Below are 57,671 nucleotides of genomic sequence, written 5' to 3' on the forward strand. Positions count from 1 at the left end.
CATTTTGAATACCGGTAAATACTCCAGATGATAATTCTTCAGAAATTTCAAAAGTAACTGTGGTGGCATTGTCTCCACAACTCGCGCTGCTTACTTTATAGGTGTAATTGTATGTTCCTGCTGTCAATGAAGTGATGTCGATTTCACTAGCTACTGTATTATTGGAAGCATCGGTCCAAATTCCTCCGGTATCTTCGTTAGCTAATAAATCAAACAAATCTATTGTTCCTGTACTAGCGCAATATGATACATCATTGATAGCAGTACCGGAAGAGAAACCTTCAAGCACTTCAAAGTTAACCGTTGTTGAAGAACTTCCACATGAATTATTTACTTGATATGTATACGTCTGTGTTCCTAAAGCAAGTGTGTTGACATCAATAGGATTTGTAATGGTATTGTTAGAACTATCTAGCCATGTTCCGTTAACGGATTCTGAACCATCCAATAGGCTAAATAAATCAAAAGCACTGGTTGTAGAGCAAACGTCTTGACTCCCTGTGAAAACTCCCGAGGAATCAGTTGATGAAATTGTAAAAGTAACTTCTGTAGCAACGCTATCACATGCCGTGCTCGTAACCGTATAAGAATAGCTATATGTCCCTACTGAAAGCGTACTTAAGTCTATGCTTTCTGAAACAGAGACTCCAGATTGGTTTGTCCAAATACCTCCACTATCTTGGCTACCATCTAACAGGGTAAACAAGTCCAAATTAGTTGATGGATTACAAAAATCTACTATTCCCGTAAACGTTCCAGAAGATGGGCCTTGTATCACATTGATTGTAACAGCTGTGGAAGTAACTCCACAAAAATTTGAAACCTCATAAGTAAAACTATGAGCACCCAAAGTCAGCGAGGATGCATCTATAGGATTAGTTATTGTAGCATTGGAATTATCCAGCCAAGTTCCGGTAATATCTTCAGATCCATCTAGTAATGAATATAAATCAAAGCTAGAATTATTAGCACAAACATCCTGAACTCCTGTAAATACAGCGGCTTGAGGTAGATTGAAAACAGTTACATCTACAGTAGCACTGCTAGCATCGCACCCTCCAGATCCCAAAACAGTATAGGTATACGTTCCTGAAGAATCTTGTGAAGGATCAAAAAAACCTGTTCCGCTTGCCAAGGCAGGACTCCAAGTACCTCCCGTATCTGGCGAACCTCCTAGATAATTAATTAGGTCCTCTCCTGCATCTAAAATACAAAAAGAAGCTACTCCATTCTCACCAGAATTTATAGTTGGACTCACTACAATGGTCACAATCGCTGAATCTTCGGGACAACTTGTTGAGTTTTGAACGGTATAAGTAAAACTATATGTATTATTTCCAGACATTGACGTTGCATCAACAATATTTCCCGAAACGGGTAAATCTCCTGTCCAAACCCCATTTGAATCTGGATTTCCGTTCAATTCTGAAAAAAGATCTATAGTTCCAATATTGGCTAAATCACTCTCACAAAGTTCTAAAGTTGTATCATCTCCGGCTATATTTTCATCGTAAACAGTAACTGTAACAGCCAATCTATTATCACTTTCACAGGGAGCGTTCACTTCTGTACCATAATAGGTTGCGCCGTCTATTAAGGGTGTTGCATTATTTAAAGGAGTACTTGCGGTCAACGAGCTATACCAATTATTGGTACCAGATGCCAAAATATCTGCAACCGTTGGTGGGTTTGAAGAACTTCCACAAAAATATTGTTCACTATCTCCTACCGGAGCTTCCGTAACTAAAAACAAACTCACTAAAACACTGAAGCGAGTTGTTTCACAACCAGTTCCAGAAGGAGTTTGGCTTACGTAATACAATTGACCATCCGTTAACGTGGTACTTTCTGAAAGTACATTTCCCCCGATTTCTGCATCGTACCATAATAAATTTTCTCCTACAGCAAACAAATCTGCTATGGTTGGTAATACTTGTGAAGATGAGGTGATACAAAATCCTTGATAACTTACTCCTTGCGGCTCTCCATAAATAATTACTTCTACACTTTCACGTGCGCCACATGTACCTGTATTGTTATCAGCAAAATAGGTCATTCCATCAATCAAAGCTGTATCTGAATTTAATGGAATAGTGGAAGATGCGGTTGCGTACCATTGCACTCCATCCCCGGTATCAACTGCGGTTAAGCTTGCTATGGTTGGATCTTGAGAATCACAGAAATACTGAGTAGTGTTTGGTATTGAGGGGCACTGCGAAAAAATATTTTGTGATAGAAGAAGATTAAACAAGAAACATATTAAAAATCCTCTAAGAGTAATTTTTTCCATTAGTTAACGTGAAATTATTTTTTGTATCTGTTCCATTACTACATTTGGTTATCACTTGAGTTGAACTTCCTTTCCATTATTTAGCTGGTACAGATGTGTGTTTTGGTTTATATATTCGTTTGGTTGTTTTGTTTCTGAGTAATCAAAAATTAATTGTAATCCTTCCGAAGTGACGTCTAAAGTTTCTTCAAAACCTTGATTTTGTGAAAGTCTTAGAACTGCATCAAAAGTAACGTCAAAACCTATGATTGCTTTTTCACTAGGTTCTAAATTATATTTAGACTTGAATTTTTTGAAGAACTTTTCTTTATGAACTTTACTACCTTTAACTGATTCCATTTTCGGATAGATCATTTTTAAAACTTCAAATCGCTTATTTGATACGTTATCGTCATTTAAAAAATCTACTGTAAGAAAGGATGCTAATTCTGTATTAAATTTTGAATAATTATGAAGTAATGCATTGGTCACATTAAGAATCGTATTTGATCTCTCCGTGTTCAAAACAATAAAATTTTTGGTTCCTTCTTTTAAATGTTCTACTATAGTTTTTTCTTCTATCACTCCATTTTCCGGTGTGGAAATCTGAGAGATTTCTGGATATTCATCTGTAATGAAAGAAGGCTTTACAGTTGCGTCTATACCATTTACAACAATAACATTACCATTTTGGCTTGTAAGATAATCTAAAAGCATTCGTTGTGTAAAATCATTTGGCGGTAAGGCAAAATAAGCTTTTGATTTTTCTGTGGTATCCCACAAAACGGGTGATCCATAAACCACTGGAATATGCTGCTCTACTTTGTTCTGAAGTTTATGCACTCCAAAAACATCTGCCGTAGAAATAAATAAATCGGACGTAGATAAATTAGCTATTTCACCCGATGTTAATGCCATTGCATTGGCTGTATGTTCTTCTACCGTAATCCCTAAAGATTTCAGGGAATCTATTGCCAACATAGCTCCTTTATAAAATTCAGCAAACTCCGGATTCTCTTCTTCAAAATTGGCGCTATAGATAAACCCTATTTTCTTATGTTGACCTTCTGATAAATTCTTTATAAATAAATTATCTGACACTAAGACTTCTTCTTGTTCAATCGTAGCTTTACGATTCACAGAGACTTGTTGTTCAGCTTCATTTTCCACCTCAGCTTCATTTTCTTCTGATTTACCAGCACTATTGGTGGTTGTTTTATAAATAGTTGTTGTAGCTATTTCACTATTTCCTTTATGGAGGATAATATTTGATTCAGCATGAAAAGAATTTCCCAATGATGGATTCAATCTGTCTAACTCTTCTACCGATAAATTAAATCTTTTTGCTACACTATATTTTGTATCTCCATTCGCTATTTTATATAAAATTTCTCCGTTACTATGCTGTGAAACTTCTCCGTTAGCATTGCTGGAAGCTTCAAAACTCTGAAATTTTGATAAAACATCTATCTTTTGTTCAGCACTGTTAGCAACTCCATTTGTAATTGTGAGAACCTGACCCGTTTTTAACCCTGAAACTATTTGTGGATTTTGAGCCTCTAAATCTTCAATAGAAATATGATATTGTCTCGAAAGTTTATACTTGGTTTCTCCAGCAACAACAGTATGTTTCATTACCTCTTGAGCAGAAATTGAATTACTTACCAAGCAAAGCAACAGCACAAAAAATAATTTACTTGGTTTAAAAAACATAGTTACCAGATTTTTCACAATATATTGTATAGTCATAAAATACCATCTAAAATTATAAAATTTTCAATACAATCAATCTTTTTTTTAACTTTTATCACTTTAGAAAACATTTTTTACTAAATGCATAAATTTTCTATTGAATAATAAAAATACTTATTACAAATTTAGGTTTTCTTCCACAATACCCTCATTTTTTTAAAAAAAAATGTATTTTGAGTACTTCCCGTAGTTTGTAGATCTAACATTCCCTACTTCATTCTCATAGATATTTACCTACAAATAAATAGCGTAAAAAACTTATAAACAATTTATACTGAAACTATTATTATGACATCTAAAATTCAGATAATTTATTATAAAGTTTTAGCACCTTTTCGAAACAAAAGAAATGAATACATTTGCACAAATTAAATACTACTAACTATAATTATAATGAAACAAATACAACTACATACTACACACGAGGCTCTTGGAGCAAAAATGGTTCCTTTCGCAGGATTTCAAATGCCGGTACAATACGAAGGTGTAACTATTGAACACGAAACAGTGAGAAAAGCTGTGGGTGTTTTTGACGTTTCACACATGGGAGAATTTTTGGTTTCCGGGCCAAATGCTTTGGATTTAATTCAGAAAATATCTTCTAACGATGCTTCAAAACTAACTATTGGTAAAGCACAATATAGCTGTATGCCAAATGACAAAGGTGGAATTGTAGATGACTTATTGATTTATAAAATAAAAGAGGAACAATACCTTCTTGTAGTAAATGCTTCAAACATTGAAAAAGATTGGAACTGGATTGCGTCTCATAATACAATGGAAGCTGAAATGAAAAATATTTCAGACAATTATTCGTTATTAGCTATTCAAGGTCCAAAAGCGGTAGAGGCTATGCAAAGTTTAACTTCTGTAGATCTTTCAGCTATTAAATATTACAATTTTGAAGTAGCCGATTTTGCAGGAATTGAACATGTAATTATTTCAGCAACAGGATATACAGGAAGTGGTGGTTTTGAAATTTATTGTAAAAACACAGAAGTAGAACAGGTTTGGAGTAAAGTAATGGAAGCCGGCGCCGATTTTGGCATAAAACCAATAGGTTTGGCTGCGAGAGATACTTTACGTTTAGAAATGGGATTCTGCTTATACGGAAATGATATCAACGACGAAACTTCTCCATTAGAAGCTGGTTTAGGCTGGATTACCAAATTCACCAAAGATTTTGTAAATTCAGATGCTTTAAAAACTCAAAAAGAGGAAGGTGTTACAAGAAAATTGGTCGGTTTTGAAATGAATGAACGCGCCATTCCACGCCACTATTATGATATTGTAGATGCGGAAGGAAACAAAATTGGTATAGTAACCAGTGGAACCATGTCGCCATCTTTAGGAAAAGGAATTGGATTAGGATATGTACCTACTGAATTGAGCAAACCAGGTTCAGAAATATGTATTCAGGTTCGTAAAAAAGCTGTACCGGCTACCGTAGTAAAACTTCCTTTTTACAAATAAAAAAGTTAATTGCTATGAAAAAATTGAACGAAACAGAAATCAACACCATTTTGCAAGACCTTCAAGGTTGGCACTTTATAGACAATGGTCTGGAAACTTCTTTTGAGTTTCCTAACTTCAAAGATGCATTCTCGGCCATTACCAGAATTGCTTTTGAAGCAGAGCGCTTGCAACATCACCCAGATTGGAGCAATAGCTACAATACTTTAACCATACGTTTAACCACACATGATGCAGACGGAGTTACCGAAAAAGACGTGGAATTCGCCAAACTCATTGATGAGTTGGTAGCTTAGCTGTATGCCAAAAAGGAGCATATAATTTGAATAGAATATTGATATTAGGAGCAAGTGGCTTTATAGGAAATACCATTTATAAAGAACTTTGCTCCTATTATGATGTTTACGGCACATATAGAAGTAAAAAATCTTTCCGAAAAAATCAGCATTTCATTCGTTTTGATATGGATATCGATGGCGTAGATGAAGTGTTGAAAGAAGTAAAACCACATATCATTATTTCTGCCTTGAGAGGCGACTTTGATGAACAAATTGCAGTGCATGATGTTTTGATAGATTATGTAAAAAATTCAAATCGAAAAATCATCTTTCTTTCTTCTGCCAATGTTTTTGATGCGTTTACCAATTTTCCTTCCTATGAAATGGATAAAACACTTTCTGAAAGCAAATGGGGCCGTTTAAAAATCAGAATTGAAAACAAACTACTCAGAATTCCGGAAAAGAATTACTGCATTGCCAGAGTTCCAATGGTTTTTGGAACTGGTTCTCCACGAGTACAGGAAATATTAGCACATCATAAGCTAGAAGTTCCTTATGAGGTTTTCCCAGATTTGGTTATGAACACCACTTATGCTGATAAACTTGCACAGCAAATTCACTACATGGTAAACCGAAACAAAAAGGGAATTTTTCATTTAGGCAGTACCGATTTGATTCACCACAATGAGTTTATTGAAGAGATTTGTAAAGGACTACAACTAAAAAATATCGTTTTTAAGAATGTGTATACTTCTAATTATGATCGGTTTTTAGCGGTAATTCCTAAAGACAATAAACTCCCAAAACATTTACAATTAACAACAGACGACGTTCTAAAAGACAGCATTAAATTCTCATAAAATAGTTATGATTTCTGCAAGATATTCCTATTTTTACAGAAACCATGTCGCATAAAAATGAGAATCTCTAACATACTTTTACTTTTTTTCTTAATTTTTTACAATTCATCTTTTTCACAAAATACTTTCTGCGATAATTTTACCAATGTGAATAAGGTAATTCAGGAGTTTCACTACGCTCCAAAAACTGTGGATGATTCACTTTCCAATTACGTTTTTGTCTCCTATTTACATAAACTAGACGAAGATGATTTGATTCTCACAAAACCTGATCTCGATTCTTTACAAAAACATCGATACCAACTAGACGATTATTTAACAAACCAAGATTGTAGTTTTTTTGAAGAATTTTATTCAGTTTATAAAAAGAGGTTGAATGACACTAAAAATATCCTTTCAGAAATCAATGTAACCCAATTAGACTATAGTGGTAAGGACTCGTTGCACTATTATCAGATTGGTGAAAAAAGAAAAGAGTTTAGCTACGCAGATGATACCAAAGAGTTAAAAAGATTTTGGTCCAAAAAAATAAGAAAAGAAACTATTGACAGGTATTTAGATATTGCCGATAGTACAAGCATTTTCAGCAAAGAAGCTCCAAACTATGCACAACAAATTATATCTAATGAACTGTGCACCATTGCCGATAAATTAAATGACGATGTATCGCTAAGGAAAAAGATGCAAGATTGGTTTTTGAATACGTTCTGCTCCTATTTTGACCCTCATACCAACTATTTTAATAACAGTGAGAAAAGTTTTTTTGACGAATCTATTCATGATGATTTTAAATCTATTGGAGTTTTCTTCTCAAAGAACGATGAAGGAATTGTTTCTATAAGCGAAGTACAACCAGGAAGTTCTGCCTGGAAACACGATATGGTTTCAGAAGGTGATGAAGTATTGGAAATCAATTCAAACAAAAAAAAACTAGATATGAATTGTATAGGCGTGGAAACATTGTACTCTTTTATTTATGATCCTGAAAACACTGCAATTCAATTCAAAATAAGAAAAAAAGAAACCAAAGAAATTACCGATGTTACTCTGAAAAAAGAAAACATACATGTTTCAGAGAATACAGTTGACAGTTACATTTTAGACGGATCGCAAAAGATTGGATACATACGCCTTCCAAGCTTCTATACGAGTGAAGATTTTGGAATGGGTTGTGCAAATGATATTGCCAAAGAAGTATTACGATTAAATAAAGAAGGAATAAGCGCCCTAGTACTAGATCTTCGAGACAATGGCGGTGGATCTTTACAAGAAGCAACTGACTTGGTTGGTTTATTTATAGATCGCGGTCCAGTAGCTATCATCAATAATTTTCAAGACCAAAGTGATATTTATAAAGATTACAACCGCGGTACTATTTTTAGCAAACCTATGGTAGTTATGGTCAATGGTCATTCAGCTTCTGCTTCTGAGTATGTAAGTGCTGCTTTGCAAGATCATCAACGTGCATTTATAGTAGGTTCTCCAACTTTTGGAAAAGGAAGTGGACAAATTATTCGTCCTGTAAATCCTGAAGATCCAAAAGCTGGTTTTGTAAAAGTTACCATTGAAAAATTATACCGAATTACTGGAAAATCATGGCAGAAAAGTGGTGTTATACCAGATTTTGAACTTCCAAGTGCTTTGAGTGGTTACGGAAAAAGAGAATCCGATTATAAAAATGTACTAGCAAAAGATACCATTGTAAAAAAAGTATATTTCAAATTTCCTTCAGCGAAAAACATTTCATCTTTCCAAGTAAAAAGCAGTGAGCGCTTGGCAGCTTTACCGGAAACTGCAACAATCAATCATATAAAAGATGAATTGAAACGCTATGCAGATGATCGCAACCCTATTCCATTGACTCTAAAAGCTATTGAGAGTAGAGAGCAAATTTTCAAAGAAATTATTGATCAACTAAATGGTCTGCACGCAAAAAATACTTTTTTCACTATTGAGAACACAGAAGCTGCCAAAGAAATTCTTTCAAAAAATAGTGACGCCACCACGATAGATGATTCTAAAAAGAAATCACTTTCTGAAGACTTTGAACTCATAGAAACCTACCACATTTTAAACGATATCATAAAACACTAACCAAAATGAAAACAAAACTACTTATTGCTTTTTCTTTATTCTTCTTTGGATTTGCCCAAGTTGAAGCACAAGAAAAAAACAAAGCATTAGAATATTTAGAATTTCTATCAAAAGAAAATGAAAAACTAAACACTCAAGTTTGGCAATATACCAAAGCAGTAGCGCACGATAAAAGACCTAGAAAAATTGAAAAAACTCGTAAAAATCTAGTAACTCAAATTCAACTTTCCAAAAGAAAAATTTCTCAAATGCCAAGTGTAGATGGAGATGACACCTATAAGAATGAATTTGTAAACTATCTTACCATTTATGAAAATTCTATCAATAACGATTATGCAAAAATTGTAGACTTAAAAGAAATCGCTGAGCAATCCTACGACGCCATGGAAGCCTATATTCTTCTACAAGAAAAGGTTGATGAAAAAATGGAACATGCTTCTACTGAAATAGACAGCGCTCAAGCAACTTTTGCTAAGAAATACAACATAAATCTTGTTGCAGGACAAGAGAGTGATCTTTCCAAAAAAATGAAAATTTCAAACGCAGTTTTTCAACATAAAAACGCAGCGTATCTACCCTTTTTTAAAGCTAATTTTCAGGAAAATCTATTAATTGGTTCTTTAGGTAGCCACAATGTGGGAGATATTCAGCAAAAAGCCTCAGCATTGCAAGCTTTTGCTCAAGAAGGTCTTGACTCGCTGCAAACAATTCAGGCGTACAATAATGATTCATCTATCATTGATGTTACCAAAAAAGTACTTTTATTTTATAAAGAAGAAGCAGAAATAAGTGTCCCAGAAATGATTGACTTCATGCTTTTGAATGATAAAATAACTAAAATGCAACAAGCACTCGAAAGTAAAAAAGCAAAAGACAGAACCAAAGAAGAAATTGATGAGTACAACAATCTGGTTAAACAAGTAAATACCGAAGTTGCCAAGTTTAACAAGACAAACGAACGTCTCAATCAAGAAAGAACAGTGTTACTTACCGAATGGGAAACCGTAAGTAACAACTTTTTAAGCAAGCATATACCAAAAAATTAAAACAAACTTTATATTTGTACCACTAGAATTTTAAGACAAAAAATAAAATCATATGGGAAGAGCTTTCGAATTTAGAAAAGCTAGAAAAATGAAGCGCTGGTCTGCAATGGCCAAGACCTTTACTAGAATTGGTAAAGATATTGTAATGGCAGTTAAAGAAGGTGGTCCCGACCCAGATGCTAACTCTCGCTTACGTGCAGTAATCCAGAACGCGAAGGCTGCCAATATGCCAAAAGATAATATTGAGCGCGCTATTAAAAGAGCTTCTGATAAAGATCAAGGAGATTACAAAGAGGTTTTGTTTGAAGGATATGCTCCTCACGGGATTGCTATTTTAATTGAAACAGCAACCGATAATAATAACAGAACTGTAGCCAACATTAGAAGTTACTTTAACAAATGTAATGGAAACTTAGGTACGAGTGGATCTGTTGAATTTATGTTTGACCACACTTGTAATTTTCGAGTAAACGCAGAAGGATTAGATCCTGAAGAATTAGAGCTAGAGATGATAGATTACGGTGCAGAAGAAGTTTTTCATGATGAAGATGGAATCCATATTTATGCTCCGTTTGAAAGTTTTGGAGGTATTCAGAAAGAATTAGAAGAACGCGGAATAGAAATCTTATCTTCTGGATTTGATAGAATTCCACAAGTTACCAAATCACTTTCTGCTGAAGAAGCTGCAGATGTTGAAAAACTATTGGAGAAAATTGAAGAAGATGACGATGTTCAAAATGTTTTCCATACTATGGAAGAAACTTCTAACGAAGAAGCATAATCATCTACCAAGATAAAATTTTAAAAAGGAGCTCTTTACAGCTCCTTTTTTCATTTTTGTAAGTTTTATTGACAAAAATTTGTTCAAAAAAATAAAGTTAATAACACTTCTTGTTTAAATTTCATTTTCTATTTTCACAGAAAATTACCGTTTACCTAGATGAAAACTAACAATCTATACATATTATATGTACTGATTATTTTTCCGTATATCCTATTTTCTCAAGACTTAAAAGAAAAAGTGAGAGAAAATGGATTGCTATTCTATAAGAATATGGATAGTGCCTATACGCAAGTAGACACGCTTATACAACAAGCACAATCTCAAAATGAACCGCTTTTAGAGTTGCTTCTACTGGATAGAAAATGTCACTATTTCTACAACAAAACGGATATTGATAATTTATTGACCTCTTCAAAAATACTAAGAAACAAAGCAATTAAATATAAAAAACCTTCTTACGAATCTTCTGCACTTCTTTATTTAGCTGAAAGTTATTCGCTTAACGAACTACCCGATAAAGCACTTCATAATTTAAATGAAGCCGAAAATATTATTGCAAAAGATACCACTCTAAGAGCATTTTTTATAAAATCAAATATTCTTATAAGTCAGTCTAACATCTATTATGACAAGAAAGAATACAAAAAAGCATTAGCGAAACATCAACAATTGATAAAAACAGGAAACTTCCTAAAAGATCAATCTCAGTACAATCATTTTCAATACATTAACTATTCTAATCTTGCTAATGTATATCTAAATGAAAACATTGATTCCGCTGCCTATTATGTAAAGAAATCCATAGAACTCTCTACAAAAGCAGTAAGCGAAAAAAATATAAAAGGTGCCAATTTGTTTATACTAGGAAAGGTAGCAGAAAAAAGAAATGATACCTCAAATGCCATCAAAAATTACTTGGAATCATATCATATTCTAAAAAATACCGGAGACGCCCTTAACAGAAGTCAATTACTGGAAAGTTTACAATCCATTTATGCCTCTCTTGGAAAAACTGATTCAGCAAAAATATTTCAACAAGAATTAGATGACTACAATGTAAATACACTTCAAAACAAGTATAAAGCACTAAAAAAAATTGTCAAAGAAGACACCTCAAAAAAAAATAAATCTTCTCAAACATTATATATAATTCTCGGCATAAGCATTGTTGTGCTACTTTCAAGTATAACGTTTATACTGATTAAGAAAAGAAAAAAATTACCAGTAGAACCAGAAGAAACAGAGCAAGAAAAATTAGCCAACAATTATGATTCATTGATTGAAATGATTAAAAAAGACGATCCTGCTTTTTTGTCTCATTTTGAAAATATTTATCCTGATTTTAGAAATAAATTACTGGAACTAAATCCTGAGCTTACAATTTCTGAAATAAAATTTTGTGCCTTGCTAAAATTGAACATTCCCACCAAGCAAATTGCTCAATATACTTTTATAGAAACCAGAACTGTACAAAATAAAAAGCATAGAATCAGGAAAAAATTAAATATTCCCAAAAATACCGATACTTATAATTGGTTCAATGAAATTTAACCTTATTCGAATTTCGTCAATATTCACTTCTTTATTTTAAAATTCAATAACATTATTACTTAAACTTAAGAATACCTTAAAGAGTAGCTAATGAGTAGCTACATTTTTCAGGAGAAGTAAGGTTTTGTGTAGTTGATTTTTAGGTTTATATAAATTCCAAACTTAAGTTTACATCAAGTTATTACAAACACTAGTTCTTAAGTTTTAATCATCCAACATCCGAACAAGGAAGTTTTCATCTTAGGTAGTTTTTTCATTTTTGTTCGGAATCTTAAGACTAAGTATCATGTATGCTTTAGGTTTAATGAGGTGCAACAAAGCACCTAAAAAAAGTAGTTTCGAACAACTTAAACGTTCACAAAATAACCAACTAACCAACCAATATTCGTGGAGTGTTAAAAAAAAGTCTGTTTTCGTAAGCAGACTTTTTTATTTTTATTCGAACTTGTAACATTCACTTACACACATCGTCTTTTAAAAAAACTACATTTTATGAAAAAAACTTACCTTACTTTGCTACTACTATTATCGGCGGTAATTTCATTTGCCCAATCTGTAACCGGAAAAATAGTAAATCAGAAAGATGAACCCATACCCTATGCAACCATTCAAATAGGAGATCATTATGGCGTAGTATCTAATACCGAAGGATACTTTACCATTAAAACAAAAAACCAACCTGAGGACGCCCAAGTTCAAATTTCTTTTATGGGATATAAAACATTAGAAATCCCCCTTGCAGATTTTGTAGACGATACTTATATACTGGAAGAAGATGTAAATGAACTAGATGAAGTATTGGTAACCAACAAACAATTAACACCAGAAGAAATTATTACCAACATGTTAGAGAAAGCTCCAGAGAATTATGAGCAAAAAAATTTTCAGCAGACATTTTTCGTACGAAACAATTCTAAGGAAAAAATAATTGATTTTGATTTTGAAATTGACAAAGCTACCGATGAATCTAAAAAAGATCTTAGAAAACTAAATGAAGAAATCGAAGCATTTTCAGAAAAAATGAAAGGTCAAAAATTCCAATATTTCACAGAGTATTACGGTTCTTATGCCAGACTTAATGATTCTTCCAAGGTGAATGTAGATAAATTTGTTTACCTGAAAGATGAAGACGAAGATATTTCTCAAGATAAAATCATTAAAAAAGTAGTAAACATTTTCAAAGAACATTTAGATAAAGATGCTTCTTATAAATTTAAACTTGGTATGTTTAAAGTAGAAGATTCCTTGACCAGAGATGAAATATTTGATGAAGAAACCGACTCTACCAAAGGAAAGTCAAAATACGTTAAGAATAGTATCTTTTATAAAAACCTCCACTACAACAATTTTTACAATGATGACGATTTAGACTTTTTCAACAAAATGAAACGTTACCAATATCAATTGGATGGCTACACAAATATAGATGGAGAATCTGTTTACATTATTTCCTTTTCGCCAGATCGTGGAAGTGCTTCATTTTACGGAAAAATGTACATCAATGTTTTTGATTACGGACTTATGCGATTGGATTACACTATGATGGAAGGCGAAAAGCTACATAATATCAACTTAAAATTATTAGGCTTTAAAGTACAGCAAGACCGTATTAAGGTAACGTCTATTTATAAGAAGAAAGAAAACGGAAAGTACAGCATTAAATTCGGAAAGAGACAAAGTGGAACCTATGCATACGTGAGTCTACCTGCTTTTAAATTCATCAAAAATCGCGTTGACAGAGACGATGATAGACAAAAATTAAAACTCGATATGATGATTGAACAAGATAATTTATCTACAACAGAGTTTTATGTGATTAATGAAGGAGAAATAGATCAAACAAATTATGATACACTTGTGGACCAAGAGGATTATGAATATTTAGAATTAGAAACGTACGATCCTACTGTTTGGGCCGATTATAATGTATTGGCTCCTATTGACGACATTAAAAACTACGGAAAAGACAATACAGCTACTTCTTTCTAATTTTTAGTAGCAACAATCCGTAAACGCTTATAGTCGGCATACCAATTGCCGTCTTTGAACAATACAGGTTTCAGTAATTTCTGAACTTCTTCTTTAATTGCTGAAACTTTTTCTTTTTCAATACCTGTAAAAAAGTTTCCGGCAAACATACTCAGCCAATCTGTAATTCCGGTTTGCTCGTCTGCCAAAAGTGTTGGTCTTTTATACAATTGTGCTAATTCCACCTCAAAACCTATAGCTTCTAGAACCTGTGTATATTCACTCACAGACGGAAAATACCATTGTTCTAATTTGGATTGCGACACGTAACCATACTCAGTCAAAACCATGCGCAATGTTTTCACAATTACATCTACGTTTCCTTTTCCTCCAAACTCTATCACCAACCTTCCGTTTGGTTTCAAAGCATCATACATACATTTTGCAGCTTCTTTATATTCTAAAACCCAGTGCAACGTGGCGTTAGAAAAAATAGCATCAAATTGAGAAGGAAAAGAAAAATCAGCAGCATTGGCTACAAGAAATTCTGTATCAGAAAACTCTTGTTTGGCTTTAGCAATCATATCTTGAGAAGCATCAATTCCTAAAACATTTGCTCCAAGATCTTGAATTTTCTTGGTTAATGCACCAGTACCACAACCTATATCTAAAATATATTCATCTGGTTTTGGATTGAGTATATCTATTAATCCCGCTCCATATTCAAACACAAAATTATGCTTGGTATCATACAAATCTGTATTCCACTTTGTGTTCATGTGTTTGAGTTTGGTTTTACAAATAGGTTAATAATTCTGAAGCTGATTGAAGCGTAAGATATTTTTGATTTTCTAATTCTTGAGGAGAAACTTTTTCATGTTCCCATGTGGTATGAAAGGGAATATGAACTGCATTACTTCTTAAATTGATAATAGGCAAGACATCCGATTTTAACGAGTTTCCGATCATTAAAAACTCTTTTGGCTGAATTTCCAAATGGTTTAACACCTCTGAATAGTCTTCCTCTTTCTTTTCGGTCATCACTTCTATATGATGAAAAAAGTGCGACAAATTTGATTTTTTTAGCTTTCGTTTTTGATCTAACAAATCACCTTTGGTAAGCACAATCAACTTATACTTTTTTGAAAGCGATTCTAAAACCTCAGGAATTCCTTCCAAAACTTCCACAGGTTTGTTGATCATATCCTTCCCTATTTTCAGAATTTCTGAAATCATTTCAGGCTTCACCATTCCGTTAGAAATTTCGAGAGCAGACTCTACCATAGAAAGCATAAAACCTTTCACTCCATACCCATAGATGTCCAAGTTATCTAATTCCTTCCGGAATAATTCCTGATCAATTTTATTGGGAGTTTCGTAGGCAGAAAGCAATTTAGCAAAAGCATCTTCTGCATCTCTAAAATATGTTTCGTTCACCCAAAGTGTATCGTCTGCATCAAAACCAATGACTTTTATTTCATCAAACATTATCTAGCATTTTTTTGGCTTTTACCAAATCTTCCGGAGTATCTATTTCTATTCCGGTTACTCTAGTTTCCACCATTTTTATTTTCTTTCCATATTCTAAATAACGAATAGCTTCTATTTTCTCAGTAGCTTCTAAAGGTTTCATTTGCATTTTTGGAAACGCAATCAATGCATCTTTTCTGAAAGCATACACCCCTTTGTGCTTGTAATATTTTGCTCCGGCATTTTTATCACGAGGATACGGAATTGGCGAACGAGAAAAGTACAGCGCAAAATCTCTGTTATCTACAATCACCTTAACGTTATTTGGGTTTTCAATATCTTCCCAATCAGTAAGTGGCGTCATTAACGAAGCAAGATCAATCTCTTTATCATAATCATGTTTAAAAACCTCTAACACTTTGGTTAAGCTTTCAGCTTCTGTAAAAGGTTCATCTCCTTGCACATTCACCACAATATCAACATCTAAATCTGCTACCGCTTCGGCAATTCTATCGCTTCCACATTCATGTTCTTTGATGCTCATCATTACTTTACCACCGTTCGAAGTAATTTCTTGAAAAATAATATCACTATCCGTCACTACAAAAACGTCATCGAACAAATTTGTAGCCACAGCAGCTTCATACGTTCTTAAAATAACCGTTTTTCCTCCAAGCTCTTGCATTAATTTTGCTGGAAAACGAGATGCCTGATAACGGGCGGGAATCATTGCTATAACTTTCATAAACTTAAAAAATAGTTTGCTATGCGAAATTAGGCTTTAATTTACGAAAATTATGTTTGACAACAGTATTTATTACAATGTTCAGTTAATCAAGATCGGCAAAAAAGTCGTCTTTAAACCCAATTAAATACAGGCGTTCTTTAGCACGCGTAACCGCAGTGTACAACCAGCGCAGATAATCTATATTTACACCATCGGGCAAATAAGGTTGTTCAATAAAAACTGTATTCCACTGTCCTCCTTGCGATTTATGACACGTAATTGCGTAGGAGAATTTTACCTGTAACGCATTGAAAAACGGATTGCTTTTTACTTTTAAAAACTTTTTATAGTTAGACGATTCTCCTTCATAATCTTTCATTACTTCCTGATACAAACGATTACTTTCATCGTAAGAAAGCGAAGGACTTTCGGCCATAATCGTATCTAAAAGCAATACGGTTTCAAAAGGTTTCATGTTTGGATAATCTACCATTTGAACTTTCACTTCTGCAAATCGGAAGCCGTACAATTCTTTTATGGCAAAAATTTCGAGTACTTCAAGAATATCTCCATTTGCTATAAACCCTGCTTCCGTGGTGGCTTTGATCCAGAAATAGTTATTCTTCACCACCATTACATAATCTCCCGGAGTCAATTCATTTTCATTGAAAAGAATCTTAGTTCTTATTTGTTGATTGTACAAATTGGCTCTTTTGTTAGATCGAACGATTAGTGCAGTTTCCTCCTTCCCTACTCTACCATACGCTTCGTCAATTGCTTCCTGAATTTCATAACCGTCTACCAGACGAATGATATCTGAAAACCCTTTGATATGAAACTGAAAATCTTCAGCATAAGCTGCCGACAATTGTTCACGAATATTAGTAGCATTGAAAAGGATCCCCGAATCTTCAGCCTGTCGCATTACTTCATCCATCTCCAACGTGGTGACATCTTTGTTGTAATGATTACTTATGGTATTCTCATCTAAAGCCGGGCTCACCGTTAAATTTACTGGTGGCAACTGAGCTGTATCACCAATTAATAATAATTTACATTGATGACCGGAATACACATATTGCATAAGATCGTCTAACAACGAACCATTTTCAAACAATTTAGAATCCGTGTTTATATCAGGAATCATAGAAGCTTCATCAACGATAAAAACTGTATTTCTATGCTTGTTAGGTTGTAACGTAAAAGCTACACCTCCATTTTGTTGCTTTTTAGGAAAGTAAATTTTTTTGTGAATGGTGAAAGCCGTCGTATTAGAATAGCTGGTAATCACTTTGGCTGCTCTACCTGTTGGTGCTAACAACACTGCTTTTAACTTTGCTTGCCATAAGTTTTTAACAGTGTTTGCAATGATGGTCGTTTTCCCTGTTCCTGCATATCCTTTCAATAAAAAAACGCGCTCCTTGTCTTTTGACAGCAGAAATTCAGATAATTTTTGCAACACAACCTCCTGAACTAAAGTAGGTTGAAACGGAAATTTATCTTTTAATAATTTGTAAAAAGCAGCAGCATCCATAAGGCATTCAAAAGTTTATTTCAAAATTATAAAAACATGAGCAACTCACTGATTAATTGGCATTATTGTTGTTAACAAATATTAAAAATGATTTTATTGTTAAATCCTTTTTTGATTGAAAAAAAATTGTAGATTTGCGTTAATCAGTTTAAAATAAATTCATAACAAATACAATGAAAATAGCTGCACAAATAGTTCTTTGGGGATTGAGTATCTTCTTCGGATACCAAATATACAAATCCGTTTCTGGACCATTGGAATTCAAAAAAGTTAAAGAAAAACGTTTTGCAAAAGTAATTTCTAGATTGAAAGACATAAGTAAATCTGAAGAAGCTTACCGTGTTGTAAATGGAAAATACACTAGTAATTATGATTCATTAGTTCATTTTATTGAGAATGGACAATTTACAATTACTTCTCAAAGAGATACTTCATGGATGGAGTATGATCCTATTTATAAAATTGATATGCCAAAAGAAGGTAAAATCATTGATACATTAGGATTTGTTTCTATTAAGGATTCATTGTTCAAAAATAGTGATCGCTATAAAAAAATGATGTACGTTCCTTATACTGATGATTCAAAAAAATTCGAACTTGAAGCAAAAACTATTGAAAAGAATGGTTATCAAGCTCCAGTTTTCCAAGCAAAAGTACATAAAGAAGTATTGTTACAAGATCAACCAAAAGATTTAGTAGCTCAAGAATTAACCACTGAAAACATCACCGAAGACATCAAAGGACCAGAAATTATTGTTGGTTCTTTAGAGGAAGTAAGTACAAGTGGTAACTGGCCAACTATTTATGACGCAAAAACTAACAACAATAAAGAGTAACACTTTAGATAAAAGTTATAAAGCATTGTCCATTCAGGTTAGCCTGAATGGACTTTCTTTTTGTATTCATAACGCATTGAATCAAACTATTGAGGTTTTAGAACATACTTCATTTGAAGCGTTACACCTAAACCCGGAAACGCTTCTTGATGCAGTAAAGAATACTATTTTAGGTACAGAAGTGCTTCTACAAGAATTTGATTCTTTAAAAGTTGTTTACATTAATAATCTTTCAGCTTTTGTTCCAGAAGTAATTTTTAATGAAGAACATCTTGCAGATTACTTAAAATTCAATGTAAAAATACTTGGAAACGATTACATTACTTATGATGCATTGGAAAATGCCGAAATGAATAATGTTTATATTCCATTTGTAAATATTAATAACTTCTTTTTGGATTGGTTTGGATCATTTGAATTTGAACATTTTTCATCTATCCTAGTAAACCAAATACTCAAATTAGGAAGCATTCATTCTTCACCTCAAGTATTTGTACATTTTTCTGACCAAAATGAGTTTCAAGTGGTTGTAGCAAAAAACAGAAAGTTACTGCTCTATAACTCCTTTTCATTTCATACTCCGGAAGATTTTATCTACTATTTATTGTTCACGTATGAGCAGCTAGAATTAAATACTGAAGAGGTTCCTTTGCAATTTATTTCTACAATAGATAAAGGAAATCCTCTTTATGATATTGCATACACTTTCATTAGAAATGTAAATACGTATACACTTACTCCCAAAGATAAACTACTCAAAATAGATACTAACAGATTTTTAGATCATTTTGTTTTAATCAATTCATTTACATGAGAATTATATCTGGTAAATATAAAGGAAAACGATTAATGGCGCCAAGCAAATTACCTGTAAGACCCACTACAGATTTTGCAAAAGAAGCCCTATTCAATATTTTAAATAACTCCTTCTATTTTGATGAAGTTTCATTGCTTGATCTTTTTTCCGGAACCGGAAATATTAGTTATGAATTTGCCAGTAGAGGTTGTAAAGAAATTACTGCTGTTGACGCCAATATTGGTTGCGTACAATACATCAATAAAACCGCCAAAGAATTAGACTTTGACATAAGAACCTTTAAAAGTGATGTATTTAAATTCTTAGAAAAAACGATGATCACAGCAGATATTATTTTTGCCGACCCTCCTTATGATTTTTCAGACGAACAATTCGCCGAAATCCCTAAACTTGTTTTCGAACGTAATTTAGTATCGGAAGAAGGTTATTTAATTGTAGAACACTCCAAACACACCAAATTATCTGAACTTCCATTTTTTGCATTCGATAAAAGATACGGTGGAAGCGTATTTAGTTTTTTTGAAATTCCTTCGGATGAAGAAGATATAGAAGAATAATTATGAAGCACTTATTCCCCCTTTTGAGCTTATTTATGTTCGCCATCAGCTATGGCCAATCTGCAAACTATAATTACACCATTTCTACTGAAGATCCAAACACGCATTATTATCATATAAGTCTTGAAATAAATAACATAGATCAAGATACACTAACACTCAAAATGCCAGTTTGGACACCTGGTTATTATCTAATTCTAGATCACGCTAAAAACATAAAGTCTTTTGAAGCAAATACTACTACTCAAGAATTATCGTTATTTAAAACCAATAAAAATACGTTCAAGGTTATTACAAATGGCAGTAAAACCGTTCAAATAACTTATGATGTTTATGCGTTTGAACGTTCCGTTGCACATCCCTTTTTAGATGACGGTAGAGCTTTTATGTGCCCAACAGGACTCTTCTTATATCCAGAAAACAAAGAACAGTCAGTAACTTTAAAAGTCATTCCTTTCAAAAGTTGGAAAAGTATCACTACAGGATTATCCAAAATCAAAGAAACCGAAAACACTTATTTTGCTAAAGATTTTGATGTTTTATATGACAGCCCATTGCTTGCCGGTGATGTAGCTACATCATCATTCGATCTAAACGGAATATCCTATGAAATGGCCATGGAAAACCCTCCGTACCTAGATATTTCTGAGAAATCTAATTATGTAAAAGATCTTAAAAAAATCATTGAAACAGGATCTGGGATTATTGGTGATATTCCATATACAAAATATGCTTTTCTCTTCATGGGAAAAGGCTATGGTGGTTTAGAGCATTTAAACTCTATGGCTGTTTACAACAATACCGAAAAATATACTGTAGGTAATAACGATGGCTATATCAACTGGCTTTCTTTTATTGCCCATGAATATTTTCATTTATACAATGTAAAATCAATACGACCAATAGAATTAGGTCCGTTTGACTATGATCATGAAGTACATACACCCATGCTTTGGTTTTCCGAAGGTGGAACCGTTTATTACGAATATATGATTCTAAATAAAGCCGGAATTATCAATACTCAGAAAACTTTAGACATGATTTCAGGGACTATCAAAGCTTTTGAAAATATTCCTGGGAGACAATTTGAATCTGCTGCTGATTCAAGTTTTGATACATGGAATAGTTTTTTCAGTAATTCCAATCATACCAATAACACCACCATTTCATATTACAATATTGGATGTGCCTTGACTATGATTTTAGATTTAGAAATTCGTCATGCATCCGAAAATAAAAATTCGCTAGATAATGTGATACGCTATCTATATAACCACTATCATAAAGAATTAAACAGAGGATTTACTGATGATGAATTTCAACTAGCTTGCGAAAAATTTGCTACATCTAGTTTAGATAACTTTTTCAAGTTAACCACTTCTACAGAAAAAATTGATTATCAAAAATACTTGGATTACGCGGGAATCCTAATTGATACAACTCCGCAACCAATATCAAAATGTTTTACAGGTATTCAAACTAATGGAACTACAATTTCTTTTATTGAATTCGGTTCTCCTGCAGAACGTGCTGGCTTGAGCGTGAAGGATGAAATCTTAGAAATAAACGGAAAGCCCTATTCAAAGGATAATTCTATAAATACAGTTGAGGCTGCATTGAATCCTAATGAAACCATTACTATCAAAATAAAGAGAAGAACTGGAGAAAAGACTTTGAAACTTACTTTAGGTAGTAAAAGTTATCCTTCTTATAAAATGACTTTAGACCCAAATGCTACAAAAGCTCAAAAGAAATTCAGAGAAAATTGGTTACGTAATTAATGGCTAACCATTTTAACATACGTGAAGCCCAAGAAAAAGATCTTCCACAGATACTATGGATTTTGAATGATGCTATTAAAAATACAACGGCAATCTATCATTACGAAGAACAATCTCAAAGTCAATTTCAACAATGGTTTCAAGATAAACTGTTGAACAATTTTCCGGTTTTTATTATTGAAGAAAATGACATCATCATGGCTTACGGAACCTATGGAACGTTTCGCCCATTTGCAGGTTTTCAATTTACTGTAGAGCATTCAGTCTACGTACATCCAGAGCATCAGGGAAAAGGACTTGGAAAAATCATGTTGCAAGCTTTAATTGAAAGAGCTACTAAAGATGGTTTTCATTGTATGATTGCAGGGATTGATGCTGAAAACACTTCCAGCATTGCATTTCATAAAAAATTCGGATTTAAAGAAGCAGGGAGATTTCCGCAAGCCGGAAGAAAATTTGACCGCTGGTTAGATTTGGTCTTTATGCAATTACTCTTAAAATAAAAAGCAGGCCGTAAGCCGGATTCTGTCAAAGCCTTATCATTTATCTAGATTTACAGTTACCTGCAAATTCAAACCGCCTACCCTCCAACATCGGACGAGCAGCCCTCAAACATTGGTTTACATGGCGTTGCACCGCATAGAGTTTACCTGATTTCACTACAGCATTACCTGTACATCCTTTCTGTTGCACTTGTCCTCGCCTCACGACGGACGGCCGTTAGCCGCTATGCTTGCTCTATGGTGTCCGGACTTTCCTCTTGTTACCAAGCGATAAGATAGCCTGCTTTCTGCTGCAAAAGTAGTTTTTTAAACTGAAGCTTTTTAAATACTTCTAAAAGAAATTTCCTATGTTGATAACTACCCTATAAAATCAGATTTTACGCCTACCATTTTAACCACTCATTTTCTATATTTGCCACTATGGAACACTTTGTTGTATCAGCAAGAAAATACCGTCCGCAAACTTTTAAAGATGTAGTTGGCCAAAAAGCCATTACAAATACTTTATTAAACGCTATAGACAATAATCATTTAGCGCAAGCTTTATTGTTTTGTGGTCCTCGTGGCGTTGGTAAAACTACGTGCGCACGTATTCTTGCGAAAATGATCAATAGTGATGGTACAGAGCGGGAAGATGAAGATTTTGCATTTAATATCTTTGAGCTTGATGCCGCTTCTAATAATTCAGTAGATGATATTAGAAATTTAATTGATCAGGTTAGAATTCCACCACAGGTAGGAAAATACAAAGTGTATATCATTGACGAGGTTCACATGTTGTCTTCTGCAGCTTTCAATGCTTTTTTGAAGACACTGGAAGAACCGCCAAAACACGCTATTTTTATTTTAGCGACTACCGAAAAACACAAGATTATACCTACGATTCTTTCGCGATGTCAAATTTTCGATTTTAAGAGAATTACTGTTACAGACGCAAAAGAATATTTGAAATACATTGCCGAAGAACAGGGAATTGAAGCCGAAGACGATGCATTACATGTTATTGCTCAAAAGGCTGATGGTGCCATGCGCGATGCACTTTCTATCTTTGACCGAGTGGTTTCTTTTTCCGGAAAATATTTAACGCGACAAGCGGTTACAGAAAACCTGAATGTTTTAGATTTTGAAACCTATTTTACCGCAACTGAATTCATCCTGGAAAATAAAATTCCTGATTTGATGTTGCAGTTCAATGAGATTTTAAGTAGAGGTTTTGATGCGCATCACTTTGTAAGTGGTTTAGCAAGTCATTTTAGAGATTTAATGGTTTGTAAAAATGAAGCTACCATTCCGTTACTAGAAGTTGGTGAAGAAGCCCAACAAAAATATGCGGAACAAAGTAGAAAAACTTCCATGCCATTTTTATTGGAAGCACTCAAACTTGCCAACGAATGCGATCTCAATTACAAAACCAGTAAAAATCAGCGTTTGCTCATTGAGCTTTGTTTAATGCAATTGGCCTCCATCACTTATGATGGAGAAAAAAAAAATGGTAAACCCTTCATAATTCCGGCTACTTTTTTCATCAATACAGAAAAAGTTCCTGTAAAAGAAGTTGCTCCAACCAATGCCATTCCGCCAACAATTACTGAAACAACCACTCCACAAGCGGTAAAAGAACCTATTCCTACTCCGGTTTCAAAACCAGCAGCTCCAAAAATAGATCTGAAAAATATGCCGAAAGGTGTATCTGGGTTTTCCTTGAAGAGCATCAAAGCTAAAAAGGAACTAGAGAAAAATAGAGTTGAAGATATTGTAGACGAAGAAAACCTTCCTCGTGAAAAATTTACCGAAGAAGAAATGCAAGAATATTGGAACAAGTATGTTGCAAAGCTTGAAAAAGATGGTAAAAAAATCATGGCTTCTAACTTAACGGTTGATACGCCACGAATGAAAAACCCAACTACCATTTGGATAGAATCTCCAAACGATGGTATTAAGCACGATATCATTAATCAGCAAAATGCATTGTTAGCATACTTAAAGAAAAAGCTGAAAAACTATGATATTTCTTTACACATTACGGTAAACGAAGAAACTGCCAAAAAATTTATTTTCACGCCACAAGAGAAGTATGAAAAGCTGCGCGAAACCAATCCGGTAATCGATTTGTTACGCAAAGAATTTGATCTCGATTTGTAATGCAAACTTATATTTGTCTTTTACGAAGCATCAATGTCTCTGGAACCAATATTATCAAAATGGCAGAATTACGTTCATTTTGGGAAAACTTGGGTTTTTCAGAGGTGAAAACGTATATTCAAAGTGGGAATATTATTTTCAAAAGTACATCGAAACCTGATGTTTCAGTTTTAGAAAAAGCAATTGAAATTCAATTTCAAACTAAAAATGTTTCGGTAATTATAAAAACTCCAGCACAACTGGAAACCATTATCCGTCAGAATCCTTTTCTTTCCCTAAAAGATTTCGACCCGAAAAAAATGTACATTTCGTACTTTCAAGAAATTCCAGATACTAGCAAACAAAAAGATTTTGAGCAACTTCAATTTGGTGAAGATCAATTCAAAATCATAGACGATGTACTGTATATTTACTTTGGTATTTCGGCTGGAAAAACTAAACTTACCAATAAAATTATAGAAGGAAAACTTGGAATTTCGGCAACTACCAGAAATTGGAATACTACGAATAAACTATTTTCTCTAGTTTCTTAAAATTTTCACGCAACCTTTTTTTCATCAGTACATCTACATAGTAGAAAAAATTGCAATCTATATACTTTGCCATGATGAAGAGAAGCATTTCCTGATAAGCTTAGGAGATGCTTTTTTTTGTTCTGAAACAAATTAACTATCCCAAAAGAACTTTTCTCAATTTTACTATTTTTGTAAAAAACAGGAATTATGCTTGGTTTAAAATTGCCTACCGACCCAAGATGGGTAAATATTGTAGAAAAAAACATTCACGAAATATTGACAGACCACGCTTTTTGCGAACAAAAAGCAACTTCAACAGCCATTTCTTTCATAGTACTTTTCCCTGAATATACTGATTTGGTTCAAGAAATGACAGCTTTGGTAAAGGAAGAAATCAGTCATTTTAAAATGGTACATGACAAAATTATTGCTCGTGGCTGGACGCTGGGAAGAGATAGAAAAGACGAATATGTAAATAAACTGATGACCTTTTTCCCGAAAGGCGGAAGCAGAACAACGTTTATGATTCACAAGCTTTTATATGCGGCATTAATTGAAGCTAGAAGTTGTGAACGTTTCCGATTACTTTCCGAGCAAATTGCAGATCAAGAATTGGCTGAATTCTACCGAAACTTGATGGCGAGCGAAGCTAACCACTACACTATGTTTTTAGGGTTTGCACGTAAATACGGAGACCGAGAAGAGGTTGACAAAAAATGGCAAGATTTGTTAACTTTTGAAGCCGAAATCATGAAAGAATTGGGAACCAAAGAAACTATGCACGGATAAATCGTTCACTTTATAAAATAAAAAAGCGCCTAATAGGGCGCTTTTTTATTTATTTATTTTCCGATGCCGTCTGCTCTTCTTGGCTGTAATATAAACTTTTTACAATACCATCTGAAAGTCCAATTTTTGGAACATAGATTTTTTTAGCTCTACTCCATTTCATGGCATTCATATAAATTCTTGCTGCCGGAATAATAACATCTGCACGGTCTTGATTCAAACCAAGAACAGAAATTCGTTCCTCATAAGAAAACGACATTAAGAACTGATAATAACTACTGATGTAAGAATAGGTTAATGCGGCACCTTCCTTCTTACCAGAAATTTTGAAAATCTTATTGATGTTTCCACCAGATCCAATCAATGCTACGTCTTCAAAACCTTTTGTATGTTCTTTGATCCAGTTTTCAACTTCAATCCAAGTATCATGACTCACGGTTTCATTTAACAAACGAACTGTACCTATTTTGAAAGATTTTGAAGCTACTGTTTCGCCCTGAGCATAAACAGTAAACTCTGTACTACCTCCACCAACATCAACATACAAGTAATTTTTATCGCCTTCTATCAAAGTTTTCAAATCGGTAGCTGCAATGATTGCCGCTTCATCAGAACCGTCTATAATTTCTATATTAACTCCGGTTTTCTTTTTAATCGTCTTTGCAAGATCTGCTCCATTTTTTGCTTCTCGCATGGCCGATGTAGCACAAGCACGGTAATCTTCTACCTTATGTACTTTCATTAGTATTTTGAAAGCTTGCATGGATTCTAACAAACGATCGGAGTTCTCATCAGATACTTTTCCGTTTAAAAAAACATCGGTACCTAAACGGATGGGAACCCGTACCAAACTACTTTTTGAAAAAGTTGGTGGTTTATTATCGGTTTCCAAAACATTTGAAATTAATAGCCTTACGGCATTAGAACCTATATCTATAGCGGCAAACTTTCTTACTCTCATACTTTCAAATTATATTAAACTACTCGGTTTTTCTTAAGATAATACTCGTACGTTGCAAATTGCGAACGTACCTTTGGCAAATCATTCACTCTATATGCATTATCTTGTTTTTCTGAAATAATTCGGGCTTTTACATTATCACTCCAGCAAATTTCAAAGGTATCTAATAATTCATGCTTGATACTTTCATCATAAATAGGGCACGAAACTTCCACTCTATTTTCTATATTTCTGGTCATCCAATCGGCGGAAGAAATATAGAATTTTGGATCATTATTATTCCCAAAAATATACAAACGTGGATGCTCTAAAAATTTATCAACCACACTAATGACTTCGATATTTTCACTCATTCCAGGAACTCCGGGAATTAAGCAACAAACACCACGAACAATCATTTGAATCTTTACTCCTGCTCTACTAGCCTCGTAGAGTTTATCTACCATTTTATAACTGGTAATACTGTTCATCTTCAGTTTTATCCAAGCAGGTTTCCCCTCTTTTGCATTCTTAATCTCAGTCTTGATTAATTTTGAAAAAGAGCTTTTGGTATAATGTGGTGAAACAATCAAATGTTTATAGCGATGAATTCTGTAGTTGGTTTCAAAAAACTCAAAGACTTTATTCACCTCTTTTAGAATAGGCTGATGCGCAGTGAAAAGTGTATAATCAGTATATATTTTTGCAGTAGACTCATTAAAATTTCCGGTACTAATGAATCCGTATCGTTTAATTTTTCCTGCTTCTTCACGTTCAATTACACAAATTTTACTGTGAACTTTTAACCCTGGAACACCAAAACGAAGGTTAATTCCTTCCGACTGTAAAACCTCTGCATATTCTATATTGGCTTCCTCATCAAAACGTGCCTGCAATTCTATTTGAACGGTTACTTTTTTTCCATTCTTCACCGCATTTATCAATGAACTAGCTACCTGAGAAAGTTTTGCCAAACGATAAATGGTAATTTTAATGGTTTTAACCTGTGGATCCAAAGCAGCCTCTCGCAAAAATCTTATCACATAAGAAAACGTATGATATGGTGTATATTGAAGAAAATCTTTTTCAGCAATTTTGGAAAGAATACTTCCTTCCATATCCACATCCTTGATAGGTAACGGCGGATAGGAATTGTACAACAAGTCTGTTCTACCCAAACTTGGGAATCCCATATAATCTCTACGGAAATGGTAGCGACCTCCTGGTATTACACTATCAGTATTATCAATTCCCATTTTCTGCATAAGATATTTTAATGTATCTTTTTCAAGATCTTCATCATACACAAAACGAACTGGCTCACTACTACTTCTTCCTTTAACACTACTATGAATTTTCTCTATAAAACTCATACTTAGATCATTATCAATATCTAATTCTGCATCTCTGGTTATTTTTATCATATATGCCGAAATATCTTCGTACTCAAAAATGCTAAAAATACTATTCAAAGAATACCTGATTAAATCATCTAACATGATAATGTAACTGCGCTCCCCTACTTTTGGCAATACAATAAACCTGTCGATAGTTCGTGGAATTTCTATCAAGGCATATTTATTATCTTTCTTAACGGAAACCGGTTTTAAAAGTCGTTTTACACCACTATTTTTTTCGGTATTTTTCAGCGTCATTTTCACAGCTAAGTATGCTGCACTATCCTTCAATACCGGAAATTCATTAAGATCGTTCAAGATAATAGTCACCAAAGCAGGTGCAACTTTATCTACATAATAATTTTTGATAAAATTCTTATGCACAGCCTCTTCTACTTCGGTTTCGTTGATGATAAATATATTTTCATCACGCAATTGATGGTGAATATCATCTAGAATATCCAAACTCTCAGATTGTTGCTTGATTACAATCTCCGTAATATCCTCCAGCAAATCCTTCGCAGCTCTACCACCTAAGAAATTTTCGCCGGTCTCAGATGAAAGGGCAATCCTTTTTACAGTTGCATAACGTACTTTGAAGAATTCATCTAAGTTATTTGAGAAAATACCAATAAAACGTAACCTATCTAACAAAGGCACTTTGGGATCTGCAGCTTCCTGTAAAACCCTGGCATTGAACTGCAACCAGCTAATTTCTCTATTTATGTATTGATTTTTTACCTTATCCATTTACTTTAATTCCTTAGGAAATATACTATTTTTTGTGATTCCTTGCGAGATTTCGCTCCATTTCTCTTCGGAAAATTGCAACCAAACTACTCCAGTCGTAGGTACATTTGCAATATGCTGATTGCCCAACGTATTTGCCAAAGCCGTGAATGCATGATTATGTCCAAAAAGCAAAACGGTATTTAAATTATCTGACAAGTTTTTAATAAAACGAAGTACACGTTGTCCACCAAAATCATAAAGTTCCTCTTCTTTTGTTACTTTTTCTAAAGGATACTCTAATGCTTCACAAATTAATTTACAGGTGCTGAAAGCTCTATTTGCTGGACTTGAAAAGATGGCATCAATAGAAAGTTGATATGATTTCAACTCTTTTCCAATAAGCGCTCCATCCATTTTTCCTCTGGATTTAAGCGGACGCATTTCATCGGGAACATCATACTTCCAAGATGATTTACCATGTCTTATTAAAATGAGATTTTTCATACTACGGAGCTAGTCGTTCTAATTTCCAATCAAAATCTTCTTGTAACGTATAGCGAAGCCTATCATGCAAACGATTTGGACGCCCTTGCCAAAACTCCATACTTTCTGGTCGTACCAAATAACCTCCCCAATGTGATGGCCTTGGAACGTGTTTTCCTTCAAACTGAGTTTCTAGTGATTGTAATTCGTCTTCTAATACAGCTCGGTTAGCAATGACACTACTTTGATGCGATACCAAAGCTCCTAACTGACTTCCGTGCGGGCGCGATTCAAAATAACCATCAGACATATTTTCTGATACTTTTTCAGCCTTTCCCTTTATAATGATTTGGCGTTCCATTCCCGGCCAAAAGAAAGACAAACATACATTTGGATTTTCTGCTATGGCTTTTCCCTTTTCACTTTCGTAATTCGTGTAGAATATAAAACCTTCGTGTGTATATTTTTTTAATAAAACCACGCGCGTTTTAGGAAAACCATCAGCGCCAATAGTTGCTACACTCATGGCATTGGCTTCATCAACAGAATCTGAAGCTTCTACTTCATAAAACCAAGTTTGAAACAATTGTAACGGATTATCTGAAACTTCCTGTTCGGTAAGTTCACTTTTATCGTATGTCTTTCTATAGTCGCTAAGATCTTTTTGCATGACTCGTATTTTGTAAGCAAGGTACGAGTTCTTGGTTTGTTTTAAAAGTAGTAATAGTAGTCTTTACCGTATTTTTAAGAAGAATTTACAAAAGATCGGCATCCAATTAATATCAAAATTCAAACACTTTTCCATCTTGAGCCAATGCAACGGAAGGAAAAACCTCAGCTGCTTCTTCTTTAAAAGCTTCTTGCCCATCATAGCGAGTAGAATAATGGCCTAAGATTAAGTTTTTAGCTTCAGCTTCGCTCGCAATCATACCTGCTTGTTTTGCAGTGGAATGCTTGGTATGTTCACAAAGATGTTTATGCTTGTCCAAGAAAGTTGCTTCGTGATATAAAGCGGTAACACCTTTGATTAACGGAATAATATCCGGCTTGTATTTGGTATCACTACAAAACGCATAACTCTTTGCTGATGGTGGATCAAATGTCAATTTTTCATTAGATATTACAGTACCGTCTTCCAAAGTAACATCCTTCCCGTTTTTGATATTTTGATAATAACATTTATCAATCTCGTAATTTAAAACAGCATTGATGTCTAGCTTACGTTCTTTTGGTTTTTCGGTAAACAAAAATCCGTTGGTATATACACGATGCGATAAAGGAATGGTTTGCACCGTTACTCGTTCATCATCCAGAATTACTTCAGAATCCTTGGAAGTCAACTCATGAAAATACAATGGATATGTGGTATAGGAATTTCCTAATTTTAAATACAATAAAATAGCCTCTTTGATACCTTTTGGCCCGTAGATATGTAATTCGGTTTCCCGGCCTAGCATTTGAAAAGTAGATACCAACCCGGGCAAACCAAAGAAATGATCGCCATGTAAATGTGATATAAATACATGTTTAATGCGATTGAATTTGATTTTATTTTTTCTAAGTTGTACCTGCGTTCCCTCTCCACAATCTATCAAAAAGATACGATTATTGATTTCCAATACCTGAGCGGTAGGATTGTTCAATGTTCGGGGAGTAGCGCTATAACAACCTAGGATGGTAACCTTCATTATGCATCAAAGTCTAAATCGCGCTCTATTTCTTCCATTTCTATGATATCATGCGCTTCTTGCAAAGTTGGTACTACTTCCAACTCATCTGGAAGGTCGTCGTAAGAAATATCAGAAGCTACAATAACAAACGATTTATTGCGCTCGCGATGTGCATTTGACAAGGGTAAAAACTCTAACAAATCATCTACCGAAAGTTTATTGATAGAAAACAGGTTGATGATGATATGGTCACTCTTAATGCGCTCATAGGCTTCTTTATAATTCTTAATGAATTCGCCTACAGACATTTTTTCGTTGGTTACAATACTGGTGTTATCGTTTTTACTTAAAATCATAGCTTATTTAATTTTAGATGCTAATAAATAAATTACTGCCATCCGAACAGCTACTCCGTTTTCTACTTGATCAAGAATAATAGCCTGATCGGAATCGGCAACTTCACTTGTAATTTCTACACCGCGGTTGATAGGTCCCGGGTGCATGATGATAATTTCTTTGTCTAAAGCGTCGAGCATTGGTTTGGTTAAACCATATTGCTGAACGTATTCTCTTGTTGATGGAAAATAACTAATATCCAATCGTTCATTTTGAATACGAAGCATGTTGGCCACATCGCACCATTGCAACGCTTTTTGAAGATCTGTTTCTACTTCAACGCCTAATGAAGTAATATATTTTGGAATCAATGTTTTTGGTCCGCAAACCTTTACATTGGCTCCTTGTAATTTTAATGCAAAAATATTTGATAATGCTACACGCGAGTGTAGAATATCACCCACAATCACAACGTTTTTACCAGCTACATCTCCTAATCTTTCACGAATAGAATACGAGTCTAGCAAAGCTTGTGTTGGGTGTTCGTGCGCTCCGTCTCCGGCATTTACAATGCTTGCTTTTACATGTTGCGACAAGAAAACACCTGCTCCAGGATTTGGATGACGCATTACTACCATGTCTACCTTCATAGACAAAATATTGTTTACTGTATCTATCAACGTTTCTCCTTTTTTCACAGAAGACTGCGCTGCAGAAAAGTTTACAACATCTGCCGATAAACGTTTTTCAGCCAGCTCAAAGGAAAGTCTGGTACGTGTACTGTTTTCAAAAAACAGGTTGGCAATGGTAATATCTCTAAGTGAAGGCACTTTTTTAATGGGACGGTTGATCACTTCTTTAAATTGATCGGCTGTCTCAAAAATCAACTGAATATCTGCCTCGTTGATATATTTTATCCCCAATAAGTGTGGCACACTTAATTCACTCATTCTTTTTGTACTTTATAGTTGTTATCGTTGCGTTTATTTATTATCGGTTGATTAGGTACACGTTGTCCTCTCCATCTTTCTCTTCCCAGTGTACAATCACTTTTTCGTCGTTGATGGCATCTACTTGTCTTCCTCTATACGTAGGCTGAATAGGTAAATGACGGCTAAAACGCCTGTCTATCAACGTTAGTAATTCTATATTCGTAGGTCTACCAAAAGATTGGATTGCAGTTAATGCAGCACGGATGCTTCGGCCTGTATACAGCACGTCATCTATAAACACTACGTTTTTATCTTCTACAATAAAATCTATTTGGGTAGAATTTGCTTCCAACGGTTTTCCGCTACGGCGAAAATCATCACGGAAAAAAGTAATATCTAAATAGCCTAATTTTAAATCTTGAATACCGTAAGAATTCTTTAAAATTTGACCTAGTCTATCTGCAAGCAACACTCCTCTTGGCTGTATCCCTACAAGAACTGTATCTTTAAAATCTAAATGATTTTCAATAAGTTGACAAGCCAAACGGTGAAGAATGATGTTGATCTCTTTTGAAGTAAGAAGAACTTTTTGACTCATAATTAATTTTCCAAAAGTATTTGGCTTGTAAAATTACGGATTTTTTATTTATAAATTAGCCGTCGCATTCAAAATACGAATAAAGTTTGAAAAAGCCATCTACTGTAAAAGCGCTCAGTTACCTGTATCCAATTACTACCAAAACCTATGTTTCGGAGCTAAGTGGCGTTATAGAAATAACCTGGTTCAACGGCGTGAAAATGGTAGATACTGAAAATGCCAATTACTCTTACGGTACTTTACAAAACATACTGAAGTTTGGACTTGAAAAGATTGATCTGAATACTGTAAATAATGTGCTACTACTTGGTTTGGGAGCCGGAAGCGTTCTGGAAACATTGCAGAAAGACTTTAATTTTCAGCACCCCATTACCGCAGTAGAACTAGACCCCGTAATGATTACCATTTGCAAAGAAGAATTTGGAATTGAAGAGAACGAGCAGCTAAAAATAGTACAAGACGATGCCTTCGATTTTCTTAAAAAAGATCAGGAATCGTATGACCTCATCATTATTGACTTGTTCATAGATACCGAAGTACCCGAAGTGGTATACACTTCTGATTTCTTTCAACTGATTCATGAAAGGCTAACCGCTAACGGGCAATTTATTTTCAATGCTGCCCTAGATCATTCTGCTGAATCTACGCAACAAAAATTACAGCAAGTCTTAAAGGCATTTGAAACAAAAGTATATTCAAAAGTGGAAAAAGTAAATACACTAATTTTAGGGAGCAAGAAATAATTGAAAATAGAATCATACCATAAGTTTACTCAACTTAGCGTACCAAGCATCCATATCTTTCATACGTATATCAAAATCGGTACTATTATTTAAAAATATACGCAAGGTTTCATCTTTTAGTTCCACCTTTTCTATAGTGCTAAATGCAACTACCATAACTTCTTTGTTCTTGTACAACCCATGTGGAACAAAAACCATATAATTTTCGGTACAAAAAAGTTTTCCGCCCACAGCAGGTTTCAAAAGAAATGTCAATTCTGCCATGGTGCTGTCTTGTACGGTTTCGCCTTCCGGTAGATTTTTAGGTTGAATTCCTTTTCCGAATAAAAGTATGAAGCGATATCCAAAACGTTCGGACACATATGGATTGATAAGACCGATAATTACAATTATCATGAGCGTAAATACTACTTTCTCTGATAAATCAAACTCAAAATACGCTGGATTGGCTATGTAATTCATGAGTGCAGTAACTACCGTATACAGCACTACATAAAAAAGCGCGAACAAAATTCTATATTGAAAACTAAGTTTGATAACCCCTGTTCTTCTCTTGGTATTACTTTGCATAATCTGTTATGTATTGCAATACATATTGGCTAAACTCTTCAAATGATTGGTTGTTCATTTTTGCTAGTAGTTGCTGGTAGTTTTCTGGTGTACTATTAAGTAGCGCCCAAATTCCTTCGGTTCCGTAGGATTCGTAAGTCAACTTGCAAATTGTAGCTCCTGTAACGTATAGCACATTGTTATCTAACTTATTTTTATACTCATAATTCAGTATTTCATTTAAAGACAAAGGTCTATTTTCTTGAAATTGTTTTGATAAAGCCAACAAACTTTCCTCATAACCTATCCCCTGTTTTGGACCACCCAACCAAGTGGCAAATCCCTCGTTTATGATTGCCGGACGCAAACCTTTCACCGGAAACAGCATGTGTACCAACTCGTGTTTGTAAAACGGACTTTTATAGGAAGTGAATAACTTTCTACCAAACACGTCGGTTAACCCGGTATGGTAGCTCATTAGGTATTCAAAGTTAAGGAGCGCTTGCATTTCATCACTACCGTTGGCTATGTAATAATTAAATTCGGGCACCTTTCCCAATCCAAATTCCTTTGCCAGTTCTTTACAGAACTTCACTGCTTCTTTTGCCTGTGTTTTATCAAAAGTCACAAACGGGCTCACCACATAGTTGATAAAACCTACTTGTTCATGTTGCCATTTTTGGGTGTCATACTCTAATATGTTTTCTAACAAAAAAGAACCATCCGGTTGCTCAACTGCATAGAGTTTGGTGATTGCTGCAGGCACAAACTGCTGGTATTGTTCCGGCACACCAGAAGCATCAAACAAAGTTTTTATTTGGTACCTACCTTCTTCAATCTTGTCTAACTGTAATATTTTGGGTGGATATGATTTTAGGAACGTTTGATCATCCGGTAAATCTACTAGAAAAAAGATGCTGCGATCTTTTGTGCCTAATTCAGGTTTCCAATTGGTTTCTTTAAAATAGGGATTGTTATAAATACTATCAATATTTGAATTGAGATAGTTCGTATACAATTGATACACCTGTTTCTTTTGAATATCAGTTGTATCTACTCTAGCTGTAATTTTTGGCTGAATAGTTTGCTGGGCATTCAGCATCAAAGTACCCAAAAATAAAATAAGCAAGCATTTTAATTTCATGTAATGAATATAACAACTATTTCTTAATCTGAAACAAGCTTAGGCACTTAGATAGCTATATTTACAAAGAAGCCTTTTTAACGTCTGGCTGCATGAAATACTGAAAAAAATTCTGTAAACGTTCCTTATCTTCCTGTGTAATGTCCTTTAATGAAAAGGAAACCAACCCACCATCTTTTCTAATGAAATGCAGTTTATCTTCTGCCAATTGAAACGTACTATAATCGCGATATCTAATGGTCTTTTGACGTGCAAAATACCCATTCAACTTTATGGTACAGCGTACCGCATTCCACTGAATATAATGTTTAAACCAAAAAGCACGGGTTGCCTGTACCGTTATTCCAAAATAGCCAAAAGGTATAAGATAAGATACATAAGGATTTGAAATAACATTGAAGAAATATAACAATGCTATGATGATACAAAGAAATACAGTAAAAGAAAACACTATATTCCCAATGCTATGCAAATGGTAAAAACGAATACGATTCATAACCTTTGTATTTGAAGCTATTAGCTAAAAATACTATTTTTTTGGTTATGCTGCCAATCGGTCTCTAACTTCCATGAGCGCAAAGCCTAATAGATTGCGACCTTTCCATTGAAAAACTTCGGTAGCTTTTGGGTTTTCAACACCCATTCCTATACCCCAAACACTTTCATTTTTGTTAGCTTCTACCAATACATCTTCATCTGTATTCAGTAAGAAACGTTTTAATTCGGGGTTTTGGCTAAACTTATGAATATTTCCTTCCACAGCCAGATCAAATCTGCGCTCTTTCCAGATTACCTCATTTTTATCGTTTACTTCTCTACTTAGCTGTTGCACTTTTTGAATACTATCGGCTGCTATAATGGCTTCGGCCAATTTATCTTCGTGAAACAAGCGTGCTCTTTGCGCCATCATCCAGTGTTCGGCTGTTTTGTAAACAATGCCGTTCACTTTGAATGAACTTTCATATTTTCGGCTTAGACAACGCTCATCTACCTCTGTTGGATGTGTTGTGGTTTTTCCTTCAAACAATAAGAAGTCTTTTACTTCATCATTTACTAATTGTTCTTTTAACCATTCCACAGAATAGTTGGTTTTCATAGTCACTAGGTTTCTTGAGTGCTTGGTAAGCACTGATCATTTTCTTCATTTTCACCACGAAACTAAGAATTAATTTACTTTAAAGAAACCCTAACTTAAACTTCTTTTGTTAATACAATTATAAAATATTGTCACCTTAAACAAGGTAAAATCCCTACATATGGGGATTTTTTCATGTCTATTCATTGGTTATCTTCCCCAGGACCATTACTACTAGTTCCCCTACATTCCAAAGATGTTGCAGTAGTATCAAGACAATTGTAGTGTATACTGAGTCCATATTTCTACCCCTAAACCATGGACTAGGTATGGACTCACCATGGACTTACCATGGAGGAACCTAAGGGGATACCCGAAGGATACTCACAGGAACACACCAATTCATTATTTTACAAAAAAACAGAAATTATGGCTAAGTTATTACCAAACAACAAGATCATCGGATCTTTAGGAAATGTAAGTTTTAAAGAACTGAATGGCGCTACTATTCTACAATCTAAACCCGGAAAGGGAGGCGTAAAACAAACCAAAAACACCAAAAAAGCTGCTACCAATTTTGGCCAATGTAGTAGTGAAGCTTCAAAGATGGTTCGCAGTTGGCAGTCCATTATCTTACAGTATCAAGATAGTCAAATGGGATATCGTTTTAGAAGTACACTTTACAATAGCATGCTTTCCAAGCCCATGCCACCGGGTAGCATGCGCTCACTTGCAGATGTTACCTTCAGTGATCTTAATGGGTTTGAATTCAATACACAAAGTCTCTTTTCACACTATTGCAGAATTTCCATCCAGTGTGCTATTACCGCCTCTAGAAAGATAAGCATTTGCATAGCTTCTTGTGAAGCTGCTACTAGTATTTCATGGCCAACTAATGCTAGCAAAGCTACATTATGCTTATTTTTAAACAATCCTTTTATTAGCAATACTAACGAGAACACTGAATTACTACAAATAGACATTCCCAACAGAAACTACATTATTCCCTCAGAAGAGGTGGAACTAGCACTGCCCAAAACAAAAACAGTGATAGCTGTAGTAGGCTGTATATTCTTTTATACAGATATGCTCCATAGTCAGCCTGTTTGCATCAATAATAAACAGCTACATCCCGTACAATTACTGCACATACAGCTGGTTGAACGACCATAAATAGATTACATTACGAACAAACCAAAAGTTTAAAAGTATGCTAAAAACTACTTAAGAGATGGTTAACAAAGTTTATAATCATATATTAAGGCATACTTTGGCTAGAAAGAAAAAGAAATTGCTATGATAAAGATACTTGCTATAATATTGGCCGTAGGCGGCGCTATTAGTTTGATAATGGGAATTATGGGCATCTTTGGCAGCATGGCTGTTGGTGTAAGCCCATGGGCATTAGCTATTTTAGGATTTATATTCTTTTTATCGGGAACAGGAATGCTCAAATCTAGAAAAGATACCGATGTAATTAAGGCAGAAAATAACAAGTAGAACCCTTATATACTTGACAAAAGCGCTACGTAGCCCAAAACGTAGTGCTTTTTTGTTACTCACCACAACCTTCCTTTCTTTTGGTATCTACCAAATAGATAATCTTCCAACCTGTATCGATTTTTATAAATTGAAACGAATTGACTCCACAGTGACTAAATTCCCCATTCATATAAAACTCGTAGGGTGTCCAGGCATTGGCCATATCTCCATCTACTTTGATGATGTAATCCGTTAAGCGCTCTTCAAACTTGATATGATCTGGTATACTCCCTATCGATTTTACAAAGGTGCGGTACGGTTGTGAATCTAATTTCACCTTTCCCTCCTTGTCTTTTCCAATGGATTGCAATTCTACATATCCATAGGCAAAGTCGGCAAGAGCTACTGTATCTTTCGCATGAAAGGCCTTGAAAAAGTCTTGAACAGTTTGCTTCACCGATTCCTCTGAGCTTTGCGCAACAGCCTGAAATGAAAAACTACAAAAACAACAGAAAGCAACTAGGTATTTCATAATTAACAGTCTTAAAAAATTACAATTTAGTATTTTTGCCCCAATTTTAAGCACAGAAAAATGTCAGTAGCAAAAAAAGAATATAAACGAATCACGGTAAAGTCGTTAGGCGAAATGAAACGCAATGGAGAGAAAATTTCTATGTTGACCGCTTATGACTATACCATGTCTATGATCTTAGACAATGCCGGACTTGATGTAATGTTGGTGGGTGACTCTGCCAGTAATACGATGGCCGGACACGAAACCACCTTACCTATTACACTGGACCAAATGATCTACCACGCTTCATCGGTAGTTCGTGGAGCTAACAGAGCTTTGGTTGTTGTAGACCTTCCTTTTGGTAGTTACCAAAGTGATCCTAAAGAAGCTTTGCGTTCTTCTATTCGAATCATGAAAGAAAGTGGCGCACATGCTATTAAGATTGAAGGAGGAAAAGAAATTAAAGAATCGGTTAAACGTATTCTGAATGCTGGAATTCCGGTAATGGGACATTTAGGTTTAACGCCGCAATCTATCTATAAATTCGGAAGTTACACGGTGAGAGCTAAAGAGGAAGAAGAGGCTGAGAAACTAAAATCGGACGCAAAATTGCTTGAAAAAATGGGATGTTTTGCAGTGGTTTTGGAAAAAGTACCTGCCAAACTAGCCAAAGAAGTTGCCGAAAGTTTAACCATTCCTGTGATAGGAATTGGTGCCGGAAATGGCGTAGACGGACAAGTATTGGTCGTACATGATATGCTAGGTATGACACACGAATTCAATCCAAGATTTTTGAGAAGATATGCCAATCTTTATGATGTAATGACCGAAGCTGTTGAGCATTATGTTGAAGATGTAAAAGCAAAGGACTTCCCTAGCGATCAAGAACAATATTAATTGTATGACTGCCCAAGCAATCATAGAAAAATTAAACCTACAACCGCATCCGGAAGGTGGCTTTTTTAGAGAAACTTATCGTAGTGAGGAAGTGATTTCGCAAGACGCGCTTCCGGATGTTTTTGAAGCTTATAGATTATTAGTATTTTAGACCATTAGCATCTTAGATTGTTCGTATGTTAGCTTATGCATAGATTCAAGGAATTAGAAATATGGAAAAGAAGCAAAATTTTTTGTTCAGTAATTTATACTGAAACCAATAATTTCCCTAGTTCAGAACAGTTTGGCTTAACAAATCAAATAAGAAGAAGCGCTGTCTCAATTCCTTCAAATATTGCTGAAGGTGCTTCACGAACTTCTCAGAAAGAATTTTCCAGATTTTTAGAGATTGCCCTTGGCTCTGCATACGAAATGGAGACACAAATTTTGATTGCTGAAGATTTAAAATTTCTTCCTCAAGAAAAAACAGCTTATATTTTGGATGAACTCAATCAAATTGTAAAAATGATCTCAAAATTCAGAAGTCAACTAAAAACAAACTAACATACTAGATTTCTAATAACCTCAATACTAATCATCTAATACACTAACTATCTAACATACTTCCCATGCACACCCACTCAACCAAACATAACTTGCAAGTTTTGTATGAAGACAATCATATTATTGTGATCAACAAACGTTCGGGAGATATTGTACAAGGTGATAAAACGGGCGACAAACCATTATCGGAAGTAGTAAAAGAATACCTTAAAGACAAATACAACAAACCCGGAAATGTATATTTGGGCGTGGTGCACAGACTGGATAGACCCACAACAGGTATTGTACTATTTGCAAAAACTTCCAAAGCACTACCCCGACTCAACAAACTATTTGCAGGGAAGGAAGCCAAAAAAACCTATTGGGCTTTGGTGAAAAATCAGCCGCCAAAAACTACAGATCGGTTAGTGCATTATATGAAGCGAAACCCGAAACAAAACAAATCGTATGCGCATATTAAGGAAGTTCCAGATAGTAAAAAAGCTATTTTAAGTTATTCCGTCATTCAAAAACTGACACATTATTATTTGTTGGAAGTAGCTTTGGAAACCGGGCGTCATCATCAAATACGCTCCCAATTATCGGCCATTGGTTGCCCTATTAAAGGAGATTTAAAATATGGTTTTGACAGAAGCAACCCAGATGGAAGTATTCATTTACATTCCAGAAAATTGGAATTAGTTCATCCTGTAAGCAAGGAAAAACTGGTTATTACCGCACCTGTACCTGATGAAAAGTTATGGCAGGCAACTGAATAACAGCACATACTTAGTCAACCCACTACAACTTATAAAATACTCACTATTGGGTATTTACATTCACATATTAAAACCGTTATTTAGAAGTATTGTTGAATACATAAAATTTACACGTTTTAAATAATTCATTGGTTAAATTTTATTTCGTGTGTTTTGTTTTACTTCATTAGAAGGTTTGGTTAAATTAAAAAAGGGAATTACAGTGTGTGTAATTCCCTTTTTGCTAATATTGGTTCTTTATAAGTTATCTAAAATCTCGCTGCGCTTTTTCTTTGATAATCTCTGCCACGGGTCTGTTTTGAATATTACTTTCTAGCCACGAAATGATATCTAAGTACAGAAAAGCTCGTTTCTCATAACGGTGATCTTCATACTGTTTCAATCGATCACGTAACTTTATAAACTCTCCTTTCAACTCATGTGGATAGATGTTCCCTAGATTTCTCAAAAACTTAATCATCTCTTTTTGTACTGCATGCAAGTCGTTCATTTTAATTAAAAACTTATACGTGCTTCGCAGTTGTACATCTAAATGATAATCCATTCCTGCTTCGTAATGCGCTACCAAACTCAGTACTCTGGCAAAACACATTAAATCCTCTCGCATGGTAAGGTTTTTATTATCAATGATCTTTTTCAAGAATTTGATACACATTTTATGATTTTCCATTCCAAAATACATGCACGCAATTTTGTAGTAGAAAATCATTACATGATGTTCATCTATTGCATTTTGATGGTTTTTTAATAGCTCCTGAGTTTCTTCGATCAAATAAGCTCCTTCTACAAAGTTGCCTTCCATAAAATGAAGGTTGAACTTATTATTGTAGATATAAATGAAACTCAACGATTGTACATTCTCATTGTTTGGGAACTCTGGTAAAGCTATGGTAGCCTCTAATCTTTCCAAGGCTGTTTTAAAATAAGAGCTATACTTTACCAATTGAAGACATTCTAACAAATAGTTGTTTCCTTTAAGAAACCAAACCGGATTCAAGTAAATCATGGATGGATTTTCATAAAACATATCTACCCACTTCGTAGCATATTTATAACATGATAAAAAATCCTGAATAAGAAATGAATACCACAAATGCGATTTATAAACCCACAATTTTTCTCGAAAATCTAATGCTTCAATTTGATATTCCGGTAAACGTGCATTGAAATAATTAGTGATTTCAGTAATCTCTTCATCACTCTTTGCATAGCCCATTTTTAGCATCAAACCGTATAATTGTAAGGATAAATTAGAAAGCTTACTCGCAATTACATTTTTTTGACTTAGCTCTTTCGCCTGTATTGCCAGCTCATCTGCTCTACCGCTAATACTACGGGTAATATACTGTGATTCTATGATTTTCTCTAGCTCAATTACTTCATACGCCAAGTTCTTCTCCTGGTTTTCCAAAGCCATATTCTTGGCTTTATCCAAAATCTTTAAACTCTGCTTGTACAATCCTTTTTGATACAAAATAGTTGCAAAATCTAATTGTTCTCGCAACTGAATACGTATATCTTGATTCACAGGATTCAAGCGTAAACTCACCAAAATCTGCTTGTACAAATGCGCTTTTAAGTTAGAAAGTTGCTGCTTTTTTACAATTTCACTTTTCAAAATAGTAGGTTCGTCATACTTTTTTAATTTGTCTAAAAGATTGAAAAGTGCCAGGAACTTGGCATTCGCATTCACTCCCAAGCGATTTACATATAGTTTGAATTGTCTTTTTTCTGACTTTGATAATGACTTTATAAGTATGAATAAACTATCTTTTGAAGCGTTTGTCATCGTATCTAATAACTTTTTAAAACACTGTAAACCAATTTTATATATTTAAAAATTATCACTTTAGTGTTGTAACGGTTTACGGGGTAAATGAGCGATTTAAAAGTACAACTTTTAAATTCGTATGAAACAATCAACGTAAAATTAAGGTTAAATAATTGAAATGAGTATTGAAAAAGTCCAAATCTTCGACACTACATTAAGAGATGGTGAGCAAGTTCCGGGGTGTAAATTGAACACCGCACAAAAACTTGTAATCGCCGAACGCTTAGATGCTTTGGGAGTAGATGTCATAGAAGCAGGTTTTCCTATCTCTAGTCCTGGTGACTTTCATTCGGTCAACGAGATTGCTAAGATAGTGAAAAATGCTACCGTCTGCGGATTAACCCGAGCTGTTAAAAAAGACATTGAAGTAGCAGCAGAAGCACTCAAACACGCCAAAAAACCTCGTATCCATACCGGAATCGGAACCTCTGATTCTCATATCCTCCACAAATTTAAATCGAATAGAGATGAAATCTTAGAACGTGCTGTAAAAGCGGTAGCCTATGCTAAAACTTTTGTAGACGATGTGGAATTTTATGCAGAAGATGCCGGAAGAACTGATAACGAGTTTTTAGCATTAATTTGTTCTGAAGTAATCAAAGCGGGAGCAACTGTTTTGAATATTCCTGATACCACAGGCTATTGCCTTCCAGAACAATATGGAGCTAAGATTAAATACCTGAGAGATCATGTAACGGATATTGATAAAGCAATTTTGTCTTGTCACTGCCATAACGATCTTGGTTTGGCTACTGCGAATTCCATTTCGGGAGTAATCAACGGTGCACGCCAAATTGAATGTACTATAAATGGAATTGGAGAACGTGCCGGAAATACTTCCTTAGAAGAAGTGGTAATGATCATGCGTCAACACCCAGATTTAAATTTAGATACCAATATCAACTCTAAATTATTGTACAGTACCAGTAGATTGGTTTCAGAAAGTATGGGAATGCCAGTACAACCTAACAAAGCCATTGTAGGTTCTAACGCATTTGCACACAGTTCAGGAATCCATCAAGATGGAGTGATCAAAAACAGAGAAACCTACGAAATCATTGATCCGGAAGAAGTTGGTGTTATCGAATCTGCCATCGTTTTAACCGCCAGAAGTGGTAGAGCTGCTTTGGCTTACAGAGCGAAACGTATCGGTTACGAATTAACAAAATTAGAATTAGACAAAGTTTACGAAGAATTTTTAAACTTTGCTGATAAGAAGAAAGAAGTGGTAGATGAAGACATTCATCAAATCATGGAAATTCATAAAATAGAACACAAAGCGATTGCTTAAAAAAACATGAAAAAGACCTTATTTGATAAAGTGTGGGATGCGCATGTGGTAGATACTGTACCCAATGGCCCACAAATTTTATATATCGACAAACATTTAATTCACGAGGTAACTAGTCCGCAAGCCTTTGCTGAATTGGAAGAAAGAAACATTCCACTTTTTCGTCCAGATCAGATTGTTGCTACCGCAGACCATAACGTACCTACAGAAAATCAGCATTTACCTATTGAAGATCCGTTATCTAAAAATCAGGTAGAGCAATTGACCAAAAACTGTGAAAAACATGGCGTTACCCTATATGGTTTAGGCCATAAATACCAGGGAATTGTACATGTAATGTCACCCGAATTAGGAATTACCCAACCAGGTATGACCATGGTTTGTGGTGATAGCCATACCTCAACACACGGAGCTTTTGGAACCATTGCGTTTGGAATTGGAACCAGCCAGGTGGCACAGGTATTTGCAAGCCAATGTTTGTTGCTTCAAAAACCTAAAAAACTACGTGTCAACGTCAACGGTAAACTAGCCAAAGGTGTGTTGCCAAAAGATGTGATTTTGTATATCATTTCAAAATTAGGAACCAATTCCGGTACCGGATATTTCTGCGAATATGCAGGAAATGTGTTTGAAGAAATGAGCATGGAAGGCCGTATGACGGTTTGTAACATGAGTATTGAAATGGGTGCCCGTGGTGGAATGATTGCTCCGGACGAAACTACTTTCGAATATGTAAAAGGAAAAGAATTTGCTCCTCAAGTAGAGGAATTTGAAAAGAAAGTGGCCTACTGGAAAACATTAAAAACCGATGAAGGCGCTGAGTTTGACAAAGAATTCCATTTTGATGCCGAAGACATTGCCCCAATGGTTACGTATGGAACCAATCCGGGAATGGGTATCAAAATCACAGAAAATATTCCTACGAACAGCGATGCTTCTTTTGCAAAATCCTTGAAATATATGGGGTTTGAGCAAGGTGAATCGCTATTGGAAAAAGCCATCAATTATGTATTTATTGGGAGTTGTACCAATTCACGAATTGAAGATTTCCGCATTGTAGCCGATTATATCAAAGGCAAACAAAAAGCAACAAACGTAAATGCGATGATTGTTCCGGGATCGCAGCAAGTAGCCAAACAAATTAAAGAAGAAGGCTTAATCGAAGTTTTTGAGGCTGCTGGTTTCAAAATTCGTCAACCGGGTTGTTCTGCTTGTTTAGGAATGAACGAAGACAAAGTTCCGGCTGGTGAATACTGTGTTTCTACGTCCAACAGAAATTTTGAAGGCCGTCAAGGACCGGGCGCTCGTACCATTTTGGCGAGTCCGTTAGTAGCTGCAGCTACTGCCGTGAACGGAAAAATAACCGATGTTTCTACTCAATTGAATTAAAAAAATGGAGAAATTCATAACCTTACATACCACCGCCATTCCGTTACCTATAGAAAATATAGATACCGATCAGATTATCCCGGCGCGTTTCTTAAAAGCGACCAATAAAATTGGTTTTGGAGATAATTTGTTTCGCGATTGGCGTTACGATAAAGAAAACAATCCAAAAGAGGATTTTGTACTAAATAATACTACATTTACAGGAAGCATTTTGGTTGCCGGCGACAACTTTGGTTGTGGTAGTAGTAGAGAACACGCCGCCTGGTCTTTAACAGATTATGGTTTTAAAGCTGTGGTTTCTTCCTACTTCGCCGATATTTTCAAAGGAAATGCCTTGAACAACGGACTCTTACCGGTTCAGGTTTCTCCTGAATTTTTAAAAGGATTGCTTGCTGCAATTCAAGAAAATCCGGCAACACAAGTGACTATTGATTTGGAACATCAAACCATCAGCTATCAAGATGAAAAAGAAGGTTTTGATATTGACGGCTATAAAAAAATGTGTTTGATGAACGGCTATGACGATATTGATTTTTTAATCAGCAAAAAAGAAGCTATTGAAGCCTTTGAAGCACAAAATTCTTAACAACGTATGAAGTATACCATTGCATTATTAGCGGGAGACGGCATTGGTCCGGAAGTAGTAAATCAGGCTGTAAAAGCATTGCAAGCCGTGGGTGACACCTTTGGTCACGAATTTGAGTTTGAAGAAGCTGTGGTTGGGGCAATTGCCATTGATCAAACCGGAGATCCGTTACCGGAAGCCACTTTAGACGTTTGTAAAAGAAGTAACGCCGTGCTCTTTGGAGCTATTGGCGATCCTAAATATGATAACAATCCAGATGCAAAAGTAAGACCTGAACAAGGCTTGCTAAAACTGCGTAAAGAGTTAGGTTTGTTTACCAACATTCGACCTGTAAAAGCATACGAAACTTTATTAGACAAATCGCCTTTAAAGAAAGACATCATTGAAGGAACTGATATGGTGATCTATCGTGAACTTACCGGAGGTATTTACTTTGGAGAGAAAAAACTAAGCGAAGACGGCACCGTTGCCTCTGACCTTTGTGAATATAGCGAAGCTGAAATTGAGCGTATTGCACATTTGGCTTTCAAAGCAGCAAGAACTCGCAAAAAGAAAGTAACCTTGGTAGACAAAGCCAATGTATTAGAATCTTCGCGTTTATGGAGACGTGTGGTTACTACCATTGCAAAAAGTTACGAAGACGTAGCATTAGACTTTTTATTTGTAGACAACGCTGCCATGCAAATGATTCTGAATCCTAGTCAATTTGATGTGATCCTTACCGAAAATATGTTTGGAGATATTATTTCTGATGAAGGAAGTGTAATTGGTGGTTCTATCGGATTGTTAGCTTCGGCCTCTGTAGGTAACGATGTTGCCATGTTTGAACCTATTCACGGTTCGTTTCCGCAAGGAGCTGGTAAAGATATTGCCAACCCAATTGCTTCTGTGTTGAGCGCCGCCATGTTGCTAGCACATTTAGGTTTGCATGAAGAAGCTGCTACCGTAAATAAAGCTGTAGAACGTGCTATTGAAAAACAAATAGTTACTAGTGATCTAAACAAGAATAGCGAGTATGGGACCAATAGTGTAGGAGATTATATTGCAAATACCATTGCCAATATCGATGAAGAAACTACGCGCATTAATCACGAAAACATCAATTTCGGAAGGTCCACAATTATTTAATACACCTTTATTTTCATTTTTAATAAAAAGCCTTTCTGTTGGGAAAGGCTTTTTTCTTAATCGTATGTTTTAGAGGAATCTGCTATTAAAGCATTGAGTTCTTTCATTTCTTTTGGAGTCAGATCTCTGTATTTCCCTACCGGAACATCCAAGGTAATGTTCATAATTCGGATACGTTTCAGCTGCGTTACTCTGTATCCCAAGTATTCACACATACGGCGAATTTGTCGGTTTAACCCTTGAGTTAGTACAATTCGAAATTGAAAATCACTAATTTTTTCTACTTTACATTTTCTGGTAATGGTTCCTAAAATTGGAATTCCACTCCCCATTCTTTTGATAAAATCGTCTGTAATTTTTCGATTTACTCGCACTATATATTCCTTCTCATGATTATTTCGAGCACGTAAAATCTTATTCACAATATCACCATCATTCGTCATCAAAATCAATCCTTCCGAAGGCTTATCTAAACGCCCAATTGGGAAAATACGTTTTGGGTAATTGATGTATTCAATGATATTATTTCGTTCTCTTTTGGTATCGGTAGTACATACAATGCCTATGGGTTTATGAAACGCTAAATAGACAAAATCTTCCTGCGGTTCTTTTACCGGTTTTCCATTCACAGCCACCACATCATCATCGGTTACTTTTGTTCCCATTTCAGGTACTTTTCCATTAATGGTCACGCTACCCTCTTCTATCAATTTATCGGCTGCACGACGAGAGCAATAGCCTATTTCACTTAAATATTTATTGATTCTTTTTGGTTCTGACACAGGTGTACAATTTAAAGTTTTTCTATGGCTTCAATGGCCTTTGTAAAATCGATAACTTCTATTTCCTTGAAAAAATCGATGGGTTTTTGATGTGGTAAAAAATCAGAAACAATTCTGATGATAAAATCTTGTGGACGCTTTAAGTTCACAAAACTGTAGTCTTCCATATTCACCAAAGTTCCAATGGTAATATCAGTCGTTTTTACAAATTTATCGGAAGTTAAAGATAATAAACAAGGTAAATTGGTTTTGGCATTGAACACTTTGATGCTTCCGTTTTCAAATAATTGTCCTTCATAACCGTATAACAACGAAGCTGTCACTTCCACTGGCATTCCCAATTGCAATTCAGCTGGCAACACTTCTGCTTGACCAACTACGGCTGCAAATCCCATTAAAACAGTAACATCAGATTCTGGCAACGCCATCATAGTTTTGGCAATGGCCTCTCTTCCAATTCCACACGTAATCACTTCATAACTGTGCTTCAACTCTTTAATGTTTTGCAAAGCCATGAGCGTTTTTTCTTTTTCTATCTCCATAGGAGACAAAATAGTCACTTTCATTCCTTCAAATTTTTCACGAAATTAATGTAATTTTTCTTGGTGAACTAATTCGGTTTATATTCTATATTTGATTTCGTTATTTACTGTCTTTTTATGCAATACAAATTATTGTCTATCATTTGTGCTGTTTTTACCTCCCTGGGAGTTTTTGCACAGAACACTACCATCAAAAGTGGTGAAAAATTAGTTTACGCCGCCTCGTATAACATGAGTGGATTAATGACTACGTTAGCCGAAGTAACCATGGAAACTACAAAGGTTCCTGATAAAAATCTATTTCATTTAAACCTTACCGCGTCTACCTATACCAAATGGGATTCGTATTTTAAAATACGTGATCAGTACCAATCCTATGTAAGTACCAAAACTTTGAAACCTGTTCTATACTATAGAAATATAGATGAAGGTGGCTATACGAAAAGTGAAAAATACGTTTTTGATTACAAGAACAAAGTTGCTAAAACTACGGTGCAACGCCGCAAAAAACCGGAAACAAAAAAAGACGTAGCTATTAGTTTGCAAACGAGTGATGTTGTAGCGACTTTATACCAATTGAGAAATTTAAACATTAGCGCTGCCAAACCCGGAACTAAAGTAACGCTCACCATTCTTTTTGATGGAAAAGAAATTCCTGTAATAGTAAAATATATGGCGAAAGAAACCATTTCAACCGATGTTTTTGGTAAAAAGGAATGTTACAAACTTTCTATTAGTGCTAAAACCGATGCACTAAAAGGCAAAGACGAAAACCTACTTTGGCTTACCGCCGATGCAAAAAAGATACCTGTTTTAATCAAATTCAGTATTCCTGTTGGCAACGGACAATTAAAACTAACTAAAGCAACCGGAATCTAACAACCACAACCAATGAGACCATTTTTTAGTTTAAGCACTGTTGCTATTACGGCATTTTGTATTGCCAACATTTGGTTTCCATTAGGAAGCATTTCTATCATCTTTTGTATTGTTGCCATTGTATTTGCTGTTGTTCTATTTCGCCTGTCCAAAACAGCATTCAAGAAAAACTTACCCAAAGTATTAATTGGAATCAACATAATTCTTATTGGCGTTTTTTTACTAAAACCTGTGCTTTTTAAAGATGAAGTTCAAGTAGATGAAACCGTTGTAGAACAACGCAAGGAATTACAGATTGAAGCTCAAGATCAATTAAATACCTTAGAAGAAGAAGGGGTTTTGGATCAACTTGAAGAATTGAATGAAACCACTATAGATTCAACCGATGAAGCTGATACAGAAACCCCACAATTTGAAAGCGAAGCGGTAGAATTTGAGCAACCAACCTTTCAATAGGAAGAAGTAGGTAATTATTCGGTTACAAACCATATCTTATTTATATTTGCAGTCTTAAAAATTAAAACCAGATCATGGCAAAGAAACCGGGAATACCTAAAGGAACCAGAGATTTTTCACCAGTTGAGTTAGCAAAAAGAAATTACATTTTTGATACCATCAAAAAGCATTTTCAAGTATTTGGATTTCAACCGATAGAAACGCCTTCTTTTGAAAACTCTGATACTTTGATGGGGAAATACGGTGATGAAGGTGATCGTTTGATTTTTAAGATCTTAAATTCAGGTGATTATTTAAGAAAAGCCAACGAGGCCGATCTTACTGCAAAAGATTCTACCAAAGTTGCGGCACAAATTTCTGAAAAAGCATTGCGTTACGATCTTACGGTGCCATTTGCACGTTACGTGGTAATGCACCAAAACGAAATTGATTTCCCTTTCAAGCGTTTTCAAATTCAACCGGTTTGGCGTGCCGACCGTCCACAAAAAGGACGTTTCCGTGAATTTTTTCAATGTGATGCCGATGTGGTTGGTTCCAAATCATTATGGCAAGAAGTTGAATTTGTTCAACTATATGATGCCGTTTTTAATGATTTAGGTGTTGAAGGCGTTACCGTAAAAATGAACAACCGTAAAATTTTATCAGGTATTGCTGAAGTGATTGGCGCACAAGATAAATTAATCGACTTTACGGTTGCACTAGACAAACTAGATAAAATTGGTGAAGACGGCGTGAAAAAAGAAATGCTGGAAAAAGGCATTGCTGAAAGCGCCATTGAAAAAGTACAACCGCTTTTCAACTTTACCGGAACCAATACTGAAAAACTAGACAAACTAAAAGACTTGTTAGCAGCTTCTGAAACCGGAATGAAAGGTGTAGAAGAACTTGCTTTTATTATTGCGGCTATTGAAAATTTAGGTTTGCAACAAGCTAAACTTGATATTGATGTTACTTTAGCTCGTGGTTTGAACTACTACACCGGAGCTATTTTTGAAGTTGCTGCACCAGATACTGTAAAAATTGGTTCTATTGGTGGCGGTGGTCGTTATGATGATTTAACCGGTATTTTTGGTTTGAAAGACATTAGCGGTGTGGGTATTTCTTTTGGTTTAGATAGAATCTTCTTGGTACTGGAAGAACTGAATTTATTCCCGGAAACCGTAAACAACAACTTAGATGTATTGTTCATCAACTTCGGAGAAAACGAAGCTTTAGCTTCTTTCAAATTGATGCAACAATTGCGAAAAGCTGGTTACAAAGCAGATATGTACCCAGATGCTGCTAAACCTGCAAAGCAATTTAAATATGCCGACAAACGCGGTATTCCAAACGTAATTACCATTGGTTCTCAGGAATTAGCAGACGAAACTTTCACTTTGAAAAATATGAAGTCCGGAGAACAAAACACTTATAAATTCAACGAAATCTTATCCATATTTTAAGCAGTTAACTGCTTTAATTCAGTGAACGTTTTACCGGTGAACCCTTTTACAAATTTGTGTAAATGACTTTCATCGGTAAAACCAAACTCTAGTGCCAATTGCTTGGTGCTGTTGTAGCCGTGTTTTAAACGTTGTTCTAACAAATTATAACGGTATTGCTGAATGTAATTCTTTAAAGAAGTCCCTACTTTTTCTTTAAAAAAAGTACCTATATAATTAGGCGAATAGTGAAAATGCGCTGCAATTTGCTTTTGCGTGAGCATTTTTGGGTTGTATATATTCAGTTCTATATATTCCAGTAAATCTTCTGTAGTTTCTGCATTTTCAGAAGTAATCATTTTGGTTCCACAGCTATGTTTATTCCTCTTGATTACCAACATAATTGATTTGAATAATTGAAAAACAATCTTTTTACTTAGCACTTCATTCTTTTGATGTTCTTTTACAATCATGTTTAGCAATAAGGTGATCATTTCAATATCATCATCACTCTTTAATAAATCACCCGTTTTACTCGCTTTCAAGCTGATTATACTATCAATATCTTGATTCCATTCACTGGCATCTTCATTCTTAAACGTATCTAAATACAGCTTTGTAAATTTAAAATAAACAAACCGCGTTTTCTCATCAATCATAAATTCATGCTCATCTTCCGGTCCAAGTAAATACATACTTCCTTTACGATACGGCAGCAATCGTTTATTGATATGGTGCATGCCTTTACCTTCCACTATAAATATAAATTCATAGTGATTATGATTATGCAATGGATGTTGCCAAACCTCGGCAACAAAGTCGTTTATCACCAATCTATCAAACTGCTTGTATCGTTCCATAATGGCAATTTACAATAAATTCACAGATTTTTACAAGGTAGTTAACGGTATCTCTTTGTTTCTTTGATTAAAATTGAAGCTATGAAAGAAAAAGTAACTGCATACACGCTAGCCAGGCTCCCTATTGGCTTTAGTTTTCTAGGACATGGATTTATCCGAATTCCTAAATTACAACAATTTAGAGAAGGAATGATGAAAGGTTTTTCAGAAACTGCATTTCCATTGGCCATAGTACAACCCTTCGCATATTTACTTCCTTTTTTAGAACTTCTCTTGGGAATAACTCTAATTATTGGTTTTAAAATGAAAGCTTCTGCCGCCGTTGGAGTACTGCTAATTTGTACTCTCATTTTCGGAATGTCTTTTCAGGAAAATTGGAATGCCATCTTTATAGAAATGATGTACGGAGCATACTTAGCAGCCCTTTACTTGTTTGCAGATTACAACACGTTACTATTCACGAAGAAAAAATAAAAGCTATGAACTTACAATTAGAAGAAAAAACTGCATTGGTCACTGGATCTACTGCAGGAATAGGATACGCCATTGCTAAAGGTTTGGCAAAAGAGGGCGCTCACGTTATTATCAACGGAAGAAAAGCAGACGATGTTGCAGATCGAATTAAAGATTTAAAGAAAGAAACCGGAAATGAAGAAATTACCGGAATTGTGGCTGACTTTTCTAAAAAAGAAGATGTAGAAAACCTCATCACAGAAATTCCAGATGTTGATATCCTCATCAATAATGTTGGAATCTTCAATGAAGTAGATTTCGAAAATATCTCTGATGAAGAATGGTTCGAAATGTTTGAAGTAAACGTTATGAGCGGTGTTCGATTATCTCGCCACTATTTCCCTAGAATGATCAAGAAAAACGAAGGGAGAATCATTTTTATCTCTAGCGAATCTGCTCTAAACATCCCAACCGAAATGGTTCATTATGGTTTCAGTAAAACAGCACAACTGGCCATTTCCAGAGGTTTGGCAAGACTTTGTAAAGGAACCAATGTAACTGTGAACTCGGTTTTACCAGGACCTACCATGAGTAGATCTTTAGAACAAGATTTTGAAAAACAAACCAAAGAAAAAAATACCACTGTAGCAGCGCTTCAAAAAGAATTCTTTGAAAACAGAAGACCTACTTCTCTTTTACAAAGATTTGCCGCAACCGAAGAAGTTGCCAACATGGTCACCTACATTGCTAGTCCACTATCCTCGGCTACCAATGGAGACGCTTTACGAGTAGACGGTGGAGTTGCCAACTATATTGTTTAACCCAAAACCAAATGAGTATGAAAAAATTAATAGCCCTTTTTACGTTTTTCACTATATCTATGTCTTTTGCAAAAGACATAGAAACCATCAAGGTTAAAGACAATTTGTATATGGTTGGCGACCGCACCTACTCGCTTTTTTACATTACCAAAACAGGAGTGGTTGTAATAGATCCTTTAAATGAAAAACATGCCAAAGCTACCATGAAAGCTATCAAGAAAGTGACCGATTTACCGGTAACCCATCTTTTTTATAGCCACAATCATTGGGATCATATCAGTGGCGGAAAATTGTTTAAAGATCAAGGAGCTACCATTATTAGTCATATAAAAGCTAAAGAAACCATTGCACCAAACCCAAAAGTTATCATGCCAGATGAAACTTGGGAAGGCGAGTTCACTACATACACAATTGGTGGAAAAACAATGGAATTATACTTCTACGGAAGAAATCATGGCGATGGAATGACCACCTTTCGATTCCCCGAACACAATACCGTCTTCTCAATTGATCTGGTAGTACCCGATAGAGTTTTGTATGCTTATCTACCCGACGCTGATCCTTCCAACTGGGTTACCTCTTTAAAGAAAATAGATCAGTTGGAATTTGATACACTGCTTATGTCACATGTGAGAGCTGTAGGAAGTCGCAAAGATCTACACCTAATTCAAAATTACTTTAATGAATTGTACGCTGCCGTTCAAGCAGAATTGGATAAAGGAACCAATCTTTTTGAAATTCCAAATAAAGTAGAATTACCCAACTACAAACATTGGATGAATTATGAAGAATGGTTGCCCATGAATGTTTGGAGAATTCTTATGGAAAAATCCATAGGACAATAATAAAAATACATTTCCCCTAAAAACACAAAAAATGACAATAAACACAATTCGCACCGTATTACTAGGTTACGGTTTTTCTGGTAAAACTTTTTTTGCTCCATTTCTTGACGTTTCAGAAGGTTACCTTTTAAAAGGTGCTTGGGAACGCTCAAAAAAGAAAATTCAACATGATTATGACTATACGGAAAGTTATCCTTCGCTAGAAGCTGTTTTAGCAGATGATCAAGTAGATTTAGTTGTAGTTAACACACCCATTGACACCCATTTTGAATACGCCAAGAAAGTGTTAGAAGCCGGGAAACATGCTATTGTAGAAAAAGCTTTTACCAATACTGCTGAAGAAGCCAAAGAATTGCATTTGCTTGCAAAAAGCAAAGGTGTTCATCTATTTGTTTTCCAAAACAGAAGATACGATTCCGATTTTAAAACAGCCCAAAAAGTGCTGGAAATGGATAAACTTGGAGAATTGGTAGAAGCTACCATTTCGTATGACTTTTTTGTTCCAAACGTTCGTGGCGATGTGCATACCGAACATCCTAAAAGCGGTGGAGAATACAACAATCGTGGTTCACATATCACAGATCAGGCAGTGAATTTATTTGGAATTCCAGATGCTGTTTTGGCAGATTTTGCAGCGCTACGTAAAGATTCTCCTGTTGAAGATTACTTTTTAGCTACGCTGATATATCCTGATAAAAGAGTCAAATTAAGAGCCAAAGATATTTCTCTGGAACACGAATACGGCTACGTTTTTCATGGCCGTAACGGATCTTATTTGCAAGACCGAACAGATATCCAAGAAGACAGACTTATTGCAGGTGCAATTCCAAGTAGAGAAGATTGGGTGAACCATAAAGATCACAAAGACGGAAAATTAAGTTTTTTAGAAGATGGTGATAAAATCACAGAATTTATCAAAAGTGAAGAAGGAAATTACTTTGAATATTTTGATGCTGTTTATCAAACCATCATTAATAATGCACCTTCACCAGTATCTGGCTGGGACGGTTACAGAACCATGACGGTTATGGACGCCGTGAGAAAAAGTGCCGAAGAAGGAAAAATTATCAACATAAAATATGAAGATATTGAAAAGTAACTTTTTCATAGCCCAGATACTATATTTAGTGAGTTTTGTGTCCCACGCACAAGAACTCACTAATAGTATCTACAATGAATCGCTATTGAAGAAAATCAGAATTGCAGCGAACTCAGTTCCAGGAGAAAAAGCTGAAAGTTTACATTATATAAAGTTTGCGGAAAGTCCAAGAACGTTCAGTGCAACCATCGAAGGCGGAGATGAAACCCCATACATACAAGCACGAACGGCGTATCAGCTTGTTTTCGCAGATGGCTATATTATGATTGATGCTGGAATGGATAAAGAAGTGCATCAATTCTTTGGTCATGGAAAACAACAGCCTTATTTCTCTAAGAAAAATGACAGCATTCAACTCGCTTTAAAAGGTGCAAAAAAAATCATTATCACACATGAACATGGTGACCATGTAGCAGGTGTTTTACGATCTGAATTTTACAGTGATATAGCTCCAAAAACTATGCTCACCAGGCAAATGATAACTACGCTTTTGAACAAACCTCAAATGCCCGAACTACAAATGAAAGCTTCTCAACTTACCGATTTTACATTGGTAGATTTTGAAGACATTTTACCCGTAGCACCAGGAGTTGTTCTAATCAAAGCGCCGGGGCATACACCGGGGGAAATCATGATATACATTCAATTTAAAGACGGAAAAGAATACATAGTAACCGGTGATGTTAGCTGGAGTTACGCTGGAATTCAAGAGAAAAAACAAAAACCAAAAAGTCAGCGTGATCGTATTGGAGAAGATGCCACTATGATTCAGTTTGAACTGGATTGGCTCAACCTACTTCCAAGTAAGGAAGGGATTCAACTCATTGTGAATCACGATGACATTATTCAACCACAATTGGTAAAAAAAGGAATTTTAAAAGAAGGATTAATCATCACTAAATAGTAAAATCATGAAAAAAATAAAAATTGGAAATACCGATCTAGAAGTAGCTCCTATCAACTTGGGAGGAAATGTATTTGGTTGGACTTTAGACGAAAAAAAATCATTTGAAATCTTAGATGCATTTACAGCAAAAGGCTTCAATTTTATTGATACTGCCGATATGTATTCGTATTGGGTAGACGGAGGCGAAGGCGGACAGTCTGAAACTATTCTAGGAAAATGGATGAAAGAGCGAGGCAATCGTAAAGATATTGTTTTGGCTACCAAAGTAGGTGGAGAAACAGGAACTCACCCTGTGGACACTAGCAAAAAGCATATTTTAGAAGCGGTTGACAAATCATTACAACGTCTTCAAACAGATCATATTGATTTGTATTATACCCATTTTGATGACGAAAAAACACCTGTTGAAGAAACCTTAGAAGCTTATGATGAAATTATCAAAGCAGGTAAAGTACGCTATATTGCTGCCTCTAATATTTCTCCAGAACGTTTAGAAGCTTCCTTTGCTGCTTCAGAAAAAAATGGTCTACCAAAATACGAAGCATTGCAACCGCATTATAATTTAATGGAACGTGAAGGTTACGAAAGTAATTATGCGGCCTTAGCAAAGAAATACAATCTAACAGTGTTCCCTTACTGGTCTTTAGCAGCCGGTTTTTTAACGGGTAAGTACCGTTCCAAAGAAGATTTAAACAAAAGTGTACGTGGAGGAAGCGTAGAAAAATACTTAACAGACAAAGGTTTGGGTGTTATTGCTGCTTTGGATAAGGTAGCCGAAAAACATAATACTTCTCAAGCAACTGTTTCTTTAGCTTGGCTTTTAGCACAACCACAAATTGGAGCACCAATTGCAAGTGCTACCAGCGAAAGTCAATTACAAACATTATTCAATGCACCAGAATTACAGTTGGACGCTGAAGATTTAGCCTTATTAAACAATGCTAGTAAATAATTAATTTCAAAAACTCCGATGCCTTAATCCGTATCGGAGTTTTATTTTTAACTAAATCATATACTTTTTGAATAGAAAATCGCTCATCATAGCACTTATTGTTGGTGGTACTTTCTTTATGGAAAATTTAGACAGTACCGCAATTACAACCGCAATACCTAAAATGGCACAGGATTTTAGTGTAGATCCGGTAACCATGAGCATGGGTATTACTTCTTACGTGATTATGTTGGCGGTTTTCATTCCTATTAGCGGATGGTTTGCAGAACGGTTTGGAACCCGAAATATTTTCAGTATCGCTATTGCAGGTTTTACCATAAGCTCAGCGCTTTGTGGATTATCCTATTCCTTACCATTATTCATTGGAGCCAGAATTCTTCAGGGAATTTTTGGAGCCTTAATGGTTCCGGTTGGTCGATTAGCAGTATTAAGCAATACCGAAAAGAAAGATTTGGTAACAACCATCGCTTATTTAAGTTGGCCCGGATTGGCAGGTCCTATTTGTGGCCCTTTTCTAGGTGGATTTTTTACTACATATTTCACTTGGCATTGGATATTTTTTGTGAATGTTCCGCTAGGTATTATTGCCATTTTCCTTACTTATAAATACATTCCTAAAAGCAATCATCATTACAAACGCAAATTTGATTGGGTTGGCTTTTTACTTAGTGGAATAGGTCTACTAGCTTTAATGATTGGTGTAGAAATTACCAGCGAAACCAATGTAAATATTCCTGTGGCTTTATCGCTTATTGCTGTTGCGCTACTACTCATCGGCATTTCTGTTTGGCATTCATTCAGAATTCAACATCCTATTATTGATTATGCCGTAATGAAGGTAAGAACTTATAAAGTAATTGTTACCTCTGGTACCGTAACCAAAATAGTTA

At 35.0% G+C, this 57,671-nt stretch carries 60 protein-coding genes and 1 other RNA gene (1 of these 61 cut by a window edge); 37 read left to right on the top strand and 24 right to left on the bottom strand.

Going from position 1 to position 57,671, the window contains the following annotated elements:
• A partial coding sequence (locus tag BM383_RS06425) for a hypothetical protein (protein ID WP_177229077.1) occupies window positions 1-2,290 on the bottom strand: 2,290 nt, incomplete at its 3' end.
• Window positions 2,291-2,341: 51 nt separating this feature from the next.
• Window positions 2,342-3,982: a LysM peptidoglycan-binding domain-containing protein gene (locus tag BM383_RS06430; RefSeq protein ID WP_177229078.1), complete on the bottom strand. Its 1,641-nt coding sequence runs from the start codon at window positions 3,980-3,982 to the stop codon at window positions 2,342-2,344.
• A 432-nt stretch (window positions 3,983-4,414) separates the two neighbouring features.
• On the opposite strand from BM383_RS06430, the gene gcvT reads away from it, so the two are divergent.
• From gcvT to BM383_RS06470, 8 genes are all read left to right on the top strand, one after another.
• Window positions 4,415-5,494, top strand: a complete 1,080-nt coding sequence (gene gcvT / locus BM383_RS06435) for a glycine cleavage system aminomethyltransferase GcvT (RefSeq protein ID WP_093024225.1) — start codon at window positions 4,415-4,417, stop codon at window positions 5,492-5,494.
• A gap of 14 nt (window positions 5,495-5,508) precedes the next feature.
• The gene (locus BM383_RS06440) at window positions 5,509-5,790 is read left to right on the top strand and encodes a 4a-hydroxytetrahydrobiopterin dehydratase (protein ID WP_093024227.1); all 282 of its coding nucleotides are present in this window, start codon (window positions 5,509-5,511) and stop codon (window positions 5,788-5,790) included.
• A gap of 26 nt (window positions 5,791-5,816) precedes the next feature.
• Window positions 5,817-6,632, top strand: coding sequence for a sugar nucleotide-binding protein (locus BM383_RS06445; RefSeq protein ID WP_093024229.1), 816 nt, complete (start codon window positions 5,817-5,819; stop codon window positions 6,630-6,632).
• A gap of 147 nt (window positions 6,633-6,779) precedes the next feature.
• Complete coding sequence (locus BM383_RS06450) at window positions 6,780-8,726, top strand: carboxy terminal-processing peptidase (RefSeq protein WP_177229079.1); 1,947 nt, start codon at window positions 6,780-6,782, stop codon at window positions 8,724-8,726.
• Window positions 8,727-8,731: 5 nt separating this feature from the next.
• Window positions 8,732-9,772 carry an LIC11966 family surface protein gene (locus BM383_RS06455; RefSeq protein WP_093024233.1) on the top strand — a complete coding sequence of 347 codons (1,041 nt, stop codon included), beginning with the start codon at window positions 8,732-8,734 and terminating at the stop codon, window positions 9,770-9,772.
• 52 nt (window positions 9,773-9,824) lie between these two features.
• Entirely contained in the window at window positions 9,825-10,553 is a 729-nt protein-coding gene (locus BM383_RS06460) for a YebC/PmpR family DNA-binding transcriptional regulator (RefSeq protein WP_093024235.1), read from the top strand.
• 159 nt (window positions 10,554-10,712) lie between these two features.
• On the top strand, window positions 10,713-12,107 hold the full coding sequence (locus tag BM383_RS06465; protein ID WP_093024237.1) for a tetratricopeptide repeat protein: 1,395 nt from the start codon (window positions 10,713-10,715) through the stop codon (window positions 12,105-12,107).
• A gap of 492 nt (window positions 12,108-12,599) precedes the next feature.
• On the top strand, window positions 12,600-14,096 hold the full coding sequence (locus tag BM383_RS06470; protein WP_093024239.1) for a carboxypeptidase-like regulatory domain-containing protein: 1,497 nt from the start codon (window positions 12,600-12,602) through the stop codon (window positions 14,094-14,096).
• Here BM383_RS06470 and BM383_RS06475 read toward each other — a convergent pair.
• From BM383_RS06475 to BM383_RS06490, 4 genes are all read right to left on the bottom strand, one after another.
• Complete coding sequence (locus BM383_RS06475; RefSeq protein ID WP_093024241.1) at window positions 14,093-14,854, bottom strand: class I SAM-dependent methyltransferase; 762 nt, start codon at window positions 14,852-14,854, stop codon at window positions 14,093-14,095. The two genes, BM383_RS06470 and BM383_RS06475, sit on opposite strands and share 4 nt — an antisense overlap.
• Before the next feature lie 16 nt (window positions 14,855-14,870).
• On the bottom strand, window positions 14,871-15,563 hold the full coding sequence (locus BM383_RS06480) for an HAD family hydrolase (protein ID WP_093024243.1): 693 nt from the start codon (window positions 15,561-15,563) through the stop codon (window positions 14,871-14,873).
• Window positions 15,556-16,290, bottom strand: a complete 735-nt coding sequence (gene kdsB / locus BM383_RS06485; protein WP_093024245.1) for a 3-deoxy-manno-octulosonate cytidylyltransferase — start codon at window positions 16,288-16,290, stop codon at window positions 15,556-15,558. Before kdsB ends, BM383_RS06480 begins: the two co-directional genes overlap by 8 nt.
• 85 nt (window positions 16,291-16,375) lie before the next feature.
• Window positions 16,376-17,806, bottom strand: coding sequence for an ATP-dependent DNA helicase (locus BM383_RS06490; protein ID WP_093024247.1), 1,431 nt, complete (start codon window positions 17,804-17,806; stop codon window positions 16,376-16,378).
• 173 nt (window positions 17,807-17,979) lie between these two features.
• Between BM383_RS06490 and BM383_RS06495 the strand changes: the two genes are divergently transcribed.
• The 5 genes from BM383_RS06495 to BM383_RS06515 are packed head-to-tail and all read left to right on the top strand — an operon-like array spanning window position 17,980 to window position 22,300.
• The gene (locus BM383_RS06495; RefSeq protein ID WP_093024249.1) at window positions 17,980-18,642 is read left to right on the top strand and encodes a hypothetical protein; all 663 of its coding nucleotides are present in this window, start codon (window positions 17,980-17,982) and stop codon (window positions 18,640-18,642) included.
• Window positions 18,611-19,456, top strand: a complete 846-nt coding sequence (locus tag BM383_RS06500; protein WP_093024251.1) for a DUF3822 family protein — start codon at window positions 18,611-18,613, stop codon at window positions 19,454-19,456. Before BM383_RS06495 ends, BM383_RS06500 begins: the two co-directional genes overlap by 32 nt.
• Entirely contained in the window at window positions 19,453-20,016 is a 564-nt protein-coding gene (locus tag BM383_RS06505) for an RsmD family RNA methyltransferase (RefSeq protein WP_093024253.1), read from the top strand. Before BM383_RS06500 ends, BM383_RS06505 begins: the two co-directional genes overlap by 4 nt.
• 2 nt (window positions 20,017-20,018) lie before the next feature.
• Window positions 20,019-21,797, top strand: a complete 1,779-nt coding sequence (locus tag BM383_RS06510; protein ID WP_093024255.1) for a M61 family metallopeptidase — start codon at window positions 20,019-20,021, stop codon at window positions 21,795-21,797.
• The gene (locus tag BM383_RS06515) at window positions 21,797-22,300 is read left to right on the top strand and encodes a GNAT family N-acetyltransferase (RefSeq protein ID WP_093024257.1); all 504 of its coding nucleotides are present in this window, start codon (window positions 21,797-21,799) and stop codon (window positions 22,298-22,300) included. Before BM383_RS06510 ends, BM383_RS06515 begins: the two co-directional genes overlap by 1 nt.
• Here the strand turns inward: BM383_RS06515 and rnpB are convergent.
• An RNA gene (gene rnpB / locus BM383_RS06520) (RNase P RNA component class A) lies at window positions 22,297-22,587 on the bottom strand. The two genes, BM383_RS06515 and rnpB, sit on opposite strands and share 4 nt — an antisense overlap.
• A gap of 133 nt (window positions 22,588-22,720) precedes the next feature.
• On the opposite strand from rnpB, the gene BM383_RS06525 reads away from it, so the two are divergent.
• The 3 genes from BM383_RS06525 (at window position 22,721) to miaE (ending at window position 25,746) form a co-directional block, all read left to right on the top strand.
• Complete coding sequence (locus BM383_RS06525) at window positions 22,721-24,442, top strand: DNA polymerase III subunit gamma/tau (protein WP_093024259.1); 1,722 nt, start codon at window positions 22,721-22,723, stop codon at window positions 24,440-24,442.
• Entirely contained in the window at window positions 24,442-24,975 is a 534-nt protein-coding gene (locus BM383_RS06530; protein WP_093024261.1) for a DUF1697 domain-containing protein, read from the top strand. The genes BM383_RS06525 and BM383_RS06530 overlap by 1 nt, the downstream gene beginning before the upstream one ends.
• Before the next feature lie 189 nt (window positions 24,976-25,164).
• On the top strand, window positions 25,165-25,746 hold the full coding sequence (gene miaE / locus BM383_RS06535; protein WP_093024263.1) for a MiaE family protein: 582 nt from the start codon (window positions 25,165-25,167) through the stop codon (window positions 25,744-25,746).
• 49 nt (window positions 25,747-25,795) lie between these two features.
• On the opposite strand, the gene BM383_RS06540 is transcribed toward miaE, so the two are convergent.
• From BM383_RS06540 to pyrR, 8 genes are all read right to left on the bottom strand, one after another.
• The gene (locus BM383_RS06540; RefSeq protein WP_093024265.1) at window positions 25,796-26,707 is read right to left on the bottom strand and encodes a Ppx/GppA phosphatase family protein; all 912 of its coding nucleotides are present in this window, start codon (window positions 26,705-26,707) and stop codon (window positions 25,796-25,798) included.
• A 14-nt stretch (window positions 26,708-26,721) separates the two neighbouring features.
• Window positions 26,722-28,833 carry a polyphosphate kinase 1 gene (ppk1, locus tag BM383_RS06545; protein WP_093024267.1) on the bottom strand — a complete coding sequence of 704 codons (2,112 nt, stop codon included), beginning with the start codon at window positions 28,831-28,833 and terminating at the stop codon, window positions 26,722-26,724.
• A complete protein-coding gene (locus BM383_RS06550; protein ID WP_093024269.1) occupies window positions 28,834-29,319 on the bottom strand; it encodes a SixA phosphatase family protein in 486 nt (161 codons plus the stop codon). It abuts the gene before it with no gap.
• Between the two features lies 1 nt (window position 29,320).
• Window positions 29,321-29,968, bottom strand: a complete 648-nt coding sequence (gene pdxH, locus BM383_RS06555) for a pyridoxamine 5'-phosphate oxidase (RefSeq protein WP_093024271.1) — start codon at window positions 29,966-29,968, stop codon at window positions 29,321-29,323.
• Between the two features lie 112 nt (window positions 29,969-30,080).
• Window positions 30,081-30,986, bottom strand: coding sequence for a ribonuclease Z (locus BM383_RS06560; protein ID WP_093024273.1), 906 nt, complete (start codon window positions 30,984-30,986; stop codon window positions 30,081-30,083).
• Entirely contained in the window at window positions 30,986-31,324 is a 339-nt protein-coding gene (locus BM383_RS06565; protein WP_093024275.1) for a ribonuclease Z, read from the bottom strand. The genes BM383_RS06560 and BM383_RS06565 overlap by 1 nt, the downstream gene beginning before the upstream one ends.
• A 3-nt stretch (window positions 31,325-31,327) precedes the next feature.
• Window positions 31,328-32,254 carry an aspartate carbamoyltransferase catalytic subunit gene (locus tag BM383_RS06570; protein WP_093024277.1) on the bottom strand — a complete coding sequence of 309 codons (927 nt, stop codon included), beginning with the start codon at window positions 32,252-32,254 and terminating at the stop codon, window positions 31,328-31,330.
• Between the two features lie 40 nt (window positions 32,255-32,294).
• Window positions 32,295-32,834: a bifunctional pyr operon transcriptional regulator/uracil phosphoribosyltransferase PyrR gene (gene pyrR, locus BM383_RS06575; RefSeq protein WP_093024279.1), complete on the bottom strand. Its 540-nt coding sequence runs from the start codon at window positions 32,832-32,834 to the stop codon at window positions 32,295-32,297.
• Window positions 32,835-32,920: 86 nt separating this feature from the next.
• On the opposite strand from pyrR, the gene BM383_RS06580 reads away from it, so the two are divergent.
• On the top strand, window positions 32,921-33,577 hold the full coding sequence (locus BM383_RS06580) for a spermidine synthase (RefSeq protein WP_093024281.1): 657 nt from the start codon (window positions 32,921-32,923) through the stop codon (window positions 33,575-33,577).
• Between the two features lie 12 nt (window positions 33,578-33,589).
• Here the strand turns inward: BM383_RS06580 and BM383_RS06585 are convergent, their stop codons facing one another.
• The 4 genes from BM383_RS06585 to BM383_RS06600 all read right to left on the bottom strand — a co-directional run bounded on the left by BM383_RS06585 (window position 33,590) and on the right by BM383_RS06600 (window position 36,366).
• On the bottom strand, window positions 33,590-34,147 hold the full coding sequence (locus BM383_RS06585; RefSeq protein WP_093024283.1) for a hypothetical protein: 558 nt from the start codon (window positions 34,145-34,147) through the stop codon (window positions 33,590-33,592).
• Window positions 34,137-35,270, bottom strand: a complete 1,134-nt coding sequence (locus BM383_RS06590; protein WP_093024285.1) for a hypothetical protein — start codon at window positions 35,268-35,270, stop codon at window positions 34,137-34,139. The genes BM383_RS06585 and BM383_RS06590 overlap by 11 nt, the downstream gene beginning before the upstream one ends.
• 61 nt (window positions 35,271-35,331) lie before the next feature.
• Window positions 35,332-35,766, bottom strand: coding sequence for a hypothetical protein (locus BM383_RS06595; RefSeq protein ID WP_093024287.1), 435 nt, complete (start codon window positions 35,764-35,766; stop codon window positions 35,332-35,334).
• Window positions 35,767-35,811: 45 nt separating this feature from the next.
• Window positions 35,812-36,366: an NADAR family protein gene (locus BM383_RS06600; protein ID WP_093024289.1), complete on the bottom strand. Its 555-nt coding sequence runs from the start codon at window positions 36,364-36,366 to the stop codon at window positions 35,812-35,814.
• A 408-nt stretch (window positions 36,367-36,774) separates the two neighbouring features.
• Here BM383_RS06600 and BM383_RS06605 point away from each other — a divergent pair, with 408 nt between their 5' ends.
• Together BM383_RS06605 and BM383_RS06610 are read left to right on the top strand one after the other, a co-directional pair.
• Window positions 36,775-37,518 carry a hypothetical protein gene (locus tag BM383_RS06605; RefSeq protein ID WP_143106354.1) on the top strand — a complete coding sequence of 248 codons (744 nt, stop codon included), beginning with the start codon at window positions 36,775-36,777 and terminating at the stop codon, window positions 37,516-37,518.
• Between the two features lie 123 nt (window positions 37,519-37,641).
• Window positions 37,642-37,845, top strand: coding sequence for a hypothetical protein (locus tag BM383_RS06610; protein WP_093024293.1), 204 nt, complete (start codon window positions 37,642-37,644; stop codon window positions 37,843-37,845).
• 55 nt (window positions 37,846-37,900) lie between these two features.
• Here BM383_RS06610 and BM383_RS06615 read toward each other — a convergent pair whose 3' ends face one another.
• Complete coding sequence (locus BM383_RS06615; protein ID WP_093024295.1) at window positions 37,901-38,359, bottom strand: Cif family virulence factor; 459 nt, start codon at window positions 38,357-38,359, stop codon at window positions 37,901-37,903.
• A gap of 60 nt (window positions 38,360-38,419) precedes the next feature.
• Between BM383_RS06615 and panB the strand changes: the two genes are divergently transcribed.
• The 4 genes from panB (at window position 38,420) to BM383_RS06635 (ending at window position 40,539) form a co-directional block, all read left to right on the top strand.
• A complete protein-coding gene (gene panB / locus BM383_RS06620; protein ID WP_093024297.1) occupies window positions 38,420-39,238 on the top strand; it encodes a 3-methyl-2-oxobutanoate hydroxymethyltransferase in 819 nt (272 codons plus the stop codon).
• 4 nt (window positions 39,239-39,242) lie between these two features.
• Complete coding sequence (locus BM383_RS06625) at window positions 39,243-39,389, top strand: cupin domain-containing protein (protein WP_093024299.1); 147 nt, start codon at window positions 39,243-39,245, stop codon at window positions 39,387-39,389.
• A gap of 35 nt (window positions 39,390-39,424) precedes the next feature.
• Window positions 39,425-39,781, top strand: a complete 357-nt coding sequence (locus tag BM383_RS06630; RefSeq protein ID WP_093024301.1) for a four helix bundle protein — start codon at window positions 39,425-39,427, stop codon at window positions 39,779-39,781.
• A 65-nt stretch (window positions 39,782-39,846) separates the two neighbouring features.
• Entirely contained in the window at window positions 39,847-40,539 is a 693-nt protein-coding gene (locus tag BM383_RS06635; protein ID WP_093024303.1) for an RluA family pseudouridine synthase, read from the top strand.
• Between the two features lie 244 nt (window positions 40,540-40,783).
• Here the strand turns inward: BM383_RS06635 and BM383_RS06640 are convergent, their stop codons facing one another.
• Entirely contained in the window at window positions 40,784-42,328 is a 1,545-nt protein-coding gene (locus BM383_RS06640; protein ID WP_093024304.1) for a hypothetical protein, read from the bottom strand.
• A gap of 160 nt (window positions 42,329-42,488) precedes the next feature.
• Between BM383_RS06640 and BM383_RS06645 the strand changes: the two genes are divergently transcribed.
• Genes BM383_RS06645 through leuB form a run of 4 tightly spaced genes read left to right on the top strand, consistent with a single transcriptional unit; the run spans window position 42,489 to window position 46,764 of the window.
• Window positions 42,489-43,661, top strand: a complete 1,173-nt coding sequence (locus BM383_RS06645; protein ID WP_093024306.1) for a 2-isopropylmalate synthase — start codon at window positions 42,489-42,491, stop codon at window positions 43,659-43,661.
• A gap of 6 nt (window positions 43,662-43,667) precedes the next feature.
• Window positions 43,668-45,050 carry a 3-isopropylmalate dehydratase large subunit gene (gene leuC, locus BM383_RS06650; protein ID WP_093024308.1) on the top strand — a complete coding sequence of 461 codons (1,383 nt, stop codon included), beginning with the start codon at window positions 43,668-43,670 and terminating at the stop codon, window positions 45,048-45,050.
• Between the two features lie 4 nt (window positions 45,051-45,054).
• Window positions 45,055-45,636, top strand: coding sequence for a 3-isopropylmalate dehydratase small subunit (gene leuD / locus BM383_RS06655; RefSeq protein ID WP_093024310.1), 582 nt, complete (start codon window positions 45,055-45,057; stop codon window positions 45,634-45,636).
• Between the two features lie 6 nt (window positions 45,637-45,642).
• Window positions 45,643-46,764, top strand: a complete 1,122-nt coding sequence (gene leuB / locus BM383_RS06660; RefSeq protein WP_093024312.1) for a 3-isopropylmalate dehydrogenase — start codon at window positions 45,643-45,645, stop codon at window positions 46,762-46,764.
• Between the two features lie 56 nt (window positions 46,765-46,820).
• On the opposite strand, the gene rluF is transcribed toward leuB, so the two are convergent.
• Together rluF and BM383_RS06670 are read right to left on the bottom strand one after the other, a co-directional pair.
• Window positions 46,821-47,546: a 23S rRNA pseudouridine(2604) synthase RluF gene (rluF, locus tag BM383_RS06665; protein ID WP_093024314.1), complete on the bottom strand. Its 726-nt coding sequence runs from the start codon at window positions 47,544-47,546 to the stop codon at window positions 46,821-46,823.
• 11 nt (window positions 47,547-47,557) lie between these two features.
• Window positions 47,558-48,112, bottom strand: coding sequence for a hypothetical protein (locus BM383_RS06670; protein ID WP_245766543.1), 555 nt, complete (start codon window positions 48,110-48,112; stop codon window positions 47,558-47,560).
• Between the two features lie 93 nt (window positions 48,113-48,205).
• Here BM383_RS06670 and BM383_RS06675 point away from each other — a divergent pair, with 93 nt between their 5' ends.
• The 3 genes from BM383_RS06675 (at window position 48,206) to hisS (ending at window position 50,865) form a co-directional block, all read left to right on the top strand.
• Complete coding sequence (locus tag BM383_RS06675) at window positions 48,206-48,967, top strand: DUF3108 domain-containing protein (protein ID WP_093024316.1); 762 nt, start codon at window positions 48,206-48,208, stop codon at window positions 48,965-48,967.
• Window positions 48,968-48,979: 12 nt separating this feature from the next.
• Window positions 48,980-49,423: a hypothetical protein gene (locus BM383_RS06680; protein ID WP_093024318.1), complete on the top strand. Its 444-nt coding sequence runs from the start codon at window positions 48,980-48,982 to the stop codon at window positions 49,421-49,423.
• A 74-nt stretch (window positions 49,424-49,497) separates the two neighbouring features.
• On the top strand, window positions 49,498-50,865 hold the full coding sequence (hisS, locus tag BM383_RS06685; protein WP_093024320.1) for a histidine--tRNA ligase: 1,368 nt from the start codon (window positions 49,498-49,500) through the stop codon (window positions 50,863-50,865).
• Here the strand turns inward: hisS and BM383_RS06690 are convergent.
• Window positions 50,862-51,704, bottom strand: coding sequence for an AraC family transcriptional regulator (locus BM383_RS06690; protein WP_093024322.1), 843 nt, complete (start codon window positions 51,702-51,704; stop codon window positions 50,862-50,864). The genes hisS and BM383_RS06690 overlap by 4 nt on opposite strands.
• An 81-nt stretch (window positions 51,705-51,785) precedes the next feature.
• Here BM383_RS06690 and BM383_RS06695 point away from each other — a divergent pair, with 81 nt between their 5' ends.
• The 7 genes from BM383_RS06695 to BM383_RS06725 form a co-directional block, all read left to right on the top strand.
• Window positions 51,786-52,178 (top strand): MauE/DoxX family redox-associated membrane protein, encoded by a 393-nt coding sequence (locus tag BM383_RS06695; RefSeq protein ID WP_143106355.1) that lies wholly within the window; start codon window positions 51,786-51,788, stop codon window positions 52,176-52,178.
• A gap of 5 nt (window positions 52,179-52,183) precedes the next feature.
• Complete coding sequence (locus BM383_RS06700; protein WP_093024325.1) at window positions 52,184-52,978, top strand: SDR family NAD(P)-dependent oxidoreductase; 795 nt, start codon at window positions 52,184-52,186, stop codon at window positions 52,976-52,978.
• Between the two features lie 17 nt (window positions 52,979-52,995).
• Window positions 52,996-53,823 (top strand): MBL fold metallo-hydrolase, encoded by an 828-nt coding sequence (locus tag BM383_RS06705; RefSeq protein WP_177229080.1) that lies wholly within the window; start codon window positions 52,996-52,998, stop codon window positions 53,821-53,823.
• Between the two features lie 31 nt (window positions 53,824-53,854).
• Window positions 53,855-54,922, top strand: coding sequence for a Gfo/Idh/MocA family oxidoreductase (locus tag BM383_RS06710; RefSeq protein WP_093024328.1), 1,068 nt, complete (start codon window positions 53,855-53,857; stop codon window positions 54,920-54,922).
• Window positions 54,903-55,826, top strand: coding sequence for an MBL fold metallo-hydrolase (locus BM383_RS06715; RefSeq protein ID WP_093024330.1), 924 nt, complete (start codon window positions 54,903-54,905; stop codon window positions 55,824-55,826). The genes BM383_RS06710 and BM383_RS06715 overlap by 20 nt, the downstream gene beginning before the upstream one ends.
• Window positions 55,827-55,833: 7 nt before the next feature.
• The gene (locus tag BM383_RS06720) at window positions 55,834-56,781 is read left to right on the top strand and encodes an aldo/keto reductase (RefSeq protein ID WP_093024332.1); all 948 of its coding nucleotides are present in this window, start codon (window positions 55,834-55,836) and stop codon (window positions 56,779-56,781) included.
• Between the two features lie 67 nt (window positions 56,782-56,848).
• Window positions 56,849-57,671 carry the 5' portion of a DHA2 family efflux MFS transporter permease subunit gene (locus BM383_RS06725; RefSeq protein WP_093024334.1) on the top strand. Its footprint extends 569 nt past the window's final position, so only the first 823 of its 1,392 coding nucleotides appear in the window; the start codon lies at window positions 56,849-56,851; its stop codon lies off the right edge, out of view.

Origin of the sequence: Pustulibacterium marinum, from assembly GCF_900116665.1 — a bacterium.
GTDB lineage: Bacteria > Bacteroidota > Bacteroidia > Flavobacteriales > Flavobacteriaceae > Pustulibacterium > Pustulibacterium marinum.

Bases quoted from the DNA above. Each gene is read 5' to 3' on its own strand.
- BM383_RS06460 (WP_093024235.1), top strand. From the start codon at position 9,825: ATGGGAAGAGCTTTCGAATTTAGAAAAGCTAGAAAAATGAAGCGCTGG.
- BM383_RS06625 (WP_093024299.1), top strand. From the start codon at position 39,243: ATGACTGCCCAAGCAATCATAGAAAAATTAAACCTACAACCGCATCCG.
- gcvT (WP_093024225.1), top strand. From the start codon at position 4,415: ATGAAACAAATACAACTACATACTACACACGAGGCTCTTGGAGCAAAA.
- BM383_RS06515 (WP_093024257.1), top strand. From the start codon at position 21,797: ATGGCTAACCATTTTAACATACGTGAAGCCCAAGAAAAAGATCTTCCA.
- miaE (WP_093024263.1), top strand. From the start codon at position 25,165: ATGCTTGGTTTAAAATTGCCTACCGACCCAAGATGGGTAAATATTGTA.
- leuD (WP_093024310.1), top strand. From the start codon at position 45,055: ATGGAGAAATTCATAACCTTACATACCACCGCCATTCCGTTACCTATA.
- BM383_RS06680 (WP_093024318.1), top strand. From the start codon at position 48,980: ATGAGACCATTTTTTAGTTTAAGCACTGTTGCTATTACGGCATTTTGT.
- BM383_RS06505 (WP_093024253.1), top strand. From the start codon at position 19,453: ATGAGAATTATATCTGGTAAATATAAAGGAAAACGATTAATGGCGCCA.
- BM383_RS06645 (WP_093024306.1), top strand. From the start codon at position 42,489: ATGAGTATTGAAAAAGTCCAAATCTTCGACACTACATTAAGAGATGGT.
- pdxH (WP_093024271.1), bottom strand. From the start codon at position 29,968: ATGCAAAAAGATCTTAGCGACTATAGAAAGACATACGATAAAAGTGAA.
- BM383_RS06455 (WP_093024233.1), top strand. From the start codon at position 8,732: ATGAAAACAAAACTACTTATTGCTTTTTCTTTATTCTTCTTTGGATTT.
- pyrR (WP_093024279.1), bottom strand. From the start codon at position 32,834: ATGAGTCAAAAAGTTCTTCTTACTTCAAAAGAGATCAACATCATTCTT.
- BM383_RS06440 (WP_093024227.1), top strand. From the start codon at position 5,509: ATGAAAAAATTGAACGAAACAGAAATCAACACCATTTTGCAAGACCTT.
- BM383_RS06500 (WP_093024251.1), top strand. From the start codon at position 18,611: ATGACGCAAAAACTAACAACAATAAAGAGTAACACTTTAGATAAAAGT.
- BM383_RS06570 (WP_093024277.1), bottom strand. From the start codon at position 32,254: ATGAGTGAATTAAGTGTGCCACACTTATTGGGGATAAAATATATCAAC.
- leuC (WP_093024308.1), top strand. From the start codon at position 43,668: ATGAAAAAGACCTTATTTGATAAAGTGTGGGATGCGCATGTGGTAGAT.
- BM383_RS06695 (WP_143106355.1), top strand. From the start codon at position 51,786: ATGAAAGAAAAAGTAACTGCATACACGCTAGCCAGGCTCCCTATTGGC.
- kdsB (WP_093024245.1), bottom strand. From the start codon at position 16,290: ATGAAAGTTATAGCAATGATTCCCGCCCGTTATCAGGCATCTCGTTTT.
- BM383_RS06710 (WP_093024328.1), top strand. From the start codon at position 53,855: ATGACAATAAACACAATTCGCACCGTATTACTAGGTTACGGTTTTTCT.
- BM383_RS06510 (WP_093024255.1), top strand. From the start codon at position 20,019: ATGAAGCACTTATTCCCCCTTTTGAGCTTATTTATGTTCGCCATCAGC.
- BM383_RS06590 (WP_093024285.1), bottom strand. From the start codon at position 35,270: ATGAAATTAAAATGCTTGCTTATTTTATTTTTGGGTACTTTGATGCTG.
- BM383_RS06560 (WP_093024273.1), bottom strand. From the start codon at position 30,986: ATGAAGGTTACCATCCTAGGTTGTTATAGCGCTACTCCCCGAACATTG.
- ppk1 (WP_093024267.1), bottom strand. From the start codon at position 28,833: ATGGATAAGGTAAAAAATCAATACATAAATAGAGAAATTAGCTGGTTG.
- BM383_RS06610 (WP_093024293.1), top strand. From the start codon at position 37,642: ATGATAAAGATACTTGCTATAATATTGGCCGTAGGCGGCGCTATTAGT.
- BM383_RS06550 (WP_093024269.1), bottom strand. From the start codon at position 29,319: ATGAAAAATCTCATTTTAATAAGACATGGTAAATCATCTTGGAAGTAT.
- BM383_RS06530 (WP_093024261.1), top strand. From the start codon at position 24,442: ATGCAAACTTATATTTGTCTTTTACGAAGCATCAATGTCTCTGGAACC.
- BM383_RS06605 (WP_143106354.1), top strand. From the start codon at position 36,775: ATGGCTAAGTTATTACCAAACAACAAGATCATCGGATCTTTAGGAAAT.
- BM383_RS06640 (WP_093024304.1), bottom strand. From the start codon at position 42,328: ATGACAAACGCTTCAAAAGATAGTTTATTCATACTTATAAAGTCATTA.
- BM383_RS06715 (WP_093024330.1), top strand. From the start codon at position 54,903: ATGAAGATATTGAAAAGTAACTTTTTCATAGCCCAGATACTATATTTA.
- BM383_RS06540 (WP_093024265.1), bottom strand. From the start codon at position 26,707: ATGAGAGTAAGAAAGTTTGCCGCTATAGATATAGGTTCTAATGCCGTA.
- BM383_RS06720 (WP_093024332.1), top strand. From the start codon at position 55,834: ATGAAAAAAATAAAAATTGGAAATACCGATCTAGAAGTAGCTCCTATC.
- BM383_RS06470 (WP_093024239.1), top strand. From the start codon at position 12,600: ATGAAAAAAACTTACCTTACTTTGCTACTACTATTATCGGCGGTAATT.
- BM383_RS06495 (WP_093024249.1), top strand. From the start codon at position 17,980: ATGAAAATAGCTGCACAAATAGTTCTTTGGGGATTGAGTATCTTCTTC.
- BM383_RS06615 (WP_093024295.1), bottom strand. From the start codon at position 38,359: ATGAAATACCTAGTTGCTTTCTGTTGTTTTTGTAGTTTTTCATTTCAG.
- BM383_RS06465 (WP_093024237.1), top strand. From the start codon at position 10,713: ATGAAAACTAACAATCTATACATATTATATGTACTGATTATTTTTCCG.
- BM383_RS06490 (WP_093024247.1), bottom strand. From the start codon at position 17,806: ATGGATGCTGCTGCTTTTTACAAATTATTAAAAGATAAATTTCCGTTT.
- BM383_RS06690 (WP_093024322.1), bottom strand. From the start codon at position 51,704: ATGGAACGATACAAGCAGTTTGATAGATTGGTGATAAACGACTTTGTT.
- BM383_RS06430 (WP_177229078.1), bottom strand. From the start codon at position 3,982: ATGTTTTTTAAACCAAGTAAATTATTTTTTGTGCTGTTGCTTTGCTTG.
- panB (WP_093024297.1), top strand. From the start codon at position 38,420: ATGTCAGTAGCAAAAAAAGAATATAAACGAATCACGGTAAAGTCGTTA.
- BM383_RS06475 (WP_093024241.1), bottom strand. From the start codon at position 14,854: ATGAACACAAAGTGGAATACAGATTTGTATGATACCAAGCATAATTTT.
- BM383_RS06705 (WP_177229080.1), top strand. From the start codon at position 52,996: ATGAAAAAATTAATAGCCCTTTTTACGTTTTTCACTATATCTATGTCT.
- hisS (WP_093024320.1), top strand. From the start codon at position 49,498: ATGGCAAAGAAACCGGGAATACCTAAAGGAACCAGAGATTTTTCACCA.
- BM383_RS06600 (WP_093024289.1), bottom strand. From the start codon at position 36,366: ATGAAAACCAACTATTCTGTGGAATGGTTAAAAGAACAATTAGTAAAT.
- leuB (WP_093024312.1), top strand. From the start codon at position 45,643: ATGAAGTATACCATTGCATTATTAGCGGGAGACGGCATTGGTCCGGAA.
- BM383_RS06675 (WP_093024316.1), top strand. From the start codon at position 48,206: ATGCAATACAAATTATTGTCTATCATTTGTGCTGTTTTTACCTCCCTG.
- BM383_RS06480 (WP_093024243.1), bottom strand. From the start codon at position 15,563: ATGTTTGATGAAATAAAAGTCATTGGTTTTGATGCAGACGATACACTT.
- BM383_RS06670 (WP_245766543.1), bottom strand. From the start codon at position 48,112: ATGAAAGTGACTATTTTGTCTCCTATGGAGATAGAAAAAGAAAAAACG.
- BM383_RS06585 (WP_093024283.1), bottom strand. From the start codon at position 34,147: ATGCAAAGTAATACCAAGAGAAGAACAGGGGTTATCAAACTTAGTTTT.
- BM383_RS06635 (WP_093024303.1), top strand. From the start codon at position 39,847: ATGCACACCCACTCAACCAAACATAACTTGCAAGTTTTGTATGAAGAC.
- BM383_RS06565 (WP_093024275.1), bottom strand. From the start codon at position 31,324: ATGATTTTAAGTAAAAACGATAACACCAGTATTGTAACCAACGAAAAA.
- BM383_RS06595 (WP_093024287.1), bottom strand. From the start codon at position 35,766: ATGAATCGTATTCGTTTTTACCATTTGCATAGCATTGGGAATATAGTG.
- BM383_RS06525 (WP_093024259.1), top strand. From the start codon at position 22,721: ATGGAACACTTTGTTGTATCAGCAAGAAAATACCGTCCGCAAACTTTT.
- BM383_RS06700 (WP_093024325.1), top strand. From the start codon at position 52,184: ATGAACTTACAATTAGAAGAAAAAACTGCATTGGTCACTGGATCTACT.
- BM383_RS06630 (WP_093024301.1), top strand. From the start codon at position 39,425: ATGCATAGATTCAAGGAATTAGAAATATGGAAAAGAAGCAAAATTTTT.